Genomic DNA, 57,671 nt, shown 5'->3' on the forward strand with positions numbered 1-57,671 from the left:
GTGCCTTGGATCAAGAGAAAACCAAGCGAAATTATGAAAGAACACGTTCGTTTTTGCACCCAACCATCAGAAGAATTAAATAAAAAGGATTTCCTATCCGTTATTGATCAGATGGGTTCAGATGAAATGATTTGCTTTGCCACCGACTACCCCCATTGGGATTTTGATTCGCCGCATCGTTCACTACCGAGCCTGGACCCTGATCTCAAGAAAAAGATATTTTCTGAGAATGCAAGAGCATTCTATCCAAAATTAAAGTAGCAGGAGGAACTAAGATGAAGCAACAAACGGTTTGTCACGTAAATGATATGCAGCCAGGAGAATTGCGAGAAACTGAACTTGGACGCATTTCTATTGTCGTTTGCAAGACTCCAGATGGAGAATTTTACGCATTTACAAATAAGTGTATCCACCAGGGAGGTCCCTTGTCCAAAGGAAAACTATGCGGTGCTCCCCAGTCGGATAACCCAGGTGAATACACATTTTGCCAAGATGGAGAAATTCTCCGCTGCCCTTGGCATGGACGTGAGTTTAATGTCAAAGACGACGGCCGAATGCTAGCCAATCCAAAACACAAACTGCCAAGCTTTCCTGTCAAAATCGAAGATGATTATGTCATCGTATATAAATAATCCGTTTAAACGAATGAGGTGATTTTGTGCAACAAGAACAACATGTCCATGACACAATTATTATCGGAGGAGGTCCCGCAGGCTTATTTTCAACCTTCTACGGTGGGATGCGCGGCATGGATATCCACTTAATTGAAAGTCTGCCGGAACTGGGTGGTCAGCTGACTGCATTATATCCGGAAAAATATATTTATGACGTTGCCGGATTCCCTAAGGTAAAAGCCAAGACACTGGTTCAGCAACTTGAAGAACAAGCACTAGCTTTTGACCCGCACGTATCACTAGACACATCTGTGTCACAAGTGGAAAAGCTGGACGAACAATTATTCCAGGTAACAACAACTAGTGGTGTTCATTTTTCAAAGACAGTGATCATCACTGGCGGAGTCGGTGCGTTTCAGCCCCAGCGGCTGCCCATTGACAATGCGGTAGATTACGAAGGCTCCCACCTGTATTACAGCGTTAGCGATATCGAGGCCTTTCGGAATAAAAAAGTCTTGATTTCGGGTGGAGGAGATTCTGCTGTTGACTGGGCATTAACCTTGGAATCTGTGGCCGAAGAAGTTACATTGGTTCACCGTCGTGACAAGTTTCGTGCCCACGAACAGAGTGTAGAACAATTATATGCGTCCTCCATTAACATGCTTACCCCCTATGTTATTAACTCTCTTTCAGGTAAAAATGGAGAATTGAAACAAGTAACCATTGCGGATAAGAAAAATACAGAAGAAAAAACTTTGGACATTGATTCACTTATTGTCAGTCACGGATTCAAATCAAACCTCGGACCAATCCAGGATTGGGGAATAGAACTACAAAAGAAGTCCATTGTAGTGAATCCTAAAATGGAAACAAACATTAAAGGAATTTATGCCGCCGGTGATATCACCACCCACGAAGGGAAGGTAAACCTTATTGCCTCTGGATTCGGAGAGGGACCGATAGCAATAAATTATGCTAAAGCCTATATCGATCCTAAATCTCGGGTACAGCCTATGCATAGTACTAGCCTTTTCTAAGAGCAGATGCATGAACAAAACAATGATCTATATTAAGTAGGAGGATGCCTCATGAATGTAAAAAGGATGTTTATAAACGGGGAATGGATCCAACCACAAACTGAACAAACACGTGATATTATTAACCCCTTTAATCAGGAGGTTATCGCTAAAGCGACTGAGGGTAATCAAACTATCGTCCGAGAAGCAATCCAGGCCGCTCGAATTGCTTTTGACACCGGAGATTGGCGAAACACTCCTGCCTCAGAGCGTGGGAAGCTTTTGTCAAAAGTCGCTTCTCTTATTGAACGAGATAAAGAAGAACTAGCCGAACTAGAAACCCTGGATACCGGTAAAACAATAGTAGAAAGCCGTGCAGATATGGATGATATCGCTGAAGTGTTTCGATACTATGCTGGTCTTGCTGATAAGGATGGCGGAGAAATCATTGACTCCCCTATCCCCCATTCTGCGAGCAAGGTTGTTCGTGAACCGGTGGGTGTATGTGCCCAAGTCACGCCATGGAATTATCCGTTGCTGCAAGCTTCCTGGAAGATTGCTCCTGCCCTAGCAGCTGGTAATACCGTGGTGATCAAGCCTAGTGAGATCACCCCACTTACTACTGTAAAAGTAACCGAGTTAATAGAAGAAGCAGGGATACCAAATGGTGTGTTTAACCTAGTATTAGGCTCTGGAGAAACGGTTGGGCAAGAATTAGCTGATAACCACCAGGTGGATCTTATCTCCTTCACGGGCGGCATTCACACCGGTAAGAAAATCATGAAATCTGCGGCCGACACCATGAAAAACATAGCCTTAGAGCTCGGAGGCAAAAATCCAAACATTGTTTTTGCCGATGCTGATTTGGAAACAGCACTAGATCAGGCGCTTAATGCCGCTTATTTCCATGCAGGTCAAGTATGCTCCGCTGGGGCTCGACTGATTTTGGAAGATAAAATCCATGATCAATTCGTCTCCGAGTTAGTTGAGCGTGTAAAAAACATCAAGCTCGGCAATGGTTTTGACGAGATAACGCAATCCGGACCCATGATTTCAGCTGAACACCGCCGCAAAGTGGAAGGCTATGTAGAGCTAGGGAAGCAGGAAGGTGCTACATTACGCACTGGCGGAAAGCGCCCTGATTCCCCTGAATTACAAAACGGTTTCTTTTATGAGCCAACCATATTTACAGACTGTACAACAGATATGAGAATAGTCCAAGAAGAGGTATTCGGCCCCGTGCTAACGGTCGAGCGTTTTACTACGAAAGAAGAAGCGATCCAGTTAGCCAATGATTCCATCTATGGTTTAGCTGGCGGTATATGGACGGAAGATACGCTTAAAGCTAATCAAGTTGCTGCTGAACTTCGTATGGGGACCGTATGGATTAACGATTTCCACCCTTATTTCGCTCAAGCTCCTTGGGGTGGCTACAAACAATCAGGAATCGGACGTGAATTAGGTAAATCAGGGCTCGAGGAGTATACCGAAGTAAAACACATTTTCCAAAACACAAAACCAGAACCGATTAACTGGTTTAACTAATTCTTTTATTTCTAAGACTGCCGCAGAAAGGCACCCAGCATACTTCTGTTTCTTGCGGCAGTCTTTTTTATTTGCAACTTACTTCTTTTATTAACTTATCAAGTCATTCATCTTTGTACTATAAATTAGGAAGTTGAGGAGAAAAAATTGATTATCCTAGCACTGATTTTTTTAGGATTTGCGGCAAGTACGTATGGGACAATCATAGGTGCGGGCGGCGGGTTCTTGTTTGTACCAGTATTAGTAACATTCTATGATATCTCACCAGAAGCTGCTGCTGCCACAGGTTTGGCCATTGTATTTATAAATGCAGTAGCCGGTTTGCCTATATTTTTCAAACAACGAAGAGTTTTGCTTCGAACAGGGCTGTTACTTGCATTTGGAGCTTTCCCGGGAACGTTTATCGGCGGGGAATTGGTAAAGTATAGTCCGGATGCTGTATTTTACACCCTATTCGCCGCTCTTCTAGTAGGTCTAGGCTTATTCCTAAGTTTGAAAAAGCCTTCCCAAGTAAAGAATCAACTAACAACCTCAGAAGAAAATCCACAAGATAAGCAAAACGATGATCATGCTCTAAACTTATGGAAGCTGCTTGGAATCGGAGCTGCTCTTGGCATTGTTTCTTCTTTTTTCGGAATTGGAGGCGGATGGCTCCTGGTGCCCATCCTAACTTATGGGTTAGGTTTTTCTATAAAAACTGCCACGGCTACCTCTATCTTTTCACTTGCTTTGTATTCACTAGTAGGTCTACTTCCTTCCATTGCGACTGGTGCAGTGCAATGGTCTATTGTTGCGTGGAGCGGTATAGGGGTGCTTGTAGGTGCCCAGGTCGGAGCCATTCTCTCGAAAAAGGTGAAAGGCGTCACCATTACTCGACTGCTTTCTGCTCTGGTCATCATAATGGGGGTTAATATGATTTTTCAAATCTAAAAAGAATGCCACACCTTTAAAAACTCTAGACCATCCTGATTAAAAGGAGCCCTTTTCACAGGACTCCTCCTTAATAGTCATGAGGAAAAAAGTGCAGCCGAATTTTGCTCGAACATTTGTAGAACTTGGGCTTCCGTTACCCCACTCTTCTTCAAATCAGGAAGAATACGCCTGAAAATATGATCGGGCTTCCAATTTTGAAGAAGATGTTGGACAGCTTCTGGCATAACTGGGTCTCGTCCCCACCAAACATTTACTGTGTCATGAGAAAGAAAGATTTGTTCTTCATAACCTTGTCCCAAAAGCCCCATCAATACCGTCATTCTTGCTTCGTCCATTGGCGCGCCGACACTTCCTTGTAACCCAAACCGGTCTAATGCAATGTAGACACCTTGATTTAACGTCCAGAGATGCTGATTGATGTCCGTGGCGCCACACATGTGTCCAATCACAATTTTCGATGGTTCAGCGCCTTCTTCAATCAGAAAAGAAGCTTGTTCTGGCCCCATCGTTCCTTCTTGAGTATGGGTGAGCAAGACAATACCTGTTTCTTTTTGCGCTCTTACTGCCGCTCGGAAAAACATCTTTTCATATTCAGTAATTTCCCCTTTGCTAGAAGCCAACTTAATGATACCGGGTTTGATGCCTGTTCCTTCAATGCCGTTAGTGATTTCTTCCATGAACATTTCGTATATTTCTTCTTCGGCTGTACCTAGCTGCTGACGGAACTTAAAATAAGGAGTGGCCCCTTCCCCTTCATAATAAAATCCTGTAGCACAAATAATATTTAGTCCAGTTTCCTCTGATACAGCTTGCAGAAGCTTGACATTCCTTCCACATTCATTCGGCGTCGGATCCACAACGGTCTGAACACCCTGCTGCTGCATCATCCGAGCAACTTCCACACCCTTTTGCTTCTTTTCTTCAAAGTCAAATGTTCCGAGGGTCATATCTCCTTGAAAACCTGGATAGCCAAAATAAAAATGCTCATGAATTAATGTTTTCCCAAGTTTGGCCGTTGCAAGCGGTCCACGCACAGTTTCTACCATTCCCATTGCCTTCACTCCCCGTTTTCTTAGCTCATTATCTAGCAAAGCCCTCCATAAAAGTTTGACGCTGGCAGTTTAGCGCAATGATCAAATGCTTTAGTTTTGAATGCGACTAGTACACTTCTAACGAGATGGATGTCTTAAGCTTTTTTAGTTGCTTCCTCCCTGATTGATCTCCTTAGAATTTTACCGACATTTGTTTTTGGCAATTCATTTCGAAATTCGAGTTCACGCGGTACCTTATAGGCAGCCATGTTTTGACGACAGTACGCAATAAGTTCTTCCTCGGTTGCTGACTTGCCTTCTTTTAATACGATGACAGCACGAACAGTTTCCCCACGGTATGCATCCGGTACACCAACAACCACAGCCTCTTGGACAGCTTCGTGCTCATAGATTACCTCTTCGACATCTCGTGGATAGATGTTAAAGCCACCCGCAATGATCAGATCTTTTTTTCGATCAATGATGTACAAATAACCTTCATCATCAACCCGAGCAATATCCCCTGTGTAGAGCCAGCCGTCGCGAAGTGTGTTTTCAGTTTCTTCAGGCATGTTCCAGTAGCCTTTCATAACCTGCGGACCTTTAAGTATGACTTCCCCTGTTTCTCCTACTGGCATTTCTTCCGTTCCACTTTCGACATCAACAATCTTATAGTCCGTTGACGGAACACCAATGCCAACACTTCCCGGCTTTCGTTCAGCAAACAACGGATTACAATGTGTAACAGGGGAGCTTTCTGATAATCCATAACCTTCGAAAACCCTGGCTCCCGTTTTTGCTTCAAAGTTACGCATTAACTCCTGCGGCATCGGCGCACTCCCGCTATTGCAAACTCGTATGCTATCAATACCATACTCCTCTGCTCTTGGATGATTCGTTATCGCGACATACATCGTTGGCACTCCTGGGAAAAAGGTTGGCTGCTCCTTTTTGATTGTTTCAAGGACTTCCTCCAATTCGAAGCGAGGAAGCATAATGTTCTTTGAGGCTGTGTAAATCGAAAGGTTCATACAGGAGGTCATACCAAACACATGAAAAAGAGGAATTACCGTTAAATAACGCTCTTTTCCCATATTCACTTCATCTTTGAAATATTCATTCGTCTGGACAACGTTTGCCACAACATTTCTATGTGTGAGCATCGCTCCTTTTGATCGCCCAGTTGTACCTCCTGTATATTGCAATACTGCAAGATCTTCACTCGGATCGATTGACACAGATGCCGGAGGGCCTGGAGACTTTTTCAAAAAGGCTGTAAACTCGGTTTCATCTTTTGCTTGTTCATAATCTCCATCAAACTGTACAACAACCACATTTTTGATTGAAGTATTACTTTTTATTTTCTCAAGTACAGGTAAAAGTGGAGCATAGATAACGATCGTTTCCGCCCCTGAATCTGATAAAATATGTTCAAGCTCACGATCAACAAGCATCGGATTCACTTGAGTAACGACAGCACCTGCCTTCAACGTACCATAATAACTGATCACATAATGCGGACAATTTGGCAGCATAACTGCTACCCGATCACCTTTCTTGACCCCTTCGTTTTGTAACGATGAAGCAAAAGCAGCTGTCTGTAGAGTTAATTCTTGATAACTGGTTTCATTTCCATAGAATGATAAAGCAGGGTTGTTTGGGAACTGCTTGGCCGACTGCTCTAAGATGTCGGTAAGCGGCACATTAGGAATTTCCACTTCTGTCTGAATATTTTCCGGATAGTGACTCTTCCATACTTGTTCCATCTAAATCTCCTCCTAATTAAAATCTTAGTCCTCCCACTATCAGCCTGAAACGTCTCCCCTATAATAAATACGAAGCTTGGTCTGAGGTTAGAAGTACACTGCTTTAGCAAATTCTTTCAGATTATCGACCCAGACTAGTTAAAATATCCTACTAAGTCAGCCTTGCCTAGCCTATCAGCGCTGGGCGCATTCATTACCTTTAATGGTACATTTTCAAAATTGAATAAAGAAGCTCACTCAGCTCTTCCTGCTTTGATAACGCTTACATTTATATTTAAAAGTTTTTCCCCCTTTCTCTCTCTTAATGGTGAAGACTGAGGAGCATTCTTTTGGTGTACTTAAAATTGATCAAACTACAATACTAATCAGTTGGTATGTTTGCTCAATAGATTATTTTACTTAGGGCATCCTAACTAGTTCTAACTATATACCAATTATTTAGAAAATTCAATTAGAAACCTGCTGATTCCATACAGCGGAAAGATTCGGAGGAACAGTAGAGTTAATCACCACCCCGACGATACCGAGTGACTTATATAACTTATAGCCAACCGTAAAGCGATAGTGGCTTCTTTATAACATTTAGTCGCATATTCTATATGTGCCCTCACGTTGCTCATACCAATTTTTAAATTATGAGCTTTATACTTATTATCCATATATTATTAGGTAAATTGATCAATTAATCGTTGAATATCTGAAGGACACTCCCCATGCCAGAGACACAAAAAGCGCAATTCATATTCTTGAATTGCGCTTAGACTGCAGTTGGAGATTTTAACCAACAGTAACCTTGTATAAAATGTTTAACAATTTTGCTGAAGAAACTCCGCTAACTACTGTATTAATATTAAACTGATAACTTAACGGAATTTCCGGAAGGATCTTTCGTAACAAAAATACCATGCTCTTTTAGAACTTCATATCCTAAGCCCTGTACTTGTTCGACTACTCTTCCTCTAGCCTTTTCACTTGGAAATACGAGGGAAAACGAAGTCAAACCGACACTTTTCTCTGACGAGGCGGGAGCACCAACCCCAGTCCATGTGTTTAGCCCTATGTGGTGATGGTAATTGCCAGTAGACATAAAAAGAGCCTGCTGTCCGAGTCGACTTATTACATCAAAGCCTAACTTGTTATAAAATTCTTCCGTTTCCTGTAATTCTGATACATGCAAATGAATGTGCCCCATAACTGTTCCAACTGGAAGGCCTTCCCAACTCTCGCCCTCAAGCTCGCCAAGAATATCTTGGGCATCTAATGGATCTACTGTCATGACCACTTCATTGTTTTGCCAATTCCATGTGGAGGATGGCCGATCAGAATAAACCTCGATTCCATTGCCATCGGGATCGTTCAAATAAAGGGCTTCACTTACTAGATGGTCTGATGCCCCTAACTTTTGGTTGTGCTTAGTAAAGTGCTTTAGTACCTTCGCCAATTCTAAACGGTTCGGCAGTAAAATCGCAAAATGATATAAACCTGATGTATTTGCTTCTCTTGATTTCACATCCTCTGGCTGTTCAATGGTTAGTAAAGAGGTTTTACCATCAGCTGACAGTACTGCCCTCGTTTTTGATTGTTCCAAGATTTGAAAACCGATGATATCTTTATAAAATTTAATAGATCGTTCTAATTGTTGAACTTTCAATTCAACATGACCTACAAATGTATTTGGTTCTTCAAAAAATTGCTGTTCCATGAGCTGTTACCTCCCTCTATAAATTACTTTTCCCCAAACAGAAAAACGGTAACTGGATAACTACCGTCCTCCTTATAGTTACCTTATGTAAGTAAATATATATTAGTAACTAATTTAAGTCAACTCATAATTTTACTGTATATTGAGCCTGTACACCCCCAAGTCACTATTAGAGCAATAGAAAAGGAATGGTCCACCCAAACACTTCAAGACCATCCCTATAAATAAAGGAGATTTTTTCATCACCTGAATATAAATTTTATAGATGGTGTTCAAAAAGGCACCAAATGATAAACGGCGAGTTTCTTCGTTGCTCGGTTTTTCCGGTCCTCACGTATGAAAAGCATACGCTGTGGTCCTCAAAACTTTCGCGCCTCGAACTTCTTGTTTCTAATTTGGCAACTTTTTGAACACGCACTTATAGTTACAGAAATGATTACGAGGAAGAATATAAAATGAAAATTGGTTATTATTGGGGCAAGTGGTAAAGCAAGTTTCATTGGCTTTATATAATAATATCTCTAGTCTTTGGTTGCTAGGCATTCGCCCTTTTAAAACTCATAGTCGCGAGCAGGACGAGTACAATAGCAAAGGCAAGAATAAATAAGATTTCTTCAAAAATTGTCACTTGTCTTCCAAAGACGGATAAGTTCAGTCCCATAGCTTCACGTACTTCTGAAGAGAGACCATCAAGATCAATCATGATTTTTTTCATGACATCGACTCCATAAGTGATCGGGTTTATTTTGACGATGAAGTCCATCCAGGCAGGCATGTTGTTAACCGGAAACAAGGCACCAGAGAGGAAGACCATCGGCATGACGAGAATTTGCACAGTCATTTGAAAGCCTTGAGTGGATCGAATTATACTAGCGAATAATAACCCTAAACCGGATAATGCACTGGCAAGCAAAAACATAAACGGAATCACTTGAATAAGCGACATATAATCATAGGATAATCCAATGAATGGAATGAGTATAAATAGGATAATCCCTTGAATGGTTGCAACCGTTGCTGCTCCAAGCATTTTCCCCACGGCAATGCTCACACGCGAGATCGGGGAAACAAGAATTTCCTTCATGTATCCGAAATCCTTATCTTCAATGATCGATAACGCGGAGAAGATGGAGGTCATCAATAAAGTCATTGCTACAATACCTGGAAAAACAAACTCTACATAGTTGAAGTCGGCTCCACCTGCTGCTCCTCCCATACTTCCGCCCAACATATTTTCCATCGTGCCACTCATTCCTCCACCGAAGATTAACAAGAAGAGGATGGGCATCGAAAAGGAGCCAAACAACCTAGCCTTGTCTCGGAAAAACTTCGTTATATCTCGTTGCCAAATAGCGAAGATCCCTTCCATTTAAAGATGCCTCCTGTCGTTCTGATTATCGTTCATTTGATTCACCAATTTTCCTGCCAGTAAACGCTAAGAATACATCATTAAGTGTCGGTTTGCGGATGTTTAATTTAGTAATAGGTATATTTAAAGTTTTAATAAATGAAGAAATAAAGGCATCACTGCTCGAAACCTTCAGGTGGATTGTGTCATCTTTAAGAGAAACTTCGGCGCCGTCAATTTTGTCATGTATCTCTTCCAATGCTTTCTGATTATCTTCCGTAGATAATTCAATGATATCACCGCCAAGTTGATCTTTTAATGCGGCAGGTGTGTCGATAGCAATAATCTCACCTTGATCCATAATAGCAACTCGATCGCTAATTTCTGCCTCATCTAAATAATGAGTGGTCAAAAACATCGTGATCCCCTCTTTTTCTTTCAGTTTTAAAATATATTCCCATAAGTGCGCACGTGTTTGCGGATCAAGGCCGACCGTTGGCTCATCAAGAAACAACACCTTGGGATAGTGGAGCAGTCCTCGGGCAATCTCCAGGCGCCGTTTCATTCCACCAGAGAAGGTTTCCACCCGCTTCTTTCGTTTATCTACCAAGTCAACGATTTCCAGCACCTCTTGAATGCGCTGTTGTCGTTTGGCCTTTGGTACTTGATAGAACCGACAGTGAAGCATGAGATTTTCATTGGCTGTTAGTTTCCCATCCAATGTATTTTCCTGAAAAATAATACCAATACTTTCCCGTACCCTGTTCTTCTGCCTCTTCACATCAAACCCGTTGATTATAATGCTTCCCTTACTCGGTGCCAACATTGTACAAATCATGTTGATCGTAGTACTTTTCCCCGCTCCATTGGGACCGAGAAAGCCGAAAATTTCCCCTTCATCCACTTCGAAATTAATCCCCTTCACAGCATCGACTTTTTTATAAGTTTTCCTCAAATCACTTACTGAGATGACTGGTTCCACCAAATACTCCTCCCCTTCGTTAAATAGTTCTGTTATCATAACTACATAGTATTATTCACGCAATGGTGAAAGAAGTCAATGTTCATTGATTCGAAATGGAGTGATCATCATAGTACAAGAGCCGTTAGATACGAGTAAGTTAGTAGAAGAGACTTTGTCCGTCATTCCACTGATGGCAAAAAAAATATTTGGGCCCATTCACGTTTTGCAAGATTCTGATTTGCACCATACTCATTTTCACATCCTCAATATTATTGCAGATGCAGGTTCAATTCGTACAACAGAGATCGGAAAAAAGTTAGCAATCAGAAAATCAAACTTGACGCCTTTACTTAATAAGTTGATAACAAAAAAATTCATTTTGAGAATAAGAGATAACCAAGATCGTCGAGTTATTTATATAGAAGTAACAGAAGAGGGAAAAAATTTTTTAGCAGAAAAAAAAGGAATTCTTCAAGAAGAGGTAAAGGAGCGGTTAGCAAAACTAGATTTAGAGGATCAAAGAAAGTTGCAAGAAGCAGTATTCAATCTTAATTCTGTATTGGAGAAGTTAACGGAATAAAAACATGAAGAAAAGTGTCCATAAATAAAAATCCCGGAATTCGTTAGCTTACAGAATTCCGGGATTTTTAGAGTAGATTAAATTGTTGGCACTCCCTAGTAACAGTATGTTATTAAAGAGAGCAGTTGGGCCATCCCGAACGTTCCCTATCCGAAAAGCTTTCGGCCCTTTCTAATTGTTCTTCTTGACCGTCCGTTAAATCATGTTCATAAACTATTGCATCTACCGGCAAGCAGCGACACAAGCACCGCAATCAATACAAATATTCGGGTCAATAAGAAATTGATCAAGGCCCTCTTCAACCACAGATATGCCGGGCACACTAAAAAGACAATTCATCTTGTCAGCAAGTTGTCTACATTTAAGTTAATCAGCAATAACTGTCCTCTTTCACTTAGATAGAGGTTATTGCTTCCTTAATAAGCTTCGTCCCACTCACTACCTGAAATTCCTTGCCGATCGTTGCCTCATTTTCTAAGCTGGCAACGATGACACGTGCCACATCTTCTCTAGGAATTTCAGCTCTGTCCACTTCGTATGCAGCCTCTACTTGACCGGTTCCTTCACCATTTGTCAGCAGGCCAGGATGGATAATCGTATAATCCAAATCCGCTCTCTTCAACCACTCATCCGCATAATGCTTTGCTGTAACATATGGTGCAAAGGACGATGAAGCAGCCAGGATCGCTTCACGGCTCGTGTCAAACGAACTAATCATGATAAACCGTTTTACTCCAGCAAATTTAGCTGCTTCAATGGTTTTTACGGCACCGTCCAAATCAATTAAAATGGTTTTGTCAGGTCCTGTGTGTGGCCCAGAACCTGCAGTAAACACGACCGCATCCACTCCCTCAGCCGCTTTTGCAATCGTTTCGATGTCCTGTTCCAAATCTACCACTGCGGTTTCCGCACCTAAATCTTCAAAAAAGGAGACTTGCTCCTGCTTACGAATCATGGCTTTCGCTTCCAGGTTATCGTTATTCTGAATAAATGAAACGAGATGTTTTCCAATTTGACCATTTGCTCCAACTACAAGAACTTTCAATTCCTCCACCCTTTCTAATAAACAAGATCATTAGCATTACAATCGATTACGTGTTCCTTCTCTTCATCGTAAATGGAAATGAGTGAAGATGTCTAGAACTTCACCTTGAAACTTGGTTCTGCATAACTTTTTTGTATAAGAGTTACGGATTCCTTTGGAGCTAAATTTAGATCAAACGTAGATCGTCCAATTAAGAGAACTAAATAAAGGCGTGTCCCTCGCCGGGCTAACCATTAAATATAATGGAGGGATTCCGTCATTACATTCATAGGCTTCACTCCTTTTTAGATCAATTTATGTTAAATACGAAGAAATAAGGGAAAGAGTATAAATGGACTTTATTTTGAATATAGGAAAAAGGAGTGGAAGGTAATGAACAACAAACAATTCGATAAAATAAAGAACGGAAAAGGATTCATCGCTGCACTCGACCAAAGTGGCGGAAGCACACCGAAAGCATTAGCAGCTTACGGTGTGCCGGAAGACTCTTATTCTGGTGAGGATGAAATGTTTGATTTGGTCCACCAAATGCGGACCAGAATCATCACGTCTCCAGCATTTAATTCCGATCATATCCTTGGCGCCATCCTATTCGAGCAGACGATGGACCGCGAAATCGAAGGCAAATATACAGCGGATTACCTTGCGGATAAAGGAATTGTCCCTTTCCTCAAAGTGGATAAAGGACTAGCCGAAAAGGAAAACGGTGTACAGCTCATGAAACCGATTAATAATTTGGATGAGACATTAAGACGTGCTAACGAACGGAACATTTTCGGTACCAAAATGCGCTCCGTCATCCATGAACCAAATTCAAGCGGGATTAAGGCTGTTGTGGAACAACAATTCGAAGTCGGAAAACGCATCATCGCTTCTAACCTCATCCCGATCATTGAGCCGGAAGTCAATATTCAGAGTGAGGATAAAGAAAAATCCGAGGAAATCCTGCGTGATGAAATTATTAAACACTTAAATGACTTATCAGAAGGCGAAAACGTGATGCTGAAACTCACGATTCCAACTAAAGCCAATGCCTATAAAGAATTGATTGAGCACCCGCGCGTTGTTCGGGTCGTCGCTCTCTCAGGCGGATATTCTCGTGCAGAAGCGAACGAGAAGTTGAAAGAAAATGATGGTCTCATCGCGAGCTTCTCCCGAGCGCTGTCTGCTGACCTAAATGCCAATCAATCTGAAGAAGAGTTTAATACCGCATTGAAAAATGCTGTCGATTCCATTTACGATGCTTCTGTGAATAAAAAATAGCAGTAAAAGGGTGCAAGTACGACGATGTACTAGCACCCATTTCATTTCCCTTAAAAGCTCCAATTATATAACTGACTATTCTTGCTAGGACGCCAAGTTGGATATTACAGAGGAGGCTTTTGAAAAAATGAAATAGGTCCCATGATATTAAAGAATCCGCCCATTTTTATATCATGGGATCTGATTCTTTAAGGAAAGATAAAGCCTCCGTTTATTTGCCCAGTCCTTTCTTATCCTCTATATTTTATAGTTAATCCTTTTAAGAAATTCCTGGCGTACCGATCACCGCACTCTTTATAATTCTTATGCCCTTCTTTTCTCAATAACGCGCTTAATTCCCCTTTTGTTATCGTGACTCCTGCTTCATCCAAAGTATCGATTATATCCTCACTCGTTAATTTTAGTGCTATTTTTACTTTTTTTAACATGACGTTATTAACACTTGAATGGTTCTTTATAGACCGGTCAGGTTTATTCGGTTGTCCAGGTTTTGGATCCTGTTGTCCTCTTTTAAAAACAATCATGCCATTTAAAAACGACTCTAACATACTATTCGTGCATTTTATATGCTCCTCGTTTTCTGTTATATCACCATTATAGTCATGGTCATCATCGGAACTATCATCCGACTTAGTGAGTACCTTTAACACTTCTTCTTTTGTGAGGTCAACGCCACCAAGTTCAAATATTTCTATCATATCTTTATCTTTTATATCTAAGGCATATCTTAATCTAATTAATATATCATTATTATCCATTTATAAACCTCCAGTAATACTTCCTAATCTTCATCTTTGGATTCCCTTTTTTTAGGTTTTTCATCCAACATCGAACGTAATTCTTTAATATCCTCTTCTGACAAAGAATCCTCTTCAATGAACTGAACCAGCATCGACTTTAACGTTCCGCCATAAATTCGCTGAATAAATGACTGTGCCTCAGCGCGCTGACACTCATCTTGCGAATAGAGCGGGTAAAAAGTATAGACCCTTAACTCTTTATTGACACCGATCACTTTTTTACGAGAAAGACGATCCAAAAGAGTTCGTACGGTTTTCGGCTTCCAATCCGTCTGCTCCTGCAAGGAGGATATAACTTCATTGGCCGTTTGTGGAGCCTTTTTCCACAGCACATGCATAACTTCCCATTCTGATTCGGAAATATTCGGGATTTTCTTTGTCATCCTTATCCTCCCCCTTCTTTTGGACCCATGTAAGATCAAACCACTCATTCTCTTTCCTTACTGATTCCCTTATCCTCCAAAATAGACAACGTGATTTTTGCCGCCTTGCTTCCATAACTATTATCCTCATTTTGTATATTGGTTGCAAAGAAATATGTATTGTTCTCGTACTCTACATATCCAATAAACCAACCATTTATATTCTTACCATTAACATTGCCCGTACCAGTTTTCCCGAAGAGTCTTGCACCATCATATTCCTCTAATAAAAGGGAGTCTTTAACAGTCTGGATGTTCTTTTCCTCGAACTCAAACTGGTTTGTATAAAACGCCGATAACAATTGTACCTGTTCGACCGGAGAAATCTTTAATGAAGATTCCAGCCAATAGTCTTCTCCGCCAGAAAGATCACGGTTTCCATAACCTATTTGTTTCAGATAAGCTCGGACGGTTTCCCGCGGGATTTTTTGGTCCAACTTCTTAAAATACCAGGTTACGGAATTTTCCATGGCTGTTGATAGGTTTTGATCTGTATTCCAAGACTCATAAGGATATTGCGTTCCGTTCCATTTCATTGTGGAATAATTACTTGTTATGACCCCTAGCTCTAATCCCATTAATGCGGTATAAATTTTGTAGGTAGAATTTGGGGACACTCTCCATGTGCTTTTATCTTTATTATAGATGGTGTATTGATCAGCATTCATGTTATATAAAACAAAGCTTCCATCATATCCACCAAAGTATTCGCTTAAATCTTTATAAATCGTATGTTCAAAGTTAAAATCATAACGGTTATTACCATTGGCCATTGCAGAAATAAATGGAAGCTGACTTGCTACAAATATCCCTGCAAGGGTAAAGATTGATATACTCTTCAGCTTCATCCATTTCGATTCAATCGTAAAGGATGCAATTTTTTCAATTCTTTTTTTAATTTGCTTCTTGGGGCCATTCAACTGATTAGACCCAGTAAAATTCTTCGAATACGAGGGTACATCCACGAAACTAATAATCGTATTCCCATAATCTGCATAAGACTTTTCAACCAACGATTTTAAAACAGCCGTGTCGCAGGCAATTTCACGATCTACCCTCATTTCTTTAAAAGCAATCCAAACAAGGGGATTAAACCAGTATAAAATTTGATAAATGATGACAAGGTAATTCGTCGCGATATCTTTGTATTTATAATGATGTAGTTCATGCATGAAAATATAGTTGATATTTTCTATCGACATCCGTTCGTCAAGGTGAATCGGCAGCACAACGTAGGTCTTAAACAGTCCAAACGTCATTGGAGATTTGACGAGCGGCGATTCTCCTACGAACAAAGGTTTAGATATATTTAATCGATCCTTGCACCGTTCAAATAATTGTAAAAGTTCTTCATTGTTCAGGACAGTGGTTGTGTTCCTAATTTTCTTTAACCTGAACCATGCATGAAGGGAAAAAGCAGCCATTACCAGCATGCCTGCAATCCAAATGCTGGCTAACGTGATATTCAGGAAATCCAGATTGAGTCGATTAACAGATACCGTGAAATCCTGCATCCAGTTTTCGCTACTTAGCCCTGAGCCTTCACCAGTGTTGACAGAAGGATTACTAGTGCTATTACTATGATTTCCATCGAATGATATATAAAAATTTTCAAAACGAATCCATTGCTTCGGCAGAAATGGAAGCGTCAATGCGATTAACAATAAAAACCATAGATTGTACTGCCATTTCGCTGAAAGGTGTTTGGAACATAATTTCTTCATCAGCATAATCATCACTATAGTAATAGAGGACACTATAAAACTTGTAACGAGATGAGTGAAGAACATTCCTCCAACCTCCATTTTCCAAAGCGCTAACTTCCGCTAATTTTTCCAATAATGACCTTTATAGTGATTTACTGCATGAAAGGGCCATCTATCCGTTTCCTGCATAACCCCTTTTTGAATAGCATCTGTATGGGGACTAAGTTTAACAATTCGTTATTAGTTTATCATTTTTACAATATAAATGTTGAAACGTAAAAGATTATGGGTTCAGCAGTCTTTATCTGAACGAAAGTAGATATTCCTATTTCATCTTAAAAGGATTGACATTCTTTTGATTACAATTGTAGTATATGATTACAGTTGTAATCAAGAACAAGTTGAAAGTTAAGGGAGGATTGATTTCTTAGGAAAAGACATAAAAAACGGTCAACCGTTAAGTTTTTCTCAAAGCAATTAAGTGAAGAAACTTTATTATTAAGTTAAACAAGCTAGTTTTTATATTCGACAGATAAAATAGAGAAAGAGGTTATCAACTTGAAAAAAACATATAAATATAAACTTAGAATGCATAAGTTCACACTGTTTATGTCGTTGCTCACACTAGTTACACTCAGCGCTTGCCTGAATGCAGACAGTTCTAGGAGCAATGCCTCATCTAAAGAGGAGAACAAATCGGACCAAACAGCGAATACAGATGAAAAGTTTGCCAAACTTGAGAATGAGTTTGACGCTAAACTCGGTGTCTATGCGCTCGATACAGGCACGAATCAGACCATCGATTATCGGCCAGAGGAGCGTTTTGCCTTTGCATCTACTTACAAGGCTTTGGCCGCAGCCATCGTGCTGCAGCAAAAATCTAAGCATGAGCTTGAGGAAGTCATTACCTACACAGAAGATGATTTAGTAACCTATTCTCCGGTCACCAAAAAACACGTGGGTACTGGGATGACACTTTTGGAACTAAGCGAAGCGGCTGTTCGAACCAGTGACAACACCGCGGGGAACTTTTTATTTAAAGCTATAGGAGGTCCTGATAAATTTGAACATGCCTTAAGGCAAATCGGCGATAACGTAACACAGGCAGATCGATACGAACCGGATTTGAATGAATTCACCCCTGGAGATACTCGTGACACCAGCACACCAAAAGCTCTCGCCACCAGTTTAAAAGCATTCGCAGTCAGCGACTTGCTTTCGAAGGATAAGCGGAAATTGTTCACGGATTGGCTGCAAGGCAATGCTACAGGAGACGGGCTGATTCGTGCAGGCGCACCTGAGGGATGGAGGGTTGGTGATAAGAGCGGGGCCGCAAGTTACGGAACGAGAAATGATATTGCAGTGGTTTGGCCGCCAAATAGAGAACCAATTGTCATTGCGATCATGTCCCACCGTGATAAGAAGGATGCCAAATATAACGATGAGCTGATTGCTCAAGCTGCCGAGATCGCACTTAACGCCCTCCAGTGAATTCAACAACTTAAATATAACGGGGTAATTGATTACTGATTGTCCTGGGAGGATCGGATAATTTAAGGCATTTTACGCCAAAAAAAATAAGGAGCATACATGTTAACCTTCACCAACATGTATGTTCCTTCTATTATAGGAGGGGCAAGTACCGAAATCATAAAAGGTTTTTGACTCGTTCAGCAAAGGCATCCCCTTCTATGATCTTTTTGCCTCCGCCTTGGACGAAATTCGGTTTGCCCCCTCCTTTCCCTTCAATAAGGGGCAGAATCTGTTTAGCGACACCATTCATATTTTGATCGATGTCCGCCCCATGAGCCAGCACGAACTGAAGCTGATTTTCCTGTTCACTGATCAGAATAAGATAAGCATCAGAGGCTTCTTCGATGATTGCTTTTCCTAGTGATTGAAGTGTTTTGATAGGACGGTCTTTGAAAACGCGTTGAATCACCCGATCCTCCTGTGACTCTGAGATAATATCACGTGCCTCATATTGCAACAGTTGTTCTTCAAGCTCAGCGATTTTCTTGTCTTTCTCCTTGCTTGACGTGATCAGCTCGTCGACTTCCTCTACAAGCTTTTCTTCCGGCCTTGGAACTAGCCGCTTCATTTCGGTTAATACCCGATGTTTCTGCTCGAGCTTATCCAGAACTCGATAACCGCAGACGAACTCCAAGCGCACCTGCTTCTTATTTCTTGTCCACCCTAGGAACTTGACAGCCGTAACTTCACCCGTGAAGTGCGGGTGCGTTCCTCCGCATCCGTTGTAATCAATGTCTGGAATGATGACAACTCGAACATCACCATCGACGGCGAGCGGTTTGCGAAGCGGATATTCCGCTGCTTCTTCCACGGACAGCCACTTCGTTTCAACCGGGTAATTGTTTCGTATGACCTCGTTCACCCGCCTCTCAACCTTTTCCAAAAGATCTCCGGAAAGACAGTCCGTATCCAAATCGATCGTCACCGTATCTTTACCTAAATGGAAACTCGTTGTCGGAATCCCAAACTGGTCGTCGAAAATAGCTGAAATGATATGCTGTCCACAGTGCTGCTGCATATGATCGATACGTCGCTCTTGATCGATGCTTCCTAGTACATTTTCTGTCTCAGCGGGAAGCTTTTCTCTTGTGTAATGACGCACCTCGCCTTCCACTTCTTCTACATCGATCACTTCAATTCCATTCATAGTTCCTTTGTCGTGTGGCTGCCCACCACCAGTCGGGTAAAACGCCGTCTCTTCCGGCACTCCATAAAAACCACGCTCATCTTGATCTATTTTTATAACCTTAGATTCGAATTCCATTTTATAAGGATCTTCGTAGTAAAGCTTTCTCGTCATTGTAAGTTCCTCCTATGTTCTCCTAAGGTTATCGTAACATTTTTCTACTAAGGGAGGGATGCTCTCTTACCTTTCTTTGATAATGTGCACGATAAATGAAAGTGCCTGGCCCCCGCTGTGTTAAAGTGTTACACGGTGGGTGTCAGGCACTGTTATAAAATCTATCGTTATTTGTGTGAGATCAGGAGGTTTCTTCAAGATTTCTTCTCAAAATCAAATTTGATCTTATAATCTTTATCCAATGTTAAAGCAGTACTGAACGTTTTCTTTCCCTTAAATCCTTTTAAAACCTTCGTTCGCTTCTTCTCGCACAACGTTTTAATCATATTCTTCGTTAACGTCTTTCCTGCTAATTTTTTCGGAAAGGTCACCTTACATCCTTCTTTGTAAGCGGAACACGCATAAAATTTGTATCGGTCCATAATAGAACCTGTTGGACAGGAAGGGCATTTGGCGATCGGGGCATTCCACTTGGTTTTCTCTCCGGTACTTCGAACGTGAACCTGTTGAATGGAGTCGGGGGTTTCTTGAATTAACTTTTCAATAAACTGACTGGTCTGTTTGATGAACACTTGTTTCGATCCCTCGCCGCTTCCAATTTTCTTTAAGTACGATTCCCATTTCGCGGTCATGGAAGGGCTTGATAACAACGTTCCTTCAATCGCTTCACAAAGCATAATCCCTTTTTCTGTGACATACACGTTGTTCTTTTTCACTTCAATATATTTTTGCGCCTTAATCGTTTCAATAATACTTGAGCGGGTGGCTTCTGTTCCCATGCCTTCGACTTCCTTCAAAATCTCCACATCTTCCTCATTATCCATGAGCTTCCCGCAGGTTTTCATCATATTGATCAGCTGACCTTCGGTATAAGGCTTTGGCGGCTTCGTCATGCTTTCTTTAATATGAAGCCGAACGCCAACCTGCTCATCTTTTTTAACATCCGGCAGATCCGTTTCTTTTTCCTGTTTTGATGTAGACGGCTTTGGAAACAGCTCTTTCCAGCCGCGTTTCACTTCTCTTCTGCCCGTGGATTTAAAAGGTAAATCATGAACATATGTAAAAATCGTGGTCTCTTCATACACATGGTCCGTGTGGAACATCGCAAGCATCGTGGCCAGAACTTCATGATAAATATTACGTTCCTCACGGCTAAGTCCACTCAGTTTCTTTTGACTGGGGACCGATTTTGTCGGGATGATTGCATAGTGTTCCTGCACTTTGCGGCTGTCGACATACCGTTTATTTGGTTTTAAAGAAGCCGGTGTGAAAGAAATGTTCAACGCTTGCTGGTATGAATTCAAGTTGTTCAATAAATAAGCAAACTCACTTTCGGTTATAAAATTACAATCTGTTCTCGGATAGGAGACCAGACGTTTCTCATAGAGTTTTTGCATCGTCTTGAGTACTTGTGACGGTGTGTATTTCCATCGTCTGTTCGCAACACTTTGCAGGGTCGACAGTGAATGTAGTTTTGGTGACTTTTGGTACTTTGTCTTTTTGTCTATACTTTGGACAATCCCTGTTGAGTCTTCCTTTTCTTTGAGCCCGTATTGGTCCATAAGCGCCTGCACCTTTGCTTTGTCCTTTTCCTTAATCTCAGCAAGGCCTTTATAGTCACCTGCTTGAGATTGAAAAAGCCCTTCGATTTGATAAAAAGGCTCTGATACAAAGTTTTCAATTTCTTTGTGCCTTTGATAGATCAAATAAACCGTAGGAGATTGCACACGTCCAATCGACAGGTAGCTTGAGAAACCTTTCTTCTGCAAAAGCAATGTAAACAGGCGACTGGCATTGATTCCAACCATCCAATCACTAATTTGACGGGCTTTCGCTTCATCAAATAAACGCAAGTCCTTGTCGTTATTTTGTAAATTATTAAATCCCTTACGAACTTCATCTTTCTCAAGAGAATTAATCCACAATCGTTGAACCGGTTTTCCCTTTACCCCTGTTAAGCGGAGAATACTGTAAAAAATATTCGAGCCTTCCCTGTCGACGTCGGCCGCATTCACTAGCACGTCCGCTTGCTGGAACAACTGCTTGACCGCTTGAAACTGCTCCCATTTCCCTTTAGAGACTTTCTCAAGGAACCTATCAGGAACGATCGGCAGTTGATCAAGTTTCCACCTCTTCCACTCAGGTTTATAGTCATGAGGTTCTTTTAATTCAACCAAATGGCCGACTCCCCACGTGATGGTCGCGCCATCCGGGAATGTCTTATCCGGCTTTAATAGAATGTAAGTTTTCGTTTTTTCCTGAATCGTAAAAGCCTCTGCATAAGCTTTTGCCTGAGAGGGTTTTTCGGCTAGGATGACCACTCTCGTCATGGTCTCTCCACTCCCTTCAATGAACTTCAAGATTACTATGGGATGAAAAGGAAAGCAAGAAATGTGGGGGGAGCTAAGATAGATTTAAGAAAGTGCCTAAAAAACATAAAAAAGAGATCAATCTAAATGATTGGATTGATCTTAGTAAGAGCCTAGCACTTTGCCTTTCACACCGTACTTTATCTATACGATTTTCTCATGAAAGTGCCTGACCCCCACCATACTAAGGCATTAACGTAGTGGATGGGGGCAACATCACTGATATGTTTGCTTGCACGAAAAGGATCAAATATGTCAAAAATCAAAATCACTTCAGTGTAACTGTTTCCCCTTCCTAAAAGTGATAAAATTCATATTTTGTCAAAGGAGTTGTATAGAGGAGAAATAAGGTGGGAAAAGTCAACACAATGTCTTCTTATAACGATTTTCAAGAAAAAAAGAGAAGGCACTCTATCATAAATGTATGCCTCACAAGCAAGTACATTTATGATAGAGATCTTCTCACGGAAAGCTTTATTTGGTTACTGTTCCTGCATCAGCCGGATGTACTCCATGACGATAGAAATCGGCATCAATTGGCTCCAGCGGTTTACGTCCTAGAATGAGATCTGCCGCCTTTTCCGCCAACATCAACACAGGTGCATGGATATTGCCGTTCGTAACGTAAGGCATGGCAGATGCATCAACCACTCGTACATTGTCGAGCCCGTGGACCTTCATGGTTTGCGGATCTACGACAGACATGGGGTCTGAAGCAGGTCCCATTTTTGCGGTGCAAGACGGATGAAGTGCCGTTTCAGCATCTTCTTTCACCCATTCCAAAATTTCCTCGTCTGTTTGAACAGTAGGACCAGGTGAGATTTCCCCTGCATTGTAAGATTTCATAGCTGGTTGAGACATAATCTTCCGGGTGACTCTTATCGCTTCCACCCACTCGCGTTTGTCCTGTTCAGTAGAAAGGTAGTTGTAGACCATGCTTGGATGCTCTTTAGGATCTTTCGAACGAATCTTCAATGATCCCCGGGCATCAGAGTACATAGGTCCGACATGTACTTGGAATCCGTGATCCGTTGGCGCTTTTTGTCCATCGTACCGTACCGCTACCGGAAGGAAGTGGTACATCAAATTCGGATAGCCGACGTCCTCGTTTGAACGAACGAAACCTCCGCCTTCGAAATGATTAGTCGCTGCCGGCCCAGTGCGTCCGAGCATCCACTGCAAACCAATCCAAGGCATGCGCGCTTTATTTAAATTAGGCTGTTCGGAAACAGGTAGCGGACATGCGTGTTGGATGTAGACTTCAAGGTGATCCTGGAGGTTTTCTCCTACACCTGGAAGGTCGACTACCGGTTTAATGCCAAGTGAGCGAAGGTGTTCGGCATCTCCCACACCTGATAGTTGAAGTAGCTGTGGCGTGTTGATGGCACCGCCTGAGAGGATGACTTCACCTGCTTTAACATGATGAGTCTTCCCGTTTCGTTGATAGGTCAATCCTTTGGCTCGAGTACCATCGAAATCGATACTCTTAACGAAAGCACGAGTCTTCACCGTTAGGTTCTCACGCTTCATTGCCGGATGCAGATAGGCACGAGAAGCTGACAACCGCTGGCCTTTGTACACATGCTTATCAAACGGTCCGAATCCCTCCTGGCGAAAACCGTTCACATCAGGGGTTCTTGAGTAACCAGCCTCTACACCTGAGTCAAAGAAGGCTTGGAATAATGGATTGGTCGCTGGCCCACGTTCCAATTTAATAGGCCCGTCGTGTCCGCGAAGATCATCATCTTGTGATCCTAAAGCATTTTCTAAGCGTTTGAAATACGGAAGACAGTGCGCAAAATTCCACGTTTCCATACCTTCGTCGGCCCCCAGCGTTCATAGTCCATCGGATTTCCGCGTTGATAAATCATACCGTTAATTGAACTCGAGCCTCCGAGCAGCTTTCCTCGGGCATGCTTGATACGTCGTCCATTCATATATGGCTCAGGGTCCGATTCGTATTTCCAATCGTAGAGGCTTTTACCTGCGGGAAACGGCAAAGCTGCCGGCATTTGGATCAATAAGTCCCATGAATAATCACTGCGTCCCGCCTCTAAAACAAGAACACTTTTTTTCCCGTCTTCACTTAGACGGTCGCCGAGTACAGAACCCGCACTACCGCCGCCAACGATGACAATGTCATATGTTTCACTCATCTTCTGCTCCTCCTTGATGTTGAAAATGGAAAGAAGGGCTCCAGACAATAGGAGCAGCATGGGCTCTATACCCCTTCTTTCATATATCGAGTCAGTGTATCTATAAAACTATTTCTTAAACAAATTCAGCAGCTCATGCTAAAGCTTTATTCAAATGAATAATAGTGGTTGGCTTAGAACCAGTTTATAGGCTCTGGTTTAAGGTTTTGGAAGATATGCTTTGTTTCTGTATATTCTTCCATACCTAGTCTGCCTAGCTCGCGGCCGATACCAGACTGCTTAAATCCACCCCACGGGGCGTGTGGAAAATAAAGGTTGAATTCATTGATCCAAACCGTCCCCATGCGCATTTTCGCTGCACAACGTTCTGCTTTTGCAATATCGTTTGTCCACACGCCGCCAGCAAGTCCGTAGATCGAGTCATTCGCAAGCTTTACGGCCTCTTCTTCGGCAGTGAATTTTTCAACCGTAATAATTGGACCAAATCCTTCGTCTTGGACGACCCTCATGTCTGTTGTGCAGTCTGTGAAGATCGTAGGCAGGTAGAAAAATCCTTTTTGTAACGCAGGGTCTTCTGGGCGTCCGCCGCCAACTGCTAATGTAGCACCTTCTTTAACCCCTGCTTCTACATACTTTTCTACTTTCGCAAGGTGTTCAGCTGAAATTAGCGGCCCCATTTGGGTATCTTCTTCAAATCCGCTTCCCAGCTTAAATTTTTTCACTCGCTCCACAAGCGCGTTTACGAACTCATCGTGAATGCTTTCTTCTACAATCAGTCTTGTACCAGCGGAACAGATTTGTCCTGCGTGGAAGAAAACTCCGTTTAATGCTTGATCGACAGCTGTTTCAAAGTCAGCATCAGCAAAAATGATATTCGGGTTTTTCCCGCCCAGCTCAAGAGCTAGATTCTTCACGTTGGCGCTTGCCGCTTGCATAATTTTCTTCCCGGTTGCAATGCCGCCTGTGAAAGAAATCAAGTCCACATCTTCGTTGCTGGAAAGCTCTGCACCTACTGTATTGCCCGCGCCAAGGACTAAGTTAGCAACACCGGCAGGTACACCGGCTTCTTCCGTCAATTCAAATACTTTTATAGTAGTAAGCGGTGTAATTTCACTTGGCTTCATGATTAACGTATTTCCGGTTGCAAGTGCTGGAGCCAATTTCCATGACGCTTGCAGTAAAGGATAATTCCAGGGCGTAATTTGTCCGCAGACACCAACGGGTTCGTGAACCACTTTACTGATCGAATTTGATATCGGAGAGTCGATCAGCTCCCCGCCGTCTTTATCCGCAAGTTCTGCGAAATAACGAAATACCCCCGCGATATCATCCATGTCTCCGCGGCTTTCTTCTACTGTTTTACCTGTATCCAATGATTCTAAGTAAGCAAGTTCTTCTTTATCTCTCTCAATCAATTCAGCAAGCTTCCTTACGACAGCCCCTCGCTCCGTTGCTGGGGCAGCAGCCCATTCCCCATTATCAAATGCTTCTCTTGCTGCAGCGATTGCTGCTTTCGCATCCGACTCATCACCTTCAGGAACAACAGCAATCACTTCCTGATTAAATGGATTAATAATCGTACGCGTATTCTCAGAGTCCGCGCCAACCCATTTACCATTAATATAATGTTGTAGTTGTAGTTGCAGTTTCAGATCCAATTTCATCAACTCCATTTTCGAAGTGAATTAACTTTGTTAAGAATTTATTTAACGTTCTTAACAATATCACCCCTTCAAAATCATTTCAAGCATTAAGTGTAGAAGCATTGAAAAGTAATTAAGATCGTATAAGAAAGGGAATAATAGAAAGGTGCCACTCCTGAAAAATTTACATTTGACATTAAACCTGAACGCGTTATCATTAAATTCATAAAGAACATTTGATAATAATTTAACGCGATTTACTTTTTATTAAAGGAGCGACCTTATGAGTGAATCTATCGAAAGTCCGAGCCTCAAAATAGAAGAAGCCAAAAATAAAGTCATAGGCGCCATTGCAGAGACAATGGATTTATATGGGGTAACACCAGCTGCTGCAAACTTATATGCGACCATGTACTTTGAAGATCAGATGACGCTTGATGAAATGCGTATAGAACTCGGAATGAGCAAACCGAGTATGAGTACCAGCGTCCGCAGGCTCCAAGAAACAGAAATGGTGAAAAAAACATTTACACGCGGTTCCAGGAAACATACGTATGCAGCGGAGAAAAATTTCTTCCGTTCCTTTATGACGTTTTACTGTCAGATGTGGGAACGTGAAGCGAAAAAGAATTTGGACGCCATTGGAGAAGCACAAGAAGATTTCATAGAGGTCATAAAAGATTCCAACAGTACGCCAGAAGTTGTTGCAAAAGCAAAGGAATACTATGACCAATTAGAGGAGTCTAAAACATACTATCACTGGTTAGATGACCTTGTTGCAAGTATAAGAAGCGGTGAGATCTTCGAATTCTTACCGAAAGATCAAAAAGAATAAGCTTGCCAAGAAGTGATCAGGTAGTATATTGAAAAGCAGCTAAAGACTACCTGATTCCATATCTGTCCCACTCTTACATATAAAAGAGCGGGCTTCATTTTGCATTCTTGTTAAATAAATTCTTAACACATTTAATTAAAGATGTGTTGGAATAAATATACCAAATAAAAAAGGGAGTTTTATCAACATGAACAAGTGGAAAGAAAAACTTAGTTTAATTTTAGTGATCCTAATGGTTACTGTTCTGGCAGCCTGCGGAAGCACTGATGAGGAAGCAGCTGCAGGATCACAAGAAAGCGGTAAAAAAATTAGTATTGGTCAGATCAACTGGGCTGAAAACATTGCGGTAACAAATATGTGGAAAGTAATTTTAGAAAATAAAGGGTATGACGTAGAGTTAAACAATTTGAACATGGGTAGTACGATGCAGGCGTTAGAGAGTGGCGACCTGGACGTTAGTTTAGAAATATGGTTACCCGTTCAAGATGCTAACTATTTAAAGGAATATCAAGATACCGTTAATTTCTCAGAGGCTACTTGGTATGACAATGCAAAAGTAGGACTTGTTGTCCCAACCTATGTAGAAGAAGTGAATAGTGTTGAAGATTTGAATGAACATAAAGAACTGTTCAATAGCGAAATCGTTGGGTTTGGTCCTGGCGCAGGTACGATGGAAGTGACGGAACAATTAATTAAAGACTATGATCTTGAATTTGAACTCCTATCAAGCTCTGAACCTGCGATGTTAGCTGAAATTGGTAATGCAATAGAAAACAAAGAACCTATCGTAGCCCCCCTTTGGAGCCCGCACTGGATTTTCTCCAAATATGACTTAAAATTCTTGGAAGATCCGAAAAAAACATTCGGTGGCGTAGAAAAAATTCACCATGCGACAAGACAAGGATTTGAAGAAGATTATCCAGAAGTAAGCGAGTGGTTTAAAAATTGGAAGATGAATGATCAACAAATCGGCAAGCTTATTGAGTATGTAGAAAATGCCGAAGAGCCTCTTGCTGGAGCTAAGAAATGGGTGGAAGAGAATCAGAAATTAATTGATGAATGGATGAAATAAAGGCATAGACGTTAGAAATAAAGAAGTTGGTCTCTCGTTGTAGAGGCTAGCTTCTTTTGTTATTATTGGAAATATTGTCGCAGGAAGTTTACTTACATTTTTTTCATAAAGTCTGTGTTTTTTTTATCGGGGACAGTTTACCGTACTTATGCAAATTTTGACTATAATTCGGGGTATACTGGCTCGTATAGGAGCGTTGATGGTGCCTGAACTCCACCACGCTACCATGCTAAGACACACAATATTCTTTCGTGTTATAAACAAAAAAGAGACTACTTTCCAGTATAGGAAGCAGTCTCTTTAGTTTGATAGCTTAATACGTATGGAGGAAATGTAAGGAAAACCTTACATCATGCCGCCCCATTCTTCAGATGGATTTTCTGTGCTTTATGACACTTTATTTCAGCGTAAAACGTAATAGGTGTTTTTCTATATAATAGATAATGAGATATCATCCGAATTCCTAGTAATAGTCAAAGATGGTTAGTGGCTGAGCACCCCAATTGTACTTTTCTTGTTTCCAGGGCCACTTTTTGTGATAATATAAGGTGTAAAATAGATCGTCGATACATAAGGAGGACTCGTCATGTCTATTGCAGGGCCTGAATCTACAATGAAAGTTTTCCCATTAAGTTCTAATCAAGAACTCGCTGAAGATATTGCCTCGAATTTGGGGATACAGCTAGGAGAATGTTCTGTTAACCAATTCAGTGATGGAGAATTAAAAATTAATATAGAAGAAAGTGTTCGTGGTTGTGATGTATTCGTTGTTCAATCAACGAGTGAGTCGGTAAACGATCATATTATGGAATTGCTTATTATGATTGATGCACTAAAGCGAGCGTCTGCTACATCGATCAATGTCGTTATCCCTTACTATGGCTATGCGCGCCAGGATCGGAAAGCCAGTGCAAGAGAACCTATTACGGCTAAATTAATCGCCGACTTGATCGAACGAGCTGGTGCGACACGTGTCATGTCTATTGATATCCATGCACCCCAAACACAAGGATTTTTCAATATTCCTGTTGACCTATTGCTTGCCATGCCCATTCTTACAAAATACTTGAACGAAAAAAGCCTCGATGATGTCGTCGTTGTCTCTCCTGACCATGGAAGTGTAAAAAGAGCCCGCCAAATGGCCGATCGCTTAAAAACGGATATCGCGATTATTGATGAGCGAGAGCCAAGAGAAAACTTCTCTGAAGAAACGAATATCGTCGGTGACATTGAGGGAAAAACGGCGATTCTAATCGATGATATTGTTGATACGGGGACAAGAATTACTAGCGGTACGAAAGCATTGCTTGATAAAGGTGTGAAAGAAGTGTATGCGTGTAGTACACACCCTGTCCTTTCCGGATCAGCTATTGATAAAATTAAAGAATCTGCCGTTAAAGAGTTGATCGTTACGAACAGCATCCCGCTAACTGAAGATAAAAAGATTGATAAGCTGACACAGCTCACGATTGCTCCGTTAATTAGTGAAGCCATTAAACGGGTCCATAATGAAGAGCCGGTTAGTCCGTTATTCGATTAAGATGAAGAAGCCCGTCCTCCTGATTTTGAAACCCCCCCCCGATAAATGGACACATTTAAAAAAGTCCCTTTATCGGGTTTTTATGTGCTCATTTTCGTATATCTTCATCACAAATAGGGTACCTTTGTTTTTAAGTCCAAGTGAACACTCATACCTGGAAGGTTAATCCTAAGAAGTTGAACATAAGCGAAAGCACCCGTTTTCTTGAATAAAGTTAGAATTCATAATAGCTGATGAATCAACTTTTGTAGTCTATCTGATTAGACAAGATAAATTAAGCATTTTCTTAGAATTCTCCTTTTATGTTCATGTATGTTATGTCTTAATTGATTTGAAAAGAGAATTCTAATGTCTAAACCAAATGGAAAAGAATCAAAAACGTTACGTATAGTTATGCCTCAATGGCAAGGAGGATCTAATTCGAACTATTCGCTAGGGGCAGAACTCTTAGCTTGGCTGTTTCCAGAAAATGAACACCCCATTGTGTGGGTCCCGATAAGTCAAATCAGCCCAGTAACTGAAATGAAAGGGAGTGTGTTAGGGAGTCAACTTCTTGAACAATTAGAAGCCGCTAATCATATTATTCAACCTCCTTTAGACTACATATTCGCATATAAGACGCCAACTTACCATGCCATTGTAAGTGTAAGAGCAGGAGGGGAGATGCAATCCGCATTTCCTAGCCATATGGCCCCGTCAATGACTTCCAAGTACAATAATTCGTTTTTAACGAAACGACATGCTCAGATTTATGGCCGAAAGTGGGAAGAGTTACAAGAGGTATTATTTTAGTGCCTACTACGATAAATTATGATACAGATAAAGGGAGTAGTAAATAACTATTCCCTTAGTTAACCTATCTATTACAAACCAACTTGACCGACAGCGTATGTTGCGTGCTCTGTGCTGAATCCTTCATAAGTCAATTGGTCAATTAAACCTTGTCTTGAAAAAGAAGTGTAATCAAGATAGTCTTGAGCCATAATAACAGCCTGTTCTTGCCAATCAACCGTGATATTCTCTACAGCAAAGGATGCTTCCTCTTGACTGAATCCCTCATACACTAACTGGTCAATCAAACCTGATTTAGAGAATGCAGTGTAATTAAGATATTGTTGAGCCATAGCAACTGCCTGCTCTTGAGAAACAGTTAAGCTGTCTTCTTCAGCTTCCTTAGCTTTACGCTCTTCCTCTTCTTTAGCTTTCCGTTCTTCTTCCTCTTTAGCCCTACGTTCCTCTTCTTCTTTCTTCGCCTGTTCCTCAGCCTCTTTAGCTTCTTGTTCTTCTTGTTCTTCTTGTTCTTCTTGTTCTTCTTGTTCTTCTTGCTCTTTCTCTGCTTGTTCTTCAGCTTTCTTAGCTTCCTCTTCCTGCTTAGCCTTCTCTTCAGCCTCTTTAGCTTCTGCGGAAGCTTCAACTGCAACCTCTTCAGCAACAGGTGCTTCTTCACCCATCGATCCTACAATCAGTGCTAGGACTAGAAATGCGAACAGGCAACCACCTGATTTAGCAAAGTTCCTGAATCTGTTACCCTTACCTTTCACGAAGGCTAAGACAACAAAAACTACCATACCTGCTAAAGCCGCTAACATTAAAATCATTAAGAACGTTTCCACTGATTAATCTCCCCTTATTAAGTTCTAAACAAACTGTTTTCTAGTACGAGGACGTTAGCCCTCATTCCCATACTATTATACCATGTTCAGTGCCATGCTTTTCCAAATAATGCGTGTAATTTGAACTTTTTTAACCAGAAGGACTCGTTGACTACAAAGATCGAAAGAGCAATATTCATTTGCTGCAAGTTCTCTCCAGGAGCGTCACTTAAACGAGCAAATGCCCTGGTGCCTGCATTAAAATGGAGTCTTTCGTGTTTGGAAGTGTAGAGGGTCATTAGCTCCACCACCTTTCACAAAATAAAAAACCGCCCGTAAGGACGATTTAATTAGTTTCTGTTTTCTTTGTCTTTAACATCAGGAGTTGAGTCAAATAATGGCGCAACCCCTGCAAAAATAGTGCCACGAAAACAGGGTAGCCGATCACTTTAGCAATCATCGATACAAGAGACGCATGATAAAAAATGCCGCCTACCCACCAGGCATACAGAACACCAGCAAGTATAGGAGACCCTATCATAAGAAGCCCGCGAACAAGAATAAAACCTTTCGTGATGGGAACAGGACAAGTAAAGCTCCGAATCCAAGGATGATACCCCATTTCTGTGCGTACATAGAGTAATTGTAATACCGATTCTCAATAAGCACATTCGGCATCGCTGATTCTCTCACCATATCTTATATTTTGAGGTAAATTTTCCAGACTATACTGCCCCTCTGTTCATCTTAATTAATTATTAAATAACAGAACACATGTTCATAGAATGGAAACATGGAACAAAAAGCCTCCCAAAAGTTCAGTGAACTTATAAAAGGTGCATTAGATTAGAAAGAATTTCTCACTAAAAAAGGCCGGAAATTATATTCGGCCTTTTTTATTCATACTATATTTAGGGTTTGATCAATTATTAAGTGTATTCTAAATTATGTTGTGTAGGGAAAAGTAAATTAGGATACTTTTCTCGTAAGTTAAGTGGTAAAACCCCAGTTACATGAACCAGAACTTTCATTTGCGGAATTCCATGTTTATTAATTGCTTTAATAGTCATTCTCACGAATTGATCTTCTTTTAATAGCGTAGAAAAAAATTCAGCATACACCGCAGGAATATATCCTAGGTGAGCACCATCTGTTGTTAATATTTTCACTGCATACTTATCATGCTTAAGATCAGGCTCTCTAACTAAAATTAATTCCTGATCGTTTTCTAGAGTATCTAATGATTTTTCACCATCATAATACCTCCAGCCTTCAATATAAAAGTCTACTTTAAACATACCTTCATTCATTAGCAATGGAGAAACCAACTCAAAAGAATCAGTGGCTGTCTTCCCCTTTGTTACCCGTAGGATTTCCATCTCATGTGATAAACTTGTTAATCCATATAATTGAAGTAACGAATTATAATCTGGACGTTCTTTATTAGGAAGTCTTCTACTAAATGCATGGAACATAAAAGGGGAGTAATAACTTTTAGAAAGGTCTGGAAAGGCAAAGAAAGTTACAAATCCATTTTTTATAGCTTCTTGAAGCCCTCTTGGTTTATTGGTTTTATCATATTCAAAATAGTAACCGTCATCTGCTACATATAAAAGGTTTCCAACGTGGTATTTCTTTCTGGACTTTGGATTTTGCCAAACCAACCATAATAATTCTTTCATCGTTATTTTTAACCTCCTTTATACCATTCTAACATCCACTGTTTCCTATAATGTATTAATTTTAATACCCATTCTTTCTCTAACACACTCATTATTGCCAATGGGACTTTGTTTAATATATTACTTAGCTTTGATAAATCTAAAGAACCTATACGCCTTATTTCATCTTTTGTATAACAAGGATATTGTTCCTTTAAATAATTTAGCAACTTCAGCACCTTTGGTTTCTTCTTTTGTTCAACTTCAATTAGGGTTTTTGACCTATTTGTAAAACCTTTAAACATTCTCTCATCTTTCATTAAATCTTCCAATTTCCTACTTCCTACATTAAACCCCAAAGAAGCACCATTATCAAATATGGGAGAAAACACAGGAGTTCCATCACTTAATACTACTGCCCAATTTTCACAGTGTCGGTCTTGGTTCGCAATTAAACAGTCAAAGACACATAATGAAACAAAATCTTTTTCAAAGCCAAAAGGCTGAAGTGAAATCATTATGTTCTCTATTGAGTATTGGTCTAAACTCCATGGATTAAACTCATCCAAAATAGTGGACAAAATTTCACCACCATCTGCCATACCTTCTGTTTTGGAAATGAAGTTTTCTAATATGACCCCTTTTCTTCCATTTTGTTCTGCAAACTCAACATTCATCATTTTAAGATGAAGCATCTTCCCAAGTTCAGAAGATACTTTTTCAGCCCAAATTTCTCCATTTGATACCTTAGGTACTTTGAACAGATAGCGATTAGCATCATCTGTCTCCGGTTTGAGCCAATACTTTTCTCTAGTTCCGGACACTTGAAGGGAATAATCATTAGTCCAGTTCGAAATATCCGTTATATTGTACATTATATTTCTCCCCATTATGTATGTTCCTTTATTTTGAATAATTATATCACGTATTACCTGATCATTTCATATTATCATTTATCCTCATATTAAAGGCTTACATTTCTAGTAATACATCCAGTATTTCTTTTATTTAAAAGAAAAGCCCCCAATAGTTCCGTGAACTAATGAGAGGCTACAGAGACTCCAAAGGAATCCTGTCAATATTTGTTTGTAGGGTTTCAAATCCTTATCTATCAAAGGGTTTGAGAACAGCTTACATCATGCCGCCCATTCACTGTATTAAATAAATAATAGAAGATAAGACGTAATTACCCTTAAATAATCGGTGTTCCAACTTTATGTTATTAGCACGAGATCAAATAGGATATATGTATTAATAAAAAAATCCAGTCAATATCCAGTCAGAAGTGCGATCATGTTTACATTAAGTCGTGATTCTAAAACGACCTCCCCTCTGTAAGTAGTATGCTGTTCCAAATATTAAAATCTACTTACTTTGATTTATAAATTATTCTACACTTCCTTCATTAAGGTATAATACGTGATTTTCTATAAAGTCAATCTCTTCTTGATTTAAATTATATTTCATATAAAGTTGTTGATCTATTTCTGCAATCGTTTTTGACCAGTCTATATCTGACGTTCCAGAGAAATCTTGAAGAGGAACATATTCCCATGTATCAGATTTATTCCCCTGAGTCACCTTTAAAATACCCAGCATAACTCGTACAAATTTCGATTTAATGTAGAGTAAAAGATTTCTTCCTTCAGTTTCCGTTGAGTAACTTCCAAAACCAATAAACGTTTGTGTCATACCATCTCCAGGTTTACCCAAAACTGGAGCACTTATTAAACGTGCTGGCTCCTTACCTAAAGTTCCCGAAGCTCCATTAGAAAATGGTACAAATACTTTATACTTATCCAACCATTTTTCGTTTTCAACATATTTACGGGGAATAAATCTATATGCACGTTTTCTATTTATTAGTCCGAGAGTCCTGATATCATCCTTGTTTTTCATAGATTCCGTAAATACGTCTAAACGTTCCATAATAATCTGTCTAAAGCGTTTGTCTTTCCCTTCACTTCCTATTATTTTCTTATACTTTGGAAAATCTTTGTATAATTCTTGTAAATTGAATTTATTTTGTGAGTAGATTATTTCTCTAATACTTTGTGGATTGGACTTCCATACTTTTTTCATAATTGAATTTAATTCTGGAAAACTTACAAATGTTCCTATTTCTCCGAAGTGTATGTTTACATTTCTATAGGTAACAGCTACCCCTCCAGGTATAGATGTATTAGGAAATATTTTACTACTTTCTCCTTCATAATATTCAACAGATAGATGTGGATCATTTAACATTTCTTTATTCCACGAGGATGGTGTTTTTCCAGCATTAAACAGAAATCTTGCTGGTGTTATAAACATAGCAATATCTGCTATCTTATAGCTTTCTTTCATAAACAAGTGATAAATAGGATCATCACTTGAACTTGTACCTCTAGCTTCTTCTTGGTAAGGGGGATTTCCTATAATTACATCAAACCTCATCATTACATCTCCAAATTCTTTATAGATATATTCTGATAACACACCTTCCTTTGCCAATTCCAGTGTATCAAGCTCAATAATATTCGGATTAGAAATATATTCTTCTGCACCCATAATAAAGTTCTTGGCAATTTTATAAATAATATTGGTTGGTGCACATGCATATACTTGGTTCTCAAAAATCCATTTAATACGCTCTGTTTGACTCGGAATTTGATCTTTCAAACCGTTATTTAATCTCTTAACTATTTCTGTAATATACAAACCACTTTTAACGTATAAATCAGCAAACTTTTTTGTTTTATCGGAGAAAATCCCCGGGTTTTCTTTTTCTAAAATGTTCACCATTTTTTTCACAACATGCTTTGGTGTAAATATCTGGTTCGTTTTCTGCGGTGGAATATAATTAAAAATATCTTCTTCCATACTATCATCAAAATAATTTGCTAGACGCTTTCTAGTATCTAGAAACTCTTGGATACTAGTATTAAAAACTACCTCATTGAATAGACCATGAACGACTTTTATATTGCCTTTGTCATCCTCATATTCGAAACCATCGCGAAGCTTCTTGAACTCTTCAATTGTGATACTTGTAAGATCTTCAAAGGTAGCTTCATCAATATTCTTTTCAAAGTTTTCTAATCTAGTCTGATCATCCCCGTATGCCATTAAGAACGCAGGAATTGTACGTGCAAATCCTCTTAAATGATCTCGAACATCATCTTCTGTTGTTTTCTTTTTCTTTTCTTCTAATTTTTCTATTTGTTCTTCGACAACAGTGTTCATTGTGTTTTCTACTTCTTTATTAATTTCATCGGCAAAAGACTCTTCAATCTTTTGTTTTTCTTCTTCATATTGCTGAGTCACTACTTTTAATTCTGTTTCATCTTTTCTCATCTCTGCTTCTTGCTTTTTCTTTTCATATTCTTCGTCTATTTCTTTAACTTGATTGTTTAACGTCAAACTTTTCTCAGTTATAATATCCTCAATAGAATTACTTACTGAATCCTTTAATTTTTCAGTTTGTCCTTTGTTTAACTTAAAGGAACCCTTTAAGTTATTAAAACCATCTGAAAATGATGTTGTTATATCTCTTGCTAGGTTTCTAATGGATTCTTTTTGTTTTTCCTCTGCTTCTTCAAAGGAAGATACAACTTCATCAACCACTTCAATTGATGTATAAATTTTTTCTCCAAAAAGTTCTTTTGATTTACCTAACACTACTTGCTTTGGTACCTCTACTTCTCCATCATCATTTAAATGCGGATCAGTGACAGACACTTCGCGGGGTTTTTCTAATCTTTTATTTTTCTCTGGTGGTATTTTATCTAGAATTTCTTTAAATGGTGAATCTCCTGAAAAAATACCAGCTATATTAGCAAATAATAAATTGCTCATAAATCCTCTTTTTACTACTTCCCTTGAAGTAATACGTGTTGGAATCGTCAGTACCTCAGAAGCATTTACTTCATGCATTGTACCTTGTTCATCTTCAGCAATAACAGGAAAGAAGTTTAATAATTTTGTGATTTTCCCTTTTCTTTCTGCTGTTGTCTTGGAACCACTACCTGATAAACCTGTGGCAAGATCATCATAAAGCCTTAATGTTCTATCCGGTGAAAAGTCAAATATATATGCATTTTCTTTACGATATAACTTTCCGTCTTTTTCAAATTCATACGGATTTTGTGAACGGAATGCAGCTTGAAAGTATAAACTAGGTGATTCTATATTATTTAACATAAATACAGCTGTCCACTCTGGGATCGTTACACCTGTTGTCAGTTGTCCTACAGAAAGTGTTATCGTCTTATCACTTTGTTTAATTGCGTTTCTAACTTTATCAAAACTTTTTGTGTTCTCTTTTAAGTCAAGCGCCTCTGCTTCTATGCCATCATGTAAGCTAACTCCATCCCCTGCCGCAAGTACGACTGTATAATCTTTAAAAGTAGGGTGAGCATTTAGCAATTTTTCAAGTGCTTTTGCCGCATTCACACGTGGTAGGAGCCAAAATGTATGATTTAGTTCATTACGATATTGATTTTCAGAAAACGGAAACTTTCCTGAAGATACATTGTCTAAAAAGCTAACAACACTTTCTTCATACTCAAGTTTTCCATTTTCTTTCACTCTAAAAAATTCATTTAAATCAAAAGCATAATCAACGTTTTTTTCTTCCTCTATTGTTAATCCTGCCGATACTTCATCTTCTATCATTTTACTCATTTGATACGTGAATAAATTTAAAGTAGGTAAGCTTTCGTAAGGATTGCCACCAATTGTTGGGTCCCAGTTTTCTTTAGCTTCTTGTTCATCTACATATGACCAATTAAATATTTGCTCTTCAGAAAATTTACTATTAGCTAACGCTTTAAATGGTGTACCAGATAAATGTAGAGTGAAATTCCTTTTTATTTGACTAAATGCTATATCTGTCTTTTTTGTATCAATACCTTCATGAGCTTCATCAATTACTAACAAATCCCAATCCAAGCCGGCTACCCACTCTAGTTTTTCATAATTACCACCTGCAAATTTTGCCCCTTTTAAATCTTGCAATGATATAAAGGTTATTTGTGAAGGATTCTCATAAGACGTTGTATCAATAAATTCAAGATATTGCTTTCTTGACATAGCCTTACCATTTAATGATTCTGTTTCGGAAACAAATTTCAATTGGGGTTCTTGCCATGCGATAAATTTATGAAAATCATCGAACCATGAATTAGCAATTGCAGGTCTATTTGTTATGATTAAAACTTTGGTTGCATTTAAATTTAATATAAAATCATACGTTGTTAATGTTTTACCAAAACGTGGTTTAGCATTCCATAAGAATTCTTTTGGCTCCTGAGCATTTTGAAAATACTCATACGTTTTCTCCACAGCCTGTTGTTGTTCATTTCTTAATAAATAATCTGAATGCTTATCATCAATTTGTATTTCATCATAATCACGATTAATAAATTTATCGGTTAATCTTTCAGCTTTTTCAGGTGTTCCATTAAAGTAAAACCATTCATCTGCACGACCATTAAAGTTTTCCTTCTGGATTCCATTTTGGATCAGAAATCTATGTAAGTCTTTATCTCGAAACCATTTACCATCTGATTTCTGTGCCTTTTTTTCAAATAAAACTTCCGGATTTAAACCAGCCGTACCTACTTGTTCAAATATTCTCTGTGCTGCATTTCTTGTTGTATCTCCCACTTTGACATATCCATCATGATTAGGAACTTCAGGCAAAGTATAACCATACACTTTATATTCAATTTCATCAAAAGGCTTAATTATTGTTTTATCCATCGGCTTCCTCCATTTCAGATTTATAAACATCTATTATATTAACAGGTATATAGCGCATCTCTTTGGGAATTTCATTTTCACTCTCAACAACATCTTCTTCTAATAAATCAAACATATCTAATTGTTTTTGTTGTTGAGTGGTTTTATTTATGGATCTATTGATAGCCTTTCCTGATTCTTTTTCTACATTTTCATATATTTCATCTAAAGTGTATTCTGTTCTCTGTATTTTAATGTTTTTAGTTGTTTTCTTCATATTAATTGGAGACCATTCACTAAATACTAATGGATTACCATCTATCGTTTCCCTGGTTAAAAAATTTCCTTGCCTTATATTAGATGAAATGATTTCTTTAGCACTATCTAATACCTTTTTCTTTAACTTTCCGTTATGGAGTTGGACTTGTTCTTGATAGATATCATAATAGACTTGAAACATATTTAACACACACGTCTGAGCATTATCTTCTAATAATTCAATCCCATAAAGGCTTGTTAACGCTAACAGGGAGTAATTCTCAAATCGGACCAAATCATCATTATAATGTTTAATAACTATCTTTAGTTTTCTTTCAAGAATGGCAACGAGAAAAGCTCCTTCCCCGGCAGATGGTTCTAAAAAAGTTGTAGGTAAACTTTCACAAGCTTCTTTTACGCCTTTTATGTCCAACATTTTTTTAATTATTTTCTTCGGTGTAAAAACTTCTCCATGTTTCTGAACACGAAGTTTGCATTTAATAACTGTCTCTTCCAAGTTCAGCTCTCCCGCCTTACTTATATATACTGTTAATATAAAATCATTGTTAACGAAACGTACTGCTTTTATTTTATCATATAAAGAACTTGCTCAAATATATCTAGAAGAAAAAAACAAACCAACATGACAATAAACTGCGATAGCTTTATTTTCTAAATTTTAACATATAACAGAAAACACTTCATAGTTGGTTATCCCATACTACATCATCTATTCCTTGGAAAATTGTTTTGTTTGAAATTCATATTTACAAAGTAAGAATTATTCATTAGCTCCTCATTCCAGTCATTTCTTTTAGGTAAATCTAAACTTGATAAATTGTTTGAAATTAAATCATGATATTTATTAGCAAATTCCCTTCCTGCTTTATCATTATCCGTACAAAAAGTTATTTTCTTCACCTTATAGCCCTCCTTCCCTATCCTTTTAATTTCATCAATCATAGTCTGGCGCTTAAGCCCAGACATGGAAACTAGTCGAGTGTTCTGCAGCTTTTCCTTCTTAATACTCCAATAAGACAGCGCATCGATCGGGCTTTCAAAAAGGTGGATGGAATTGGGTTTACCTATATCCACCGAAAACCCTGCCGAACCATGGCTGTTCCTATCAATGCCTTTGAAGATTCGCCCGTCTTTCATTGGAGAAGTTCCTTGGCGATCCGATCCTACAATCTCTCCCTGGTGCTTCCACTTAAAGACCACATTCCCGAGCTTGTCCTGGGCAATTAAGTCTTTACTCTCTAGCCAGTTAATAATCTTAGGATGAATATTCCTTTCATTCGTTAGATAATCTTTAGCCTTTGTCCTATCGTTCACTTCATAGTGGGAAGGGTATTGATAAGGTTCTTTAGGTTTTTGCTCTTGGACTTTAGATTTCAGTTTATAATCTTGCGAATTCAAGTCTAATACAGCCTCTGGAAAGCTCATCCCATAAAACATTTTGGCAAAGTTAATGACTCCATTTCCTTTTTCATCTCTAGAGTTCCAGGCATACATTTGGTCTTTAAACACTAGGCTGTCATGGACTTGATGGCGATAATATCGTCCCTCTTTCTTCAATGGCTCCCCTTTACGCTCCAGATAGTCTATGAGATCCACATTACGAGCAACCTCCACTTGGTCCGCGCTTACATGTTTGGCCATGCAGCACTTCCTCCTCTCTAAAATTAGATATAAAAAAAGACAGGGAGAAAACTCCCTGCCTAGCGTTCAACCTCTACTTTTTCTTTTTGCTTTTCCTTCTGCTGAAATGTCTTCTTATTCCCTCCATTCTTCATTTCCGAAGTGGTGCTTTCTTTTTCTTTCTCTTCATTGAACTCTCTGTCCAGCTTTCTTTCAATTTGAGATAATCTCTGCTCTCCACGATCCGTTAATGGTAATTCTTTTAATTCTTGAAGAGATTCTTTCTTAAGCTGGTACACATCTTCTTTACTGTGAGTCTCTTGAAAAGCACGCATCTGATTTAAGCGTTCTTGCCGGTCATTGTTTTCATCTTTATCCAATTCTTTTCCGACTGTAGGTTCAATAAAATTCATAAGCTCTTTTTTATAAGCGTCTTTGAAGTCTTGATGAGAATATTCCTCTTCGGCCTTTTCTTCCTTCACAAAAGGCCCGTTATCCTTATCATCCTTGCTCACTTGGCTTCGGTACATATCTCGAAGTCTTTCTGATGGTAACTTCTCTCTTTCTTGTTTCTCCTCTTCCACTTCATGCTTTTGTTCTTTAATACTCATTGTTTTCTCCCCTTCCTTTTCTTGGTCCAATGATTCTTCAATGGTAGTTATGAATTCTTTTGCTGTTGACTGAACTTCTTGTAATAGCTTTTCATGGTCTTTAAATTCATGATCCTTGGTCCAATGATGCAGATAATCCAATGAGTAATCACTGGTATCAATATTGAAATATGAAGCAACGGTATAAGCTGTCATTTCCGCCTGAAATTCTTTCTCTGGTTTGGTGTAGTCATTTATATTTTCCTTTGTATGAAGCTTTGCATGAGTGAGTTCATGTAACAGCGTCTTTGTATCTTGTCGCTCCGAGTTACGTGGGTTAAGAGCTACTTCTCCTCTCCCTGTGTAACTGACGCCTTTAGCTGCTCCTAACTCTTCATAAGGCCCTACAATTTGAATATTATTGTTATCTGCTATAGCCTCCATTCCTTTTCGAAGATTAGTGTAGTTTTCAACCTTCCATCGATCCATTTGTTAGGAAAGATCTGAGGCAGATCCTTTTGAGTAGCCGTTGTCTGCGAAACATCAAACACACTCCCTGTAGAATAAACAAGACGGCCATCTCGTTTATCGAGTTGACCGTCTTTGACTTGTTGCTTTTCTGTTTTCGTCGCATATTTCAAAGGTTTCCATTCGCCCTCTTCATTTTGAAACTGCTGACCTAACCGATTGGGTACGAGAACCTTTAGACTTTTCTCTCCTTTATTTACGGAAAACCCTTTGTCTTTCCAGAAGGCATAGGAACCTACAGCTTCAGCTCCAGGAAACTGTGAATCAATTAGTGCTGTATTACGTGGAGAATACCGATGGAACTTCCCCATAAAGTCTAGATACTCTTTCATTTGTGCAGGTGAATGAAAGTGGTTAGAAATACTTTCTTCCATCCCCTCTGTCAGTCGATTAATCTCCTCTTTAACCTTGTCCGGTGATTTCTGTTTATAGGATCGTTTAGTCTTCGCCATGATCCTCAGCTCCCTCACTAATGTTCATGAGTTCTTCCATTTCTTCCTCATCGTAATTAGATTCTGTATTTAATATCAGTTCTTTTGTTTTCTTATGGAAAGGAATGAGTAGATTCTCTTGATTCACTAAATGCTGTTCAAGATCAACCATTTCCTGATCACTCAACATTATGGTATATTCCTCCTGCCCCACCTCCATCACGAGCTCATTATTTTCACTCAAACGCTTAAACACACCTACTTCATAATCGCTATTAAACATAAGCATTCCTTTCACTCCTTTGTTGGATAATTACTCATTCATACCATTAGCTTGATGCTGGTTGAGTCTCTCCGGCACTTATTCTCTTCTGACGCTGATGACTGATTCTTTCTTCCACCGCTTGTATCGCATCCTTCATCGCTTGGCTCTCAAAAATTGGTGTCGTTACACAACTTTCTAGGTTTTGATCCATCGCAAAACCGTTCATTAATTCAAGAAGTACTTGTGTATTTTTATCGTTTCGGTTTGCTGCTAACCGCAACCGTTTCATTTCTTCAGAAAACACGTCTTGGAAACGCTGAGCCATCAAACTCATGAGATATTCTTGTGATTGTTCCTTCGCATTCTGTGCTTCCCATTCCTCAATCATACGATCCAAAGCTTCACCTGGATAACGAATATGGTGCTGTTCCTGATACTCTTTAATTAACGCAATTGTCTCTTCATGCAACGTGACATTTTGACGTTTTCTCATTCATGGACCCCTACCTTTCTCTTTCAATTTCTCGTTCTAACTTTTGATGATCCAAGTCATTGATAAACTGGTCGTACGTTTGTCCCAACGAGCGTTGAATGCTTCTTAGGGAACGTTGCAATTGAATTCCTGAATGCTTGGCCTTATAGGAGGAATTTTCTTGTGTTGTTCGTCTAGGATATTGCTGGCGATCATATTGTTTCATTTCTTGTAAGAACGCATTGCCCATTTGTTTATAGAGGTCATCCAACTTGTTTTGTTTGTAATGCTGATATCGCTTCTTATCCTTAGGTCCATCACCATAGGCTTGTTTTAATTCGTTGACTTCTTGATTCAATTTATCATGCAGCTGGTTCATATCTTTGGCGTGATACTTATCTAAATACCTTGTCGTTAGTTCATCAATTTTCGGTCGAATAGGATTCAGCGTTTGATAGCCATAGTGCCACTGTCGCTTATCCTTAGGCAAGTGATTATACACATCGAGAAACAGAGGTTTTATTTCTCTATTGCTCCATTTCATGCTGCTATTTTCTTTCTTTTCATTCACCATATGGTCACGAATCAACGTGTTAATTTGATTTCGTTCTTGCGTTCGATCTAACAATCCATTCACGACTTCACTTTTCATCGCGTCTAATGTTTTCGGTTTTCGCTTTCCACGGTCACGAGTCGGGTTTGGTTCGACTGTAGCCACATGAATATGAATGTTATCGGTGTTATAGTGAATAGCCGCCGACCATACAGCACTCTTTTGCAATCCCTCTTTTTTCATCATGGCCTGCATAGATTTCCGTGTTACTTGCTTTAAAGCTTCTTCATCTAAGGTGTGTGTCTTTGAATCATAAACACCTTGTTTTTGAAGCCAATCATTATCAAAGGTAATGATGTCCTGCCACATGATACTGTTCTTCTTTTGAGCTTGTTCAAACAAAGATTTAATGCCCTGTTTTCCTTCCACCGATAAACGATCCGATTGCTGGGTAAACAAGGCAGATGTTTTATCCGGATCGTCCATATAGTGATTATATAAACTAAACATGGACCGATGAGCATCCCCTTTTCCTTTAGCCTCTTCTCGATCCACATATTGTACATAATCTTGGAATCCTTTTTTATTCGCGGTTACGAATTTTGTTTTTAAAACCACTCCAGGCGTTACGGTTTCACTCATGTTTCTTCACCTGGTTCTTCAATTTGTAAGAGATCGTTCATTTCTCGAATAGCTGTATAACAATGAGCCATCGTTTGGATGTTTCGATCGACTAATTGCTGAAGTCGTTGTTCACGATTATTCTCTTCTCGAAAGACCGCTAACTGATGCAACTGTGCATGTAAAAACTCTTGCCGGCTTAATCCTTTTTCTTCCGCTAGTTCGTCAATTCGTTGAACGGTTTTCGGATCCATATAACGAATTCTTACTTCCATTACAATCACTCCTTTTGATGAAGTCCCTAAAACTAGTAAATAAAGAGAAGAGCATAAGGGGTTTTTGTTCCCACTTGGCGTGTGAATCCCGGCAGAGCCGGGCAAAACGAGGGAACAAGAAAATCTCCAGATGTGCGGTCGCTGTGCGGCTAAAATAGGAACGTTTATTCGTGCATTTACCCTGATGTGTGGTCCCTGCACAGGAGATGTGCGTCCCTTGTGTTGACACTTTTTCTCCAATGTCTACAATTAATTTGAAATCATCCGTTGCTTTTCCTTTAACATTTTGAGCTTTTCTTTAAGAGTCTTGATGGCCGTTTTGTATTCTAAACTATCTCGGTGGAGTCGTTCTTTTTCATTTTTCAGTTGGCGAATTTGAGCATCGGTTTGTTCTTTTTCCTCCTTCGTTTCATATAAGCGCTCCGACTCTAACTCAACGATCTTTTGATCGATTTCCTCCAAACGCTCACCAATGGATTGGATACTTTCATCCTTTTCTTTTATTGTTTCTTTTGTTTTTTTAACCTCTTGGGAAAGGGCAGCAAGTTCATATTCTTGCATTGTTTTTACACCTAGATTTAGATCCGTTTTAACTTTGCTTTGATCGGTGTAAATACGGGCCAATTGATTGCTTTCCTCACCTCCTTTCGATGAATTTTGTTCATCTTCTTTTAACGTAAGATTGTTTGTTTCTTCCTTGTTAATGTCTAAAGCCATCACATCAAAAGAAGGACTTACCTGTTGGATACTAATGACATAGCGACCATCATTTTGATACTCCACTGTGGTTGGGATCTTCCTTCTCGGATGTTCTTTTTCTTGAGCAACAAAGCTCAATTTATCATTGAGTAAGGAAGTAGATTTATCAATATTCAAAGTGACAACCATTAGTTCCTTTGATGGATTGTAGACCCAATTTTCAACTTCTAACTCCCCGGCTCCGCGTAAGTTTAATGGTTCATCCAATGGTGTTTGTTGAACTTTGGAGCGACTTTCATCTCCAAACAAAAAGCCGGAAAACAAGAAAAAAAGAAGCGCCATAGCCATGACGCTTACTCCAATTAAATATCTTTTCGAGGTGTGTTCTGTAATCAATTTCGTTTGTCGGTTCATCCGTTCTTCTCCTTTCTCACAGCCTTAAAGTCCGTGACCACCCAATGGTCCTCCTGGAGCTGAACGCTTAACTCTAGGAACACAGGAGATACCTGCTTTTGGTCACCCTGTAAAGAATATAGCGTATGAGTTAGCCTGACTAATACTGTCGCATGGTTGTTGGGTAGATTCCCTGTTTTAATAAATACTTCAACATTATCCACGCTCGTTTTTGTTTCTCTTTCATACATTTCTGTAGGAAAAAACGTGTTCACTAACTCCTTACTCATAATCGAATTTGCTATCTTTTTCCGTTCCTGATAAGTCTCTTTTTTGTGCACGAAAGCCGTCTTAATAAAAAGAGAAACTTGGTCTACTATAGCTTCATGATGTTTTTGGATCTTCGAAGGATCCTGTTCATTCAGGGTCTGTTTTAAAGAATTCCTTTCCTTTATCACCTGCTGATTTTCCTGTTTAAGGTGTTTTATTTCTGCCTGAAGTTGATCGTTTGAAGCTGTGTATTGAACGTACACATTAAACGCTGTAATCGTAATGAGTAATATCAAAAACAGACTAAAAAGTGTTCGCTTATTCATTGATACTCTCCTCTCCTATAACCCAAGATAAGGAGCAGGGTTTATATCCGATCCGTATTGTTTCGTGGTCATAACTTCAAAATGTAAATGGGGACCTGTGGAATTTCCTGTCGTTCCACACTTGCCGATTTCGTCCCCTTTTTGTAGAACCTCTCCATTTTGTACACTTATCGTATACAAATGAGCATAGTGACTATATAGTCCATCTTTATGTTTAATCAAAACATTATTTCCGTACCCCGAATGGCTTCTTTCTACTTCCACCACCTGACCATTATCGACGCTCTGAATCGAGGTAACAGCGTTCGTACAGGCAAAGTCTATGCCCCGATGCATCGCCGGAGTTCCATCAAAAGGATCAGAGCGCATCCCGTAGTCAGATGTTTGAGTAAGAGCTCCTGCAATAGGCATCACCCACTCTCCTGTTGGCTGAACATCGGTTTTAATCGTCCCGCCTTTAAGATAACTCAGAACGGCTTCCACATACCCTATATCTCCATAACATGCCCCAGTGGCTGCTGACTCTGGTCGGATGCAGGAATACATTCCTGTATGCTTCAATTCCTGGTATTTCATTCGAGAGAATTCAATGGCTAGTTCCTTGCTATATTCACCGTTGTTATACTCGTTGGCATAATTAATAAACCCTCCCCCAAAGTTGTAGGCTTGGATCGCCAGTTTGACATCTCCATCAGCCTTCTCTAACATGTTCGCGAAATATCGAATGCCCACCTTAATACTTCTTTCCGGGTCCTGAATGGTATTCGGTGGAAGGCCCAGTGATTCACTTGCCTGCATCACATCCGCAAGCTGGCCACCAGACTCTTGCATGGTTTTAGCTAACAAAAGTTCCACATACTCAGACACTCCATATTTAGCTGAGTACTTCTCAAATAAAGGACGATATTGATCTAATGCTTCCGAAATTTGTGCCTTTCCGTTCACCAATTCAACCGACTCGACGTTCTCATTCGTGTTGTTCTTTTGAAAGCCCATTAACGTCGTAATGGCTGAAGTAAACAAAATCATTAGAAGGAAACAAAGCACAAGAATGACTCCTAGTAGCCACAACCAAACTTTGCGTGGTACTAGTCCAACTGCTATGGCCCAAGGCATGCTTATGCACCTCCTCCAAACAAGGCTAACTCTTCATCGGAGACCTCCACTTTAAAGCGAATATTCTCCACAGCACGGATACTTAGCATCGTTTCTCCTGTTTGAAGATATGGAATGTCCTGCAACTCACTTTGACTCAATTGGCCGGTGAAAATTTGCTGCATCATTTCTAAATTGTTGCTGTCTTGCTGCATGATGATTTTATATTGAGTGAGTTCAAAGAGCTTCTTAATTTCTTCCACCATGCTTTGATCCGACCCTTCTGGAACAAAGTCACGAATGGTATGACTGGCATAGAGAAGACCTCCAAAGTATTTTCGGGCTTCCCGACTAAATTTGGTAAGGAAATCAAGCGCGCTTTCACTTTTCTTCTTGGTATTAATTATGTGATGAGCCTCGTCCATTAAAATTAAATAGCGAACAGCATCTTTAAACGCTAGCTCTCCCCGATCATAGGCCTCAAATTGCGGTGCCCCATTCGTCAGCATGGAGTCCCACAAAAGGTTCAGTACGTTAAACAATTGTGCCTGAAAGACTTCTGCTCTCATTTGGGACAACCCTCGCAGCGTGAATGTGACCACTTGCTGGTCATTAAAATGTTCAATGGTTGATACGCCATTGAACAGGTGAGCATAGGTTTCTACGATATTTCGTATATTTAATTCAATACTTTCCAGGCGCCGTTTTCTTTCTTGGCTTACCTTTTCCCATTGCTTCCCTTCATCGATATCTTCATAAAGTTCCTCTTCTATAAACGAAAGGAAATCTGTGAATATCGGATAGTCATCGACCGGACGTTGAGTAATATTTGTTTCTTCTTTATCCTTCCACAGCCCTGTTCTTTCGTAGAGTTTTCGTAATAGATTCTCATATTCTTTCAGCTCACTATCTTTGGCTTCTGGAGCTAAAAACTTATAAAAGGTCGTTAATTTAGATAAATGTTGCGTAAAAGAGGTGGTTTCATCCTCAGCCGTTCGATAGACCTGAAGAGGATTGATTACCCCATCAGATCCATCCAAGGTAATTTGTTTCCCACCTAAAGCTTCTGTTAATTCGGCAAATTCCCCCGTTACGTCAAAGGTTCGAACTTTATATCCCTTGATCGCATTGTCGAGCATTATTTTTTTAAGTGTCGTAGATTTTCCGGCGCCCATAGCCCCGACCATCACACCGTTATAGCTTTTACGCTGTCGGTCACGATGAAAAAGATCGAAGACAACACTCCCTCCAGTTAATGTCGTGCCATAAAATGTGCCTGAAGGATCATTTAAACTAGTGAAATGAAAAGGGAAACCTCCAGCTAACCCTAACGCTGGAATAGGCTGACCTTCCCTCTTGTTTCGATACTTTGATTGATCCGTGTAATTCGCTAAAAGAGACTGCCATTCATATTCCTGTTCGTTTAAAAAAATAGAACCTCGAAAGTTTTCATCCTGTAAGGTGGAAAGAACGGCTTTGACATTATCCTCTAATTCAAGTTTTGTAGGTGCGCTGACGTAATGCCTCAAATGCACACGCTTAATCACTTCTCCCTCTTCGGAAACCTGGTTGTAGAGCTCACGTAAATCATCGTAGTTATTTTGAGCTTCAATAATACCTGCGTTGTCTTTCTCATTAATGATTCGAGAACTTTGTTCTGCCATTCCTTTATTTAAACCCTCGCGGACTTTGTAACGGTCATCAGATATAATATCCATAGTCGTAATCACGTTTTCCATATTAAATATCGGTTCAAGCCAAAAGTCTGATACATTCTTGGGAAATGAATACACATGTACACACACTTCATAACCATCGCCTTTGCGAATAAAAGACTCCTGAAACTTAACGCCTCCCTGGGGTTGAATATGAGCGAGTAAATAAGGGTTATATCCTTTTTTGCTTGTTTTCTCTACATCTGTCTTCCCTTTCCATATTTTTAACACGATGAGTTACCCCCTTTTTTCCAATTTTGAATTCTGATTGTGAAGTTTATAGATTAGATCAAGTTTTTTCCCCTCCGATAATTCAATCAGTGGAGTTACCCTGCCCAAATACCTCAGGCAGTTTTTACGGTATTCCGATAGCTGCTTAAGGCTTGAGGCGTAAATATATAAATAAAACTCGCGGTTGGTCCGATGAGTTTCTAAAAACTGCAATTCATCTCGTTTCTTGAGTAAGAATTTTTCATATAGTGGAGCTTTGTTTTGAGTGATCTTATAATTAATCGCGTTGAGCTGTTTTTGCATATCCACGGGGAAATTCATGGATACAATTTTAATGTCGTGCGTGTAAGACTGAAAAAACTTAGCCATCATCATGATGTCATATTCTGTTTCTTGAGTGGACGGTGAATAAATGTCCTTACTTTGGATCTGCATGATATCCAGATATCCTTTATTTCCTTGCAGTTCAAAGGATCCATTGTCTGTTAATTCTCGAATAGAGAGGACTTCCGCCACCGAAGGTTTAGCCATCCTCCTTTTTCTTTTTGAATGCTGACTGTTTTTTAGCTTTCGTTTTCTTTTTACAGTTTCATCAAAAAGCGCTTGCTGCTCTTTTCCTTCTTTAAAAAAGGAAGCATTCTTATCTTTTCTTGAAAACATGTTAGCCCCCACTTTCATTTGCATGGCTATTATTTCTTCTCAGCTAATTCTTTGATCAAGTCATAGATAACTCCTACGGTTTCATATTCCGATTCGGCTAACCATTGGATTTTGCGCTTTTCTAAAGTTGTTAATTCTCTAGCCAGGTATGCTTCGAACAGATTCTCATAATCTTTAAAAGCTGTATCTTCTTCTATGAATCTCTTGTATTTACATCCCACGCTTACATCTCCTATTCATTTTGGTACTGCTCATCACTTGATTGATGATCGATTGCACTATAGGTCATCCGATTACGCGTAACAGCTAAGAGCAACACTTTTGCCATACGTAATCTGGGATTCGTTTTTGGACGGATCAACCAAGCGAACATCAATAAAGCCCAAAAGATTCCGTAATACCAAACGAAGGAGGAGTGAACCGCATAACGGAATAGGAAGCCTATCCCTCCAAGTATTAAGACAACAAGTAAGTCAGTGAGGTAAAACAACTGATTGATTTTGAGTTCACTCCCAATTTCAGAAGGGATTTTGTACTGCAATATGATGTCCCCTTTCCAAACAAAAACGCGAACAAAGTTAAGACCCTTGTCCGCGTTTCTTCATTTTATTTTTCCAATTTTCTGTGCTATTGCGTGAAAGCTCGTATGTTCGCTTCGTTCCCTGAACCCTACTGTTATTACGGATTCGATCATTCGCTTGATCTTTGATATATTGACTCATGGTTCTCTGTTCTGTGCGATTTTGGTTTGGCATTGGAATATCTTCTGGATTCTCTGGTGTTGGAGAGCCATTAGAATTGTTCGGTTCATTCCGTGCATCCGGTATTTTCTTAGAGTTTGAAACATCATTGCTATCTGGATGCCCCTTATTATTTTTGTTTTTGATAGGTTGGCTATTTCCTTTACTATTTAAAGTGTTTTTCTCCCTCTCATCATATGAATGAGCAATTTGGGGTGGACGATCAGTCTGCTGAGGATCCATAGGACTCGGTTCTTGCTTCTGGGTTTGTTGGTTAGATTCTGATCGTTGCCTTTTCCCATTCATTTTACCTCCAGTAACTCCCGCAATGGCACCAGCTGTTCCTGCTCCGGTATTCATGATGGCACTGGTTCCTCCACTGACAATTGCTCCTGCAGCTTTCTTAGCAGGAGGACCCACCGTTTTAGAGGCAAGATATCCTCCCATTGCTACATGCCAGGCGTTTTTCAGGCCGGCATCAATGCCAAAGAGTTTCTGTACAATATTTGGCCCATCTATAACAGCCAAACTTCCAGCAACTAAAGCGACTAAATATCCCATCCCCTCTAGGTTCTCGCCAATAAAGGTGGTGTAATACATATACACACGCAAACTTAAGAAAATCATAATAATAGAAGCAAATATGCTTCCGATATTCTTAATCACAGCTTTTAACCGTTGCCCTGTTGAAATATCAGCATAGGCCATAATAAGCGCCACAATATGATTAAAACCAAGCTCAAAACAAAGCTTGGCCACCTTAATAGATATCAAAATCATCGTAAACGCCATAACCCCAAGCGTTACGATTGCCGTAAACCATTCAACATGCCATCGATAATAGTTTTCCGGTAAGAAGTCGTACCATTCGTCTTTTCCTAGAGAGACAAGCCCTTCCTCTCCATTTGATTCTAAACCTACTTTATTCATTATAATTTTTTGACTTTCGGGAGATAAACTATCACCATTTGCCTTCTCAAAACTATCGTCAACGGTTTCATTTATAGATATCTTGTCAATGGAGCTCGGACTTATATGATGCTGTACCTTTACATCTGGAGTTTTCCAGCCTGTTTCATCATATATAGTAATATCAGTAATGTAATCAGTCATCACTTTGTCAGATGTAGTAAAGGAGTCAGTTTCAACTTGCGCAACTTCTACTGCATCTCCTGCAAATTCGTTCACCTGTCCCATTCCAAACGTTAAAAGGGAAATCGTCATAATTGAAATGAACAGATTCATGGGAATGTCAGACCTGTTCTTTTCTTTGTTAAAAATCAACCGGAAACCGATCATCGCCAACGAAATAGCTAGCAATATATAGAGAACCGGTTGAATGGTTTTGAGAAAACCTTGCACCGGCTCACTCATAAAGAAGTCCGTCAGTGACAAAATATTGTTCACCATGCCTTCTAAACCATCAACAATCATTTTCAAAAATAATATAATGCCCCATCCAACGATTCGTATGCCAGATATGAATATGTTGTTCGTGGATAGGACATCAGAGAACTCTAACAGTTTTTCTAGTAGTTCTTCATCGGACATCATTTCACCACCTTCTTATCACTCATTAGCCATATGTTCTTTAGAAGGTTCATCCTGTTGTTCTTTCAATTTATCGACCTGCTTGCGAATATGATCATAAACTTGTCGATTAATTTCCTGACCCTCCCCAGCAGTTTAAGGTTGTAAAGAAAAACCTCCATAGGTTCTCTATTCATTTCCTCTTCATTGTGATTTAAAAGTGGAGCAATCTGATGTTGAATCATAGGAAGAGTACTTTTATCGAAAAATTCTTCGACTCCCTTCTTTAGCCATGTTTCTGTATTTATATGATCTTCCTCAATCGGCTCTTTTTCTGTTAGTTTTTTCTCCTCATTATTCCTATTTATGTTTTGCAGCGACTCACTATAAAAATCTATCACCAATTCCTTGGGTGTGACGTGGCGATGAGGAGTGTCAATCTCCTCTTCGGTGATGGATCGACTTGTATTAAAATCCTGACTCAAATAAGTGTGCGCATATTTCATACTGTGCTTCCCTGTATTGTAGATAGGAAAGGCTCTGATTTTACGCCCTTTTTTATCTCGTCTCATTAATACACGACGGACCACCGTATCTCCCTCTTCCAATTCTTGCAGCTCATTAGCCGTAAGCAGCTCGCGCCCCTCTGTGCTTTCTGTCTTCGACTTATCCAAAGAGAAAGTGGATCCTGAGCGTGAATGTGTATTCAACGTTTTCTTTCCTAATTTAGAAGAAAAATAAGAGGCGGAATCATAATCAGCACTCAGAATATAAATTTCATTTCCACAATTACCACGGATGGTTGCTTGCCCGTCTTCTCCGTAAAGATCCTTTAGTTGAGCATAGGATTGAATGACTAAGTGAAAACGAATATTCCTACCTAAACAAACCGTGATCTTATTATCCATATCAGCAATAGCGGGCATATTTCCGAATTCATCTAGCATGAAGACGACTTCCCGCAAACATTTCTGTCCTTTCGCTATAGCTGCATTTTTGGATAATACATAATACAACTGACTCACAAAGATAGATGGAATCGCATGAGTAGATGTATCATAATCTGGCGTAACCATAAAAACAGCTATTGGCTTCGTAAATGAAGTAACCTCTTCAACCATCAACTCTCGATCAAAAGGAGAGTAAAATTTAACCTCTCCCGTATCCTTATTGATCCGTTCCACTTCGAGGTCCAGTTTGCTCATTTGACTGTCATCTTGATCATCAACTTTCTTTCGTTTTTGTTTGGCAGATAGAGGATCTTGATCCTGCATGATCGTGATGCGATCCCCTACCTTCAGTGGTGATGAGAAATTAATGGTCCAGGTGCCACTCTCCCCAGATTGATTCGTCTCTGTTACTCCGTTCGGAAATGTAACATAAACTTTGGAAAATGGAGTACCCCTTCCTTTAATAGATTGTCCAAACCCGACTTTTTTCAGGTCCAAAGAGTTTTTCGCTGTCATTTTGGCTGTTTCACTCATCGTAAACTTCGTTAAGCCATTCATAGCCGTTGTAAAAATACTTGATCTAGTGTTTCCTTTGGAAAAATTACTCGTTGCATATTGTTCTTTGGCCACATGTGATTGAGGCAGCTCTTGAAAGTACTCATCCAGCGCATTGTACTCTTGGCCATTTTCATCTACTTCATTTTTGGTTCCAAGCTCAGATAACATATTGGCCACAGTGTACATCGTAATCTTTTCTTCAATTCCCTCTGTGATACTTTTCTCCGTAATAGCAAGGATCATAGCATTCACAAGAGATTTGGCTGAATCATCCCACATAGGTTCCTTCGCTTGCGGATTGTGATAAAGCATATGAGTGATCGTTTCGCACAACGTTTGAGCTGTGGAGTAGTCACCATCTTGATACGCTTGTTTAACTAATTCTAAGAGGTTAAAGCTCATGCTCTGCATAGGATTCATTAAATTCAGCACTTCGACCTCATATCCTCTATCTTCGAGGGTTTCACGACTTGAGGCGAACAGTTCTCCTTTGGGATCATTGATGACTAAAGAGGGCTGTTTCTCTGCCCGGGAATAGGCATCAATTGTAGGGATGACATAAGTTTGTCCCTTCCCACTTCGGGTTGTCCCTATAATCAAGTTATTTACAGGGGAGGGATCAATGTAAGCCTTGTCTCCCTTCCGAGCTAATACAGGACCTCCCTGACCTGTGTAACCTTGCTTCCGGTCAGGGATAGCCTTGTACTGCTGATGAATTTCTTTTCGTGTGGCAAAACGCTGAGACCCTTTTTCATCGGTCCCAATTGGCTTAAAGTTACTTCTAAGCTTATAGAGCATGTGAGCAATACAAACAAGACCAGTTAAAGCCGCCAGTCCATAAAAATAAGGCTGCTCCTTAATGTGAAAGTTCGTGAAATATGACCATTCGATAACTAACGGTTGGCTAAACTTTGGAAAGGTTTGAATGGTATCCCACATGGCAAGACCTGTGTTCCATATGAACGTGGCTACACATATCGTCGCTATAAAAAAACAGATGCTCATTGGGATAAGCACCTGTTTCGTAGCGATGATCGACTTCAAAAGCATCATCTCCTATATGTTATTTAGTTGATTTTCGACCTTGTCCTTTTTTTCATTCAACGATTCAATCTTATTTTGATTTTTACCCTCGGACCGTTTCTCTTTTTCTATTTGCTCCTGAAGTTTATTCAACTGTCCTTTAAGCTGTTCATATTGATTGATTTTTTGATTCAACTGATCGCTTTTAGCTTCAGAAGCCATTTTCTTCGCTTCCTCAATTTGATCGATTTGCAAATAAGCGAGTCCTTTTTCTTTATAAATTTCTGTAGACATAGGAACATGTTCAACAGCAGTGGCTTTTTTGTAACTTTCTGAGTGGTACGCCACTTTAAAAGCTCCTAAAGGACTTGGATGCGACTTTTGAAACTTTTCCAATTCCTCCAATCCATGAATTTGCAACACTTGTCCAGCTATTAAAGAAACATCATCTTTTCCAACTTTTTGTAGAGCTTCTTCATAGTTCTTATTCGCTATGAGAAGGTGGATCAATATCTTTTGTTCAGACTCACTAAGATATTCTTGTTCTTTCATACGATTAGCAGCTTTTTCGGTATCGCCATTCAATGCTGTTTCGTATATTCGTTTTACTGCTTTGGCATTCGTCAAATCTTGTTCCATTTTGGTCATTGCTTGTGCTTGGCTACTTAATACCATCGTTAACGTAATGGATGCGATTACAGCTATTACAAGTAAACCCGCAAGAGAACTGACAATGACCTTTTCTTTCTTTTTAAGTTTTTTCCAGCCTTTTGCTTTTGTCTTATGCTGTTCCAGCTGTTCTTTCATATCAACTCGATAAGAAGGCGGAGCATAAGATGTTAATTTTTGCAGAAATGTGTCTTTTTCTGTTTCTTGGTGACGATCTTTCAATGGTAGATTTAAGAGCTTTTGGCATATATGGTTATAAATATTTGTAGTTTCTTCTGATCCTACTACATACGTGCCATTATAAAGTTTATCTCCTTCTTCATTAAAAATCATAAAATCAAGAGAGACCGGTTCTGCATTTTTCTGTTTCCATTTTTCATCTAGTTTGTCTGTCTTTTCTACAATTTCTCTGAAGGAATAAGGCTGAAAACTAGTAATCTCTCCAGATAGTTTCGATGTGAACAGCACATGCATTTATCCATCACTCCTTTAAAAGACCACTTGGCTGTCAATATACTCAGCAATGGCGGTTGCCCCCATAAGCACTACAAGTCCCACGGCTCCACCAATAAACCATACAATGGAACTCTGACGACCCCGGACACCTCCCCAAATAAGGTGGTATGCACCAATTCCAAAAGCAATCGCTGCCGAAATAATTCCCAGTAATTGCATTGCCGTAAGGATAGACGCCCCTGTAGCTTGAAGGTTACTTATCGCTGACAGAAAAACAAAGTCGGTTAATTTCATCATTTATTCGCTCCTTTTAAAGTTTTTATCTTCCTTCTTTTCACTTATCCCTTTGTAATGCAATAAGGATTTCATAACTACATCTTGGTTTTCCTGAATATACTCTTGGTGTTTGCTATGCAGCCAATCGTTATAAGAAAGGTCCTGTATGGTTAATAAGGTTTGAACTAAGTCTTTAGATTGCTTTATTTCACGATTCGTAGCTCCCACGGAAATCACCCCCTTTAAAGAATTTGACATAAAAAAAGAAGCGATCTAATTAAGATCACTTCCTTTTAAGATGAAGTTTCATTTATAAATTGATGGATAGCCTGTTTTCTATCTTTCAGAGTTTCATATTTTTGCTCTCTTAAAGAAATTCGCTCCTGCAGTTTTCCATCTTCATAATAACTAAGTGATTGAAATAGTTCACTCCCTTCTAACCCTATCTCACTTAATTTTATTTCTCCGTCCAGGATCTTTGGGTTCTGAGCATTTATTTCCTGCACATCGATTTCTTCAATGTTATCTTCAACTAAATTTATATATTTTTCTCTTTCCTCTTCCTCTGAAGAATCCGTAACTAATATATAAGCTTCTTCACTATTTTGTATTTTATCTTTCATGTCCTCTGGTGATAAAGACTCGACTTGGCCAGTGGCTCCTTGAGTTCCGCAGCCTACAAGAATTACGGCCAATAATAATCCAGCCAAACCACCGACCCAATGTCTTTTCATCAGATCATCCTTTCACAAGTGATTTGTATAACGATTCTAACACCTACTTAAACAAAAAACCACATAATGGAAAGGAATAAAATGAATTTGATTGTTTATGGCTAGGTACAATCAACCCTATGCAGCGACATCTAATTTATATCATGTACTGCAATGCACATCGTTTCTAGCATATACGAAGAACTTTATGCATCTAGTTCAGACTCTCCAGAGCTTCATTGGTACTATCCTCACCAAAAGAGTATAACCATTATTGACGCAACGCTTTTCACAGTCACAAGATGCATTTCACGTAACACGCACCGAACGCTTATCGACTGATAGGAAAATCCCGTGACTTTCTTTTCCTAACATAGATATATACTTTTCAATGTTCATAAGTGCTGTTTAAGCACGTATTAAAATCGTTATATTTTACCTTACGGATTTCAGCTCACTCATAGGATTTTTCCGTTTTGCAATGGTTCTAAAATGTTTGTCCTTCACAGTCCGAATTCGATAATAAATCTTAGCTATCTTTTCAGCAGTACCATTTCTATCTATCGCCCAAAGGCCATGAACGTTGTACACTTTTCCTTCAAAAGTTTTTACATTATCTGCTTGTGATGAAATATCATAAAAAGCGAAACGAGATGTCTTCATATAACCACCTCCCTTAGAAAGGTCATGGATCTCCTACGACTTTCAAATTTGTTTTGCCTAATAAAATGTCTTTAGCTGAGCTTTCACCTTCCCGAATAGCATGAATATCTTCTTCCGAAAGGTCATACCTGTTATGAATCGCTTCAATAATATTCTCCCTGGATCTTTTTAACTTAATTCCTAACTCAATCGTCCGGGCCGTATCATCAATGGTTGGCTTTTTATTTTCCTGTTGTTTTTGTTCGTTACGGCTTTTAAACCATTCAGGTATTACTTCCTGACTTGATGGTTCTTTAGAAGAAAACTCTCGCTTGCGGTGAATTCTATCCCTATGCTCAAACTCTTCAGCTTCAGCTTGCTCTATGGTCTTAATTCCTTTATTTAGCCAGGACTGAAGAATACTCTTTACGTATCCCCATGTAACCTTATTACGATCCAAAGAACGTTTCATAGCTTCAATAGTTAATTCATCCCCAATCTCAGCAACCCATCCAGCTATTTCACCAGAAATATGAGGACGTAATACTCCGAAATTGTTTTGGTAAAATTGAACAGCCTCGCTATTTTGTTCAGATGTAGTTGTAGTAATAAATTCTTTTACATTCTTAACTTCTTTAAGTTCTCGTTCATTCTTGTATGTGTCTTTTTGCTGTCCTTCTGATGTCGAGTAGTTGTCATTTTGATGTTTATCTGCTGTTGTTTTGTTGTCGTATTCTTCCCCATTTGATTGATAGAATGCCCAATTTTCAACGGTCACAACGCTATATTTGTTGGTGGATTTAACCGTGATTACACCGTCTTCTTCTAATGTTTTTATATAATCCCGGACGGTCGATGCATTCATATTCAATTCTGATGCGGCTTTTTTTCTGCCAAATATAAATTGCCCAGGTTCAAGCTCTACCTTTTG

The 57,671-nt window shown here is 39.5% G+C and carries 53 protein-coding genes and 1 pseudogene (2 of these 54 running past the window's edge); 12 read left to right on the plus strand and 42 right to left on the minus strand.

Features of this window, described 5'->3' with window-relative positions:
• From MUO15_RS10920 to MUO15_RS10940, 5 genes are all read left to right on the plus strand, one after another.
• On the plus strand, nt 1–261 hold the final stretch of the coding sequence (locus MUO15_RS10920) for an amidohydrolase family protein (protein ID WP_245029243.1). The gene continues 807 nt to the left of window position 1, outside the view; the window shows 261 of its 1,068 coding nt (coding positions 808–1,068); the start codon falls outside the window, past its left edge; its stop codon occupies nt 259–261.
• A gap of 14 nt (nt 262–275) precedes the next feature.
• Entirely contained in the window at nt 276–632 is a 357-nt protein-coding gene (locus MUO15_RS10925; RefSeq protein ID WP_245029245.1) for a Rieske (2Fe-2S) protein, read from the plus strand.
• A gap of 26 nt (nt 633–658) precedes the next feature.
• Entirely contained in the window at nt 659–1,651 is a 993-nt protein-coding gene (locus MUO15_RS10930; RefSeq protein WP_245029247.1) for an NAD(P)/FAD-dependent oxidoreductase, read from the plus strand.
• A 51-nt stretch (nt 1,652–1,702) separates the two neighbouring features.
• Entirely contained in the window at nt 1,703–3,175 is a 1,473-nt protein-coding gene (betB, locus tag MUO15_RS10935) for a betaine-aldehyde dehydrogenase (protein ID WP_245029249.1), read from the plus strand.
• Between the two features lie 147 nt (nt 3,176–3,322).
• On the plus strand, nt 3,323–4,105 hold the full coding sequence (locus tag MUO15_RS10940; protein ID WP_245029251.1) for a sulfite exporter TauE/SafE family protein: 783 nt from the start codon (nt 3,323–3,325) through the stop codon (nt 4,103–4,105).
• Nucleotides 4,106–4,182: 77 nt separating this feature from the next.
• Here MUO15_RS10940 and MUO15_RS10945 read toward each other — a convergent pair whose 3' ends face one another.
• From MUO15_RS10945 to MUO15_RS10965, 5 genes are all read right to left on the minus strand, one after another.
• Nucleotides 4,183–5,160 carry a phosphotriesterase family protein gene (locus MUO15_RS10945; RefSeq protein WP_245029253.1) on the minus strand — a complete coding sequence of 326 codons (978 nt, stop codon included), beginning with the start codon at nt 5,158–5,160 and terminating at the stop codon, nt 4,183–4,185.
• 134 nt (nt 5,161–5,294) lie between these two features.
• On the minus strand, nt 5,295–6,905 hold the full coding sequence (locus tag MUO15_RS10950) for a long-chain-fatty-acid--CoA ligase (protein ID WP_245029255.1): 1,611 nt from the start codon (nt 6,903–6,905) through the stop codon (nt 5,295–5,297).
• An 850-nt stretch (nt 6,906–7,755) separates the two neighbouring features.
• Nucleotides 7,756–8,607 carry a VOC family protein gene (locus MUO15_RS10955; protein WP_245029257.1) on the minus strand — a complete coding sequence of 284 codons (852 nt, stop codon included), beginning with the start codon at nt 8,605–8,607 and terminating at the stop codon, nt 7,756–7,758.
• A 535-nt stretch (nt 8,608–9,142) separates the two neighbouring features.
• Nucleotides 9,143–9,976, minus strand: coding sequence for an ABC transporter permease (locus MUO15_RS10960; RefSeq protein ID WP_245029259.1), 834 nt, complete (start codon nt 9,974–9,976; stop codon nt 9,143–9,145).
• A 25-nt stretch (nt 9,977–10,001) separates the two neighbouring features.
• On the minus strand, nt 10,002–10,937 hold the full coding sequence (locus MUO15_RS10965; protein WP_245029261.1) for an ATP-binding cassette domain-containing protein: 936 nt from the start codon (nt 10,935–10,937) through the stop codon (nt 10,002–10,004).
• Between the two features lie 85 nt (nt 10,938–11,022).
• On the opposite strand from MUO15_RS10965, the gene MUO15_RS10970 reads away from it, so the two are divergent.
• The gene (locus MUO15_RS10970; protein ID WP_245029263.1) at nt 11,023–11,499 is read left to right on the plus strand and encodes a MarR family winged helix-turn-helix transcriptional regulator; all 477 of its coding nucleotides are present in this window, start codon (nt 11,023–11,025) and stop codon (nt 11,497–11,499) included.
• A 222-nt stretch (nt 11,500–11,721) separates the two neighbouring features.
• On the opposite strand, the gene MUO15_RS10975 is transcribed toward MUO15_RS10970, so the two are convergent.
• Complete coding sequence (locus tag MUO15_RS10975) at nt 11,722–11,838, minus strand: 4Fe-4S binding protein (RefSeq protein ID WP_245029265.1); 117 nt, start codon at nt 11,836–11,838, stop codon at nt 11,722–11,724.
• A 55-nt stretch (nt 11,839–11,893) separates the two neighbouring features.
• The gene (locus MUO15_RS10980; RefSeq protein WP_245029267.1) at nt 11,894–12,544 is read right to left on the minus strand and encodes an SDR family oxidoreductase; all 651 of its coding nucleotides are present in this window, start codon (nt 12,542–12,544) and stop codon (nt 11,894–11,896) included.
• Between the two features lie 372 nt (nt 12,545–12,916).
• Here MUO15_RS10980 and MUO15_RS10985 point away from each other — a divergent pair, with 372 nt between their 5' ends.
• On the plus strand, nt 12,917–13,807 hold the full coding sequence (locus MUO15_RS10985) for a fructose bisphosphate aldolase (protein WP_245029269.1): 891 nt from the start codon (nt 12,917–12,919) through the stop codon (nt 13,805–13,807).
• Nucleotides 13,808–14,037: 230 nt separating this feature from the next.
• On the opposite strand, the gene MUO15_RS10990 is transcribed toward MUO15_RS10985, so the two are convergent.
• From MUO15_RS10990 to MUO15_RS11000, 3 genes are read right to left on the minus strand one after another with little or no spacing between them, the layout of a single operon-like run.
• Complete coding sequence (locus MUO15_RS10990) at nt 14,038–14,565, minus strand: YehS family protein (RefSeq protein ID WP_245029270.1); 528 nt, start codon at nt 14,563–14,565, stop codon at nt 14,038–14,040.
• A gap of 23 nt (nt 14,566–14,588) precedes the next feature.
• The gene (blaI, locus tag MUO15_RS10995) at nt 14,589–14,990 is read right to left on the minus strand and encodes a penicillinase repressor BlaI (protein WP_245029272.1); all 402 of its coding nucleotides are present in this window, start codon (nt 14,988–14,990) and stop codon (nt 14,589–14,591) included.
• 44 nt (nt 14,991–15,034) lie between these two features.
• Entirely contained in the window at nt 15,035–16,819 is a 1,785-nt protein-coding gene (locus MUO15_RS11000) for a BlaR1 family beta-lactam sensor/signal transducer (protein WP_245029274.1), read from the minus strand.
• Nucleotides 16,820–17,293: 474 nt separating this feature from the next.
• Between MUO15_RS11000 and bla the strand changes: the two genes are divergently transcribed.
• A complete protein-coding gene (gene bla / locus MUO15_RS11005) occupies nt 17,294–18,226 on the plus strand; it encodes a class A beta-lactamase (protein ID WP_245029276.1) in 933 nt (310 codons plus the stop codon).
• A gap of 157 nt (nt 18,227–18,383) precedes the next feature.
• Here bla and MUO15_RS11010 read toward each other — a convergent pair whose 3' ends face one another.
• The 4 genes and pseudogenes from MUO15_RS11010 to betB (MUO15_RS11025) all read right to left on the minus strand — a co-directional run bounded on the left by MUO15_RS11010 (nt 18,384) and on the right by betB (MUO15_RS11025) (nt 25,739).
• Complete coding sequence (locus MUO15_RS11010) at nt 18,384–19,568, minus strand: alanyl-tRNA editing protein (protein WP_245029278.1); 1,185 nt, start codon at nt 19,566–19,568, stop codon at nt 18,384–18,386.
• 194 nt (nt 19,569–19,762) lie between these two features.
• A complete protein-coding gene (locus tag MUO15_RS11015) occupies nt 19,763–21,898 on the minus strand; it encodes a type IA DNA topoisomerase (RefSeq protein WP_245029280.1) in 2,136 nt (711 codons plus the stop codon).
• A 513-nt stretch (nt 21,899–22,411) separates the two neighbouring features.
• Nucleotides 22,412–24,093: pseudogene (betA, locus tag MUO15_RS11020) on the minus strand (choline dehydrogenase).
• Between the two features lie 173 nt (nt 24,094–24,266).
• A complete protein-coding gene (betB, locus tag MUO15_RS11025) occupies nt 24,267–25,739 on the minus strand; it encodes a betaine-aldehyde dehydrogenase (RefSeq protein ID WP_245035973.1) in 1,473 nt (490 codons plus the stop codon).
• Nucleotides 25,740–26,019: 280 nt separating this feature from the next.
• Here betB (MUO15_RS11025) and cudC point away from each other — a divergent pair, with 280 nt between their 5' ends.
• The 4 genes from cudC (at nt 26,020) to MUO15_RS11045 (ending at nt 29,975) form a co-directional block, all read left to right on the plus strand.
• Entirely contained in the window at nt 26,020–26,571 is a 552-nt protein-coding gene (cudC, locus tag MUO15_RS11030; RefSeq protein ID WP_245029282.1) for a choline uptake/conversion transcriptional regulator CudC, read from the plus strand.
• A gap of 187 nt (nt 26,572–26,758) precedes the next feature.
• Nucleotides 26,759–27,643, plus strand: a complete 885-nt coding sequence (locus MUO15_RS11035) for a glycine betaine ABC transporter substrate-binding protein (RefSeq protein ID WP_245029284.1) — start codon at nt 26,759–26,761, stop codon at nt 27,641–27,643.
• Between the two features lie 586 nt (nt 27,644–28,229).
• A complete protein-coding gene (locus tag MUO15_RS11040) occupies nt 28,230–29,183 on the plus strand; it encodes a ribose-phosphate diphosphokinase (RefSeq protein WP_305853240.1) in 954 nt (317 codons plus the stop codon).
• Between the two features lie 348 nt (nt 29,184–29,531).
• Nucleotides 29,532–29,975, plus strand: a complete 444-nt coding sequence (locus tag MUO15_RS11045) for an arginase family protein (protein ID WP_245029286.1) — start codon at nt 29,532–29,534, stop codon at nt 29,973–29,975.
• 71 nt (nt 29,976–30,046) lie between these two features.
• Here MUO15_RS11045 and MUO15_RS11050 read toward each other — a convergent pair whose 3' ends face one another.
• The 28 genes from MUO15_RS11050 to MUO15_RS11185 form a co-directional block, all read right to left on the minus strand.
• Nucleotides 30,047–30,796, minus strand: coding sequence for an Ltp family lipoprotein (locus MUO15_RS11050; RefSeq protein WP_245029287.1), 750 nt, complete (start codon nt 30,794–30,796; stop codon nt 30,047–30,049).
• Nucleotides 30,797–30,882: 86 nt separating this feature from the next.
• Nucleotides 30,883–31,074, minus strand: coding sequence for a hypothetical protein (locus MUO15_RS11055; RefSeq protein ID WP_245029289.1), 192 nt, complete (start codon nt 31,072–31,074; stop codon nt 30,883–30,885).
• A 630-nt stretch (nt 31,075–31,704) separates the two neighbouring features.
• The gene (locus MUO15_RS11060; RefSeq protein WP_245029290.1) at nt 31,705–32,457 is read right to left on the minus strand and encodes an HIRAN domain-containing protein; all 753 of its coding nucleotides are present in this window, start codon (nt 32,455–32,457) and stop codon (nt 31,705–31,707) included.
• Nucleotides 32,458–32,465: 8 nt separating this feature from the next.
• Nucleotides 32,466–33,311 (minus strand): HipA domain-containing protein, encoded by an 846-nt coding sequence (locus MUO15_RS11065; protein ID WP_245029292.1) that lies wholly within the window; start codon nt 33,309–33,311, stop codon nt 32,466–32,468.
• A 511-nt stretch (nt 33,312–33,822) separates the two neighbouring features.
• Nucleotides 33,823–38,181, minus strand: coding sequence for an Eco57I restriction-modification methylase domain-containing protein (locus tag MUO15_RS11070; protein ID WP_245029294.1), 4,359 nt, complete (start codon nt 38,179–38,181; stop codon nt 33,823–33,825).
• The gene (locus tag MUO15_RS11075) at nt 38,174–38,935 is read right to left on the minus strand and encodes a DNA methyltransferase family protein (RefSeq protein WP_245029296.1); all 762 of its coding nucleotides are present in this window, start codon (nt 38,933–38,935) and stop codon (nt 38,174–38,176) included. Before MUO15_RS11075 ends, MUO15_RS11070 begins: the two co-directional genes overlap by 8 nt.
• A gap of 209 nt (nt 38,936–39,144) precedes the next feature.
• Nucleotides 39,145–40,080 carry a toprim domain-containing protein gene (locus MUO15_RS11080; RefSeq protein ID WP_245029297.1) on the minus strand — a complete coding sequence of 312 codons (936 nt, stop codon included), beginning with the start codon at nt 40,078–40,080 and terminating at the stop codon, nt 39,145–39,147.
• A 59-nt stretch (nt 40,081–40,139) separates the two neighbouring features.
• Nucleotides 40,140–41,093, minus strand: coding sequence for an ImmA/IrrE family metallo-endopeptidase (locus MUO15_RS11085; protein ID WP_245029299.1), 954 nt, complete (start codon nt 41,091–41,093; stop codon nt 40,140–40,142).
• Nucleotides 41,081–41,629: an ArdC family protein gene (locus MUO15_RS11090; protein WP_245029301.1), complete on the minus strand. Its 549-nt coding sequence runs from the start codon at nt 41,627–41,629 to the stop codon at nt 41,081–41,083. The genes MUO15_RS11085 and MUO15_RS11090 overlap by 13 nt, the downstream gene beginning before the upstream one ends.
• Nucleotides 41,616–41,897, minus strand: coding sequence for a hypothetical protein (locus tag MUO15_RS11095; RefSeq protein ID WP_245029302.1), 282 nt, complete (start codon nt 41,895–41,897; stop codon nt 41,616–41,618). Before MUO15_RS11095 ends, MUO15_RS11090 begins: the two co-directional genes overlap by 14 nt.
• A 40-nt stretch (nt 41,898–41,937) precedes the next feature.
• Nucleotides 41,938–42,366, minus strand: coding sequence for a hypothetical protein (locus MUO15_RS11100; protein ID WP_245029304.1), 429 nt, complete (start codon nt 42,364–42,366; stop codon nt 41,938–41,940).
• Nucleotides 42,367–42,376: 10 nt separating this feature from the next.
• Entirely contained in the window at nt 42,377–43,540 is a 1,164-nt protein-coding gene (gene mobP2, locus MUO15_RS11105; RefSeq protein ID WP_245029305.1) for a MobP2 family relaxase, read from the minus strand.
• Entirely contained in the window at nt 43,537–43,794 is a 258-nt protein-coding gene (locus tag MUO15_RS11110) for a hypothetical protein (RefSeq protein WP_245029307.1), read from the minus strand. The genes mobP2 and MUO15_RS11110 overlap by 4 nt, the downstream gene beginning before the upstream one ends.
• Before the next feature lie 249 nt (nt 43,795–44,043).
• Complete coding sequence (locus MUO15_RS11115; RefSeq protein WP_245029309.1) at nt 44,044–44,907, minus strand: hypothetical protein; 864 nt, start codon at nt 44,905–44,907, stop codon at nt 44,044–44,046.
• A complete protein-coding gene (locus tag MUO15_RS11120; protein WP_245029311.1) occupies nt 44,904–45,482 on the minus strand; it encodes a hypothetical protein in 579 nt (192 codons plus the stop codon). Before MUO15_RS11120 ends, MUO15_RS11115 begins: the two co-directional genes overlap by 4 nt.
• Before the next feature lie 15 nt (nt 45,483–45,497).
• Complete coding sequence (locus MUO15_RS11125; protein ID WP_245029313.1) at nt 45,498–46,598, minus strand: lysozyme family protein; 1,101 nt, start codon at nt 46,596–46,598, stop codon at nt 45,498–45,500.
• Nucleotides 46,599–46,600: 2 nt separating this feature from the next.
• Nucleotides 46,601–48,523: a VirB4 family type IV secretion system protein gene (locus tag MUO15_RS11130; protein WP_396266213.1), complete on the minus strand. Its 1,923-nt coding sequence runs from the start codon at nt 48,521–48,523 to the stop codon at nt 46,601–46,603.
• 6 nt (nt 48,524–48,529) lie between these two features.
• A complete protein-coding gene (locus MUO15_RS11135) occupies nt 48,530–49,183 on the minus strand; it encodes a TraC-like domain-containing protein (RefSeq protein WP_245029315.1) in 654 nt (217 codons plus the stop codon).
• Nucleotides 49,184–49,212: 29 nt separating this feature from the next.
• On the minus strand, nt 49,213–49,404 hold the full coding sequence (locus MUO15_RS11140; RefSeq protein ID WP_245029316.1) for a hypothetical protein: 192 nt from the start codon (nt 49,402–49,404) through the stop codon (nt 49,213–49,215).
• 11 nt (nt 49,405–49,415) lie between these two features.
• Complete coding sequence (locus tag MUO15_RS11145; RefSeq protein WP_245029318.1) at nt 49,416–49,724, minus strand: DUF5592 family protein; 309 nt, start codon at nt 49,722–49,724, stop codon at nt 49,416–49,418.
• A gap of 37 nt (nt 49,725–49,761) precedes the next feature.
• Entirely contained in the window at nt 49,762–51,474 is a 1,713-nt protein-coding gene (locus MUO15_RS11150; protein WP_245029320.1) for a pLS20_p028 family conjugation system transmembrane protein, read from the minus strand.
• A gap of 65 nt (nt 51,475–51,539) precedes the next feature.
• On the minus strand, nt 51,540–54,005 hold the full coding sequence (locus tag MUO15_RS11155) for a VirD4-like conjugal transfer protein, CD1115 family (protein ID WP_245029322.1): 2,466 nt from the start codon (nt 54,003–54,005) through the stop codon (nt 51,540–51,542).
• Between the two features lie 12 nt (nt 54,006–54,017).
• On the minus strand, nt 54,018–55,127 hold the full coding sequence (locus tag MUO15_RS11160; RefSeq protein WP_245029323.1) for a hypothetical protein: 1,110 nt from the start codon (nt 55,125–55,127) through the stop codon (nt 54,018–54,020).
• A 15-nt stretch (nt 55,128–55,142) separates the two neighbouring features.
• Nucleotides 55,143–55,406, minus strand: coding sequence for a hypothetical protein (locus MUO15_RS11165; protein ID WP_245029324.1), 264 nt, complete (start codon nt 55,404–55,406; stop codon nt 55,143–55,145).
• The gene (locus MUO15_RS11170; protein ID WP_245029326.1) at nt 55,407–55,613 is read right to left on the minus strand and encodes a hypothetical protein; all 207 of its coding nucleotides are present in this window, start codon (nt 55,611–55,613) and stop codon (nt 55,407–55,409) included.
• 65 nt (nt 55,614–55,678) lie between these two features.
• A complete protein-coding gene (locus MUO15_RS11175; protein WP_245029328.1) occupies nt 55,679–56,119 on the minus strand; it encodes a hypothetical protein in 441 nt (146 codons plus the stop codon).
• Between the two features lie 414 nt (nt 56,120–56,533).
• Complete coding sequence (locus tag MUO15_RS11180; protein ID WP_245029330.1) at nt 56,534–56,761, minus strand: hypothetical protein; 228 nt, start codon at nt 56,759–56,761, stop codon at nt 56,534–56,536.
• A gap of 22 nt (nt 56,762–56,783) precedes the next feature.
• A protein-coding gene (locus MUO15_RS11185) for a DnaD domain-containing protein (RefSeq protein WP_245029332.1) crosses the window boundary here: on the minus strand, nt 56,784–57,671 show its 3' portion. Its footprint extends 132 nt past the window's final position; only the last 888 of its 1,020 coding nucleotides appear in the window; its start codon lies off the right edge, out of view; it ends in the stop codon at nt 56,784–56,786.

The sequence above is a fragment of the Halobacillus amylolyticus genome, assembly GCF_022921115.1.
Classification (GTDB): domain Bacteria; phylum Bacillota; class Bacilli; order Bacillales; family Halobacillaceae; genus Halobacillus_A; species Halobacillus_A amylolyticus.

Bases quoted from the DNA above. Each gene is read 5' to 3' on its own strand.
- MUO15_RS10975 (WP_245029265.1), bottom strand. From the start codon at position 11,838: ATGAATTGTCTTTTTAGTGTGCCCGGCATATCTGTGGTTGAAGAGGGC.
- MUO15_RS11070 (WP_245029294.1), bottom strand. From the start codon at position 38,181: ATGGATAAAACAATAATTAAGCCTTTTGATGAAATTGAATATAAAGTG.
- MUO15_RS11065 (WP_245029292.1), bottom strand. From the start codon at position 33,311: ATGTACAATATAACGGATATTTCGAACTGGACTAATGATTATTCCCTT.
- betB (WP_245029249.1), top strand. From the start codon at position 1,703: ATGAATGTAAAAAGGATGTTTATAAACGGGGAATGGATCCAACCACAA.
- MUO15_RS10945 (WP_245029253.1), bottom strand. From the start codon at position 5,160: ATGGGAATGGTAGAAACTGTGCGTGGACCGCTTGCAACGGCCAAACTT.
- mobP2 (WP_245029305.1), bottom strand. From the start codon at position 43,540: ATGAGTGAAACCGTAACGCCTGGAGTGGTTTTAAAAACAAAATTCGTA.
- MUO15_RS11180 (WP_245029330.1), bottom strand. From the start codon at position 56,761: ATGAAGACATCTCGTTTCGCTTTTTATGATATTTCATCACAAGCAGAT.
- MUO15_RS11045 (WP_245029286.1), top strand. From the start codon at position 29,532: ATGTCTAAACCAAATGGAAAAGAATCAAAAACGTTACGTATAGTTATG.
- MUO15_RS10960 (WP_245029259.1), bottom strand. From the start codon at position 9,976: ATGGAAGGGATCTTCGCTATTTGGCAACGAGATATAACGAAGTTTTTC.
- cudC (WP_245029282.1), top strand. From the start codon at position 26,020: ATGAGTGAATCTATCGAAAGTCCGAGCCTCAAAATAGAAGAAGCCAAA.
- MUO15_RS11175 (WP_245029328.1), bottom strand. From the start codon at position 56,119: ATGAAAAGACATTGGGTCGGTGGTTTGGCTGGATTATTATTGGCCGTA.
- MUO15_RS10950 (WP_245029255.1), bottom strand. From the start codon at position 6,905: ATGGAACAAGTATGGAAGAGTCACTATCCGGAAAATATTCAGACAGAA.
- MUO15_RS10985 (WP_245029269.1), top strand. From the start codon at position 12,917: ATGAACAACAAACAATTCGATAAAATAAAGAACGGAAAAGGATTCATC.
- MUO15_RS11090 (WP_245029301.1), bottom strand. From the start codon at position 41,629: ATGGCGAAGACTAAACGATCCTATAAACAGAAATCACCGGACAAGGTT.
- MUO15_RS11015 (WP_245029280.1), bottom strand. From the start codon at position 21,898: ATGACGAGAGTGGTCATCCTAGCCGAAAAACCCTCTCAGGCAAAAGCT.
- MUO15_RS10955 (WP_245029257.1), bottom strand. From the start codon at position 8,607: ATGGAACAGCAATTTTTTGAAGAACCAAATACATTTGTAGGTCATGTT.
- MUO15_RS11040 (WP_305853240.1), top strand. From the start codon at position 28,230: ATGTCTATTGCAGGGCCTGAATCTACAATGAAAGTTTTCCCATTAAGT.
- MUO15_RS11010 (WP_245029278.1), bottom strand. From the start codon at position 19,568: ATGACGAGAAAGCTTTACTACGAAGATCCTTATAAAATGGAATTCGAA.
- MUO15_RS11085 (WP_245029299.1), bottom strand. From the start codon at position 41,093: ATGGAGGCTATAGCAGATAACAATAATATTCAAATTGTAGGGCCTTAT.
- MUO15_RS11080 (WP_245029297.1), bottom strand. From the start codon at position 40,080: ATGGCCAAACATGTAAGCGCGGACCAAGTGGAGGTTGCTCGTAATGTG.
- MUO15_RS11135 (WP_245029315.1), bottom strand. From the start codon at position 49,183: ATGTTTTCAAGAAAAGATAAGAATGCTTCCTTTTTTAAAGAAGGAAAA.
- MUO15_RS11120 (WP_245029311.1), bottom strand. From the start codon at position 45,482: ATGAATAAGCGAACACTTTTTAGTCTGTTTTTGATATTACTCATTACG.
- MUO15_RS10990 (WP_245029270.1), bottom strand. From the start codon at position 14,565: ATGGATAATAATGATATATTAATTAGATTAAGATATGCCTTAGATATA.
- MUO15_RS11165 (WP_245029324.1), bottom strand. From the start codon at position 55,406: ATGATGAAATTAACCGACTTTGTTTTTCTGTCAGCGATAAGTAACCTT.
- MUO15_RS10925 (WP_245029245.1), top strand. From the start codon at position 276: ATGAAGCAACAAACGGTTTGTCACGTAAATGATATGCAGCCAGGAGAA.
- MUO15_RS11115 (WP_245029309.1), bottom strand. From the start codon at position 44,907: ATGAACCGACAAACGAAATTGATTACAGAACACACCTCGAAAAGATAT.
- MUO15_RS11095 (WP_245029302.1), bottom strand. From the start codon at position 41,897: ATGCTTATGTTTAATAGCGATTATGAAGTAGGTGTGTTTAAGCGTTTG.
- MUO15_RS11125 (WP_245029313.1), bottom strand. From the start codon at position 46,598: ATGCCTTGGGCCATAGCAGTTGGACTAGTACCACGCAAAGTTTGGTTG.
- MUO15_RS11150 (WP_245029320.1), bottom strand. From the start codon at position 51,474: ATGTCCGATGAAGAACTACTAGAAAAACTGTTAGAGTTCTCTGATGTC.
- MUO15_RS11160 (WP_245029323.1), bottom strand. From the start codon at position 55,127: ATGCATGTGCTGTTCACATCGAAACTATCTGGAGAGATTACTAGTTTT.
- MUO15_RS11055 (WP_245029289.1), bottom strand. From the start codon at position 31,074: ATGACCCTCTACACTTCCAAACACGAAAGACTCCATTTTAATGCAGGC.
- MUO15_RS11100 (WP_245029304.1), bottom strand. From the start codon at position 42,366: ATGAGAAAACGTCAAAATGTCACGTTGCATGAAGAGACAATTGCGTTA.
- MUO15_RS11110 (WP_245029307.1), bottom strand. From the start codon at position 43,794: ATGGAAGTAAGAATTCGTTATATGGATCCGAAAACCGTTCAACGAATT.
- MUO15_RS11035 (WP_245029284.1), top strand. From the start codon at position 26,759: ATGAACAAGTGGAAAGAAAAACTTAGTTTAATTTTAGTGATCCTAATG.
- MUO15_RS11000 (WP_245029274.1), bottom strand. From the start codon at position 16,819: ATGTTCTTCACTCATCTCGTTACAAGTTTTATAGTGTCCTCTATTACT.
- MUO15_RS11060 (WP_245029290.1), bottom strand. From the start codon at position 32,457: ATGAAAGAATTATTATGGTTGGTTTGGCAAAATCCAAAGTCCAGAAAG.
- blaI (WP_245029272.1), bottom strand. From the start codon at position 14,990: ATGACAAAGAAAATCCCGAATATTTCCGAATCAGAATGGGAAGTTATG.